The 50828-nt window shown below is 45.0% G+C and carries 42 protein-coding genes and 1 pseudogene; 14 read left to right on the forward strand and 29 right to left on the reverse strand.

Annotation, left to right across the window (positions count from 1 at the left end; all coding sequences use genetic code 11):
• The 9 genes and pseudogenes from BLS03_RS25725 to BLS03_RS21870 form a co-directional block, all read right to left on the reverse strand.
• On the reverse strand, window positions 1-329 hold a 329-nt coding region (locus BLS03_RS25725), incomplete at its 3' end, for a hypothetical protein (RefSeq protein WP_176765666.1).
• 14 nt (window positions 330-343) lie between these two features.
• Entirely contained in the window at window positions 344-2536 is a 2193-nt protein-coding gene (locus tag BLS03_RS26085; protein ID WP_342720711.1) for an HET-C-related protein, read from the reverse strand.
• A gap of 576 nt (window positions 2537-3112) precedes the next feature.
• A pseudogene (tssI, locus tag BLS03_RS26090) lies at window positions 3113-5185 on the reverse strand (type VI secretion system tip protein TssI/VgrG); the annotation flags it as partial.
• Between the two features lie 276 nt (window positions 5186-5461).
• Entirely contained in the window at window positions 5462-7468 is a 2007-nt protein-coding gene (locus tag BLS03_RS21845; protein WP_425445126.1) for a peptidase U32 family protein, read from the reverse strand.
• 221 nt (window positions 7469-7689) lie between these two features.
• Window positions 7690-10380 (reverse strand): beta-glucosidase, encoded by a 2691-nt coding sequence (locus BLS03_RS21850; protein ID WP_093278942.1) that lies wholly within the window; start codon window positions 10378-10380, stop codon window positions 7690-7692.
• Window positions 10380-10667 carry a hypothetical protein gene (locus tag BLS03_RS21855; RefSeq protein ID WP_093278944.1) on the reverse strand — a complete coding sequence of 96 codons (288 nt, stop codon included), beginning with the start codon at window positions 10665-10667 and terminating at the stop codon, window positions 10380-10382. Before BLS03_RS21855 ends, BLS03_RS21850 begins: the two co-directional genes overlap by 1 nt.
• A 361-nt stretch (window positions 10668-11028) precedes the next feature.
• Window positions 11029-13698 carry a beta-glucosidase gene (locus BLS03_RS21860; RefSeq protein ID WP_218122033.1) on the reverse strand — a complete coding sequence of 890 codons (2670 nt, stop codon included), beginning with the start codon at window positions 13696-13698 and terminating at the stop codon, window positions 11029-11031.
• Window positions 13682-13978, reverse strand: a complete 297-nt coding sequence (locus BLS03_RS21865) for a hypothetical protein (protein ID WP_093278946.1) — start codon at window positions 13976-13978, stop codon at window positions 13682-13684. Before BLS03_RS21865 ends, BLS03_RS21860 begins: the two co-directional genes overlap by 17 nt.
• Window positions 13979-14278: 300 nt before the next feature.
• Window positions 14279-15208 (reverse strand): DMT family transporter, encoded by a 930-nt coding sequence (locus tag BLS03_RS21870; protein WP_093278948.1) that lies wholly within the window; start codon window positions 15206-15208, stop codon window positions 14279-14281.
• Window positions 15209-15292: 84 nt separating this feature from the next.
• On the opposite strand from BLS03_RS21870, the gene BLS03_RS21875 reads away from it, so the two are divergent.
• Both BLS03_RS21875 and BLS03_RS25730 read left to right on the forward strand, forming a co-directional pair.
• Complete coding sequence (locus BLS03_RS21875; protein ID WP_245696769.1) at window positions 15293-16195, forward strand: LysR family transcriptional regulator; 903 nt, start codon at window positions 15293-15295, stop codon at window positions 16193-16195.
• A gap of 8 nt (window positions 16196-16203) precedes the next feature.
• On the forward strand, window positions 16204-16371 hold the full coding sequence (locus tag BLS03_RS25730; RefSeq protein ID WP_176765667.1) for a hypothetical protein: 168 nt from the start codon (window positions 16204-16206) through the stop codon (window positions 16369-16371).
• Between the two features lie 213 nt (window positions 16372-16584).
• On the opposite strand, the gene BLS03_RS21880 is transcribed toward BLS03_RS25730, so the two are convergent.
• Window positions 16585-17073, reverse strand: coding sequence for a DUF4865 family protein (locus tag BLS03_RS21880; protein ID WP_093278950.1), 489 nt, complete (start codon window positions 17071-17073; stop codon window positions 16585-16587).
• 108 nt (window positions 17074-17181) lie between these two features.
• On the opposite strand from BLS03_RS21880, the gene BLS03_RS21885 reads away from it, so the two are divergent.
• Window positions 17182-18051 carry a LysR substrate-binding domain-containing protein gene (locus tag BLS03_RS21885; protein WP_093278952.1) on the forward strand — a complete coding sequence of 290 codons (870 nt, stop codon included), beginning with the start codon at window positions 17182-17184 and terminating at the stop codon, window positions 18049-18051.
• Window positions 18052-18303: 252 nt separating this feature from the next.
• Entirely contained in the window at window positions 18304-19893 is a 1590-nt protein-coding gene (locus BLS03_RS21890; protein WP_093278954.1) for a methyl-accepting chemotaxis protein, read from the forward strand.
• Window positions 19894-20128: 235 nt separating this feature from the next.
• On the opposite strand, the gene BLS03_RS21895 is transcribed toward BLS03_RS21890, so the two are convergent.
• The 3 genes from BLS03_RS21895 to BLS03_RS21905 all read right to left on the reverse strand — a co-directional run bounded on the left by BLS03_RS21895 (window position 20129) and on the right by BLS03_RS21905 (window position 24452).
• Window positions 20129-21433, reverse strand: coding sequence for a carbohydrate porin (locus BLS03_RS21895; RefSeq protein ID WP_093278956.1), 1305 nt, complete (start codon window positions 21431-21433; stop codon window positions 20129-20131).
• Between the two features lie 203 nt (window positions 21434-21636).
• On the reverse strand, window positions 21637-23052 hold the full coding sequence (locus BLS03_RS21900) for a 6-phospho-beta-glucosidase (RefSeq protein ID WP_093278958.1): 1416 nt from the start codon (window positions 23050-23052) through the stop codon (window positions 21637-21639).
• A gap of 14 nt (window positions 23053-23066) precedes the next feature.
• Window positions 23067-24452, reverse strand: a complete 1386-nt coding sequence (locus BLS03_RS21905) for a PTS transporter subunit EIIC (protein ID WP_093278960.1) — start codon at window positions 24450-24452, stop codon at window positions 23067-23069.
• A 742-nt stretch (window positions 24453-25194) separates the two neighbouring features.
• On the opposite strand from BLS03_RS21905, the gene BLS03_RS21910 reads away from it, so the two are divergent.
• Window positions 25195-26229: a LacI family DNA-binding transcriptional regulator gene (locus BLS03_RS21910; RefSeq protein WP_093278961.1), complete on the forward strand. Its 1035-nt coding sequence runs from the start codon at window positions 25195-25197 to the stop codon at window positions 26227-26229.
• 190 nt (window positions 26230-26419) lie between these two features.
• Window positions 26420-27376, forward strand: a complete 957-nt coding sequence (locus tag BLS03_RS21915) for an AraC family transcriptional regulator (protein ID WP_093278963.1) — start codon at window positions 26420-26422, stop codon at window positions 27374-27376.
• 57 nt (window positions 27377-27433) lie between these two features.
• Here BLS03_RS21915 and BLS03_RS21920 read toward each other — a convergent pair whose 3' ends face one another.
• The gene (locus BLS03_RS21920) at window positions 27434-27766 is read right to left on the reverse strand and encodes an EthD domain-containing protein (protein ID WP_093278965.1); all 333 of its coding nucleotides are present in this window, start codon (window positions 27764-27766) and stop codon (window positions 27434-27436) included.
• 259 nt (window positions 27767-28025) lie between these two features.
• Here BLS03_RS21920 and BLS03_RS21925 point away from each other — a divergent pair, with 259 nt between their 5' ends.
• The gene (locus BLS03_RS21925) at window positions 28026-29264 is read left to right on the forward strand and encodes an MFS transporter (protein ID WP_093278967.1); all 1239 of its coding nucleotides are present in this window, start codon (window positions 28026-28028) and stop codon (window positions 29262-29264) included.
• A 70-nt stretch (window positions 29265-29334) separates the two neighbouring features.
• A complete protein-coding gene (locus BLS03_RS21930; protein ID WP_093278969.1) occupies window positions 29335-30204 on the forward strand; it encodes an arginase family protein in 870 nt (289 codons plus the stop codon).
• A 173-nt stretch (window positions 30205-30377) separates the two neighbouring features.
• Here the strand turns inward: BLS03_RS21930 and BLS03_RS21935 are convergent, their stop codons facing one another.
• The 3 genes from BLS03_RS21935 to BLS03_RS21945 all read right to left on the reverse strand — a co-directional run bounded on the left by BLS03_RS21935 (window position 30378) and on the right by BLS03_RS21945 (window position 32773).
• Window positions 30378-30977 (reverse strand): NAD(P)H-dependent oxidoreductase, encoded by a 600-nt coding sequence (locus tag BLS03_RS21935; RefSeq protein ID WP_093278971.1) that lies wholly within the window; start codon window positions 30975-30977, stop codon window positions 30378-30380.
• Between the two features lie 78 nt (window positions 30978-31055).
• A complete protein-coding gene (locus BLS03_RS21940) occupies window positions 31056-31859 on the reverse strand; it encodes a helix-turn-helix domain-containing protein (RefSeq protein ID WP_093278973.1) in 804 nt (267 codons plus the stop codon).
• A 44-nt stretch (window positions 31860-31903) separates the two neighbouring features.
• Window positions 31904-32773, reverse strand: a complete 870-nt coding sequence (locus BLS03_RS21945; protein WP_093278975.1) for an AraC family transcriptional regulator — start codon at window positions 32771-32773, stop codon at window positions 31904-31906.
• Window positions 32774-32884: 111 nt separating this feature from the next.
• Here BLS03_RS21945 and BLS03_RS21950 point away from each other — a divergent pair, with 111 nt between their 5' ends.
• Window positions 32885-34045, forward strand: coding sequence for an aminotransferase-like domain-containing protein (locus BLS03_RS21950; protein WP_093278977.1), 1161 nt, complete (start codon window positions 32885-32887; stop codon window positions 34043-34045).
• A gap of 105 nt (window positions 34046-34150) precedes the next feature.
• Here BLS03_RS21950 and BLS03_RS21955 read toward each other — a convergent pair whose 3' ends face one another.
• From BLS03_RS21955 to dcuC, 4 genes are all read right to left on the reverse strand, one after another.
• Window positions 34151-35062, reverse strand: a complete 912-nt coding sequence (locus BLS03_RS21955; protein ID WP_093278980.1) for a DMT family transporter — start codon at window positions 35060-35062, stop codon at window positions 34151-34153.
• A 99-nt stretch (window positions 35063-35161) separates the two neighbouring features.
• Window positions 35162-35395, reverse strand: coding sequence for a hypothetical protein (locus BLS03_RS21960; RefSeq protein ID WP_093278983.1), 234 nt, complete (start codon window positions 35393-35395; stop codon window positions 35162-35164).
• A 38-nt stretch (window positions 35396-35433) separates the two neighbouring features.
• Window positions 35434-36798, reverse strand: coding sequence for a class-II fumarase/aspartase family protein (locus BLS03_RS21965; RefSeq protein WP_093278986.1), 1365 nt, complete (start codon window positions 36796-36798; stop codon window positions 35434-35436).
• Window positions 36799-36807: 9 nt separating this feature from the next.
• On the reverse strand, window positions 36808-38169 hold the full coding sequence (dcuC, locus tag BLS03_RS21970; protein WP_093278988.1) for a C4-dicarboxylate transporter DcuC: 1362 nt from the start codon (window positions 38167-38169) through the stop codon (window positions 36808-36810).
• Between the two features lie 743 nt (window positions 38170-38912).
• On the opposite strand from dcuC, the gene BLS03_RS21975 reads away from it, so the two are divergent.
• Together BLS03_RS21975 and BLS03_RS21980 are read left to right on the forward strand one after the other, a co-directional pair.
• Complete coding sequence (locus BLS03_RS21975) at window positions 38913-39686, forward strand: SGNH/GDSL hydrolase family protein (RefSeq protein ID WP_093278991.1); 774 nt, start codon at window positions 38913-38915, stop codon at window positions 39684-39686.
• Window positions 39687-39855: 169 nt separating this feature from the next.
• Window positions 39856-40740 (forward strand): MurR/RpiR family transcriptional regulator, encoded by an 885-nt coding sequence (locus BLS03_RS21980; RefSeq protein ID WP_093278993.1) that lies wholly within the window; start codon window positions 39856-39858, stop codon window positions 40738-40740.
• A 107-nt stretch (window positions 40741-40847) separates the two neighbouring features.
• Here the strand turns inward: BLS03_RS21980 and BLS03_RS21985 are convergent, their stop codons facing one another.
• The 6 genes from BLS03_RS21985 to BLS03_RS22010 form a co-directional block, all read right to left on the reverse strand.
• The gene (locus BLS03_RS21985; RefSeq protein ID WP_093278995.1) at window positions 40848-41540 is read right to left on the reverse strand and encodes a hypothetical protein; all 693 of its coding nucleotides are present in this window, start codon (window positions 41538-41540) and stop codon (window positions 40848-40850) included.
• Window positions 41541-41740: 200 nt separating this feature from the next.
• The gene (locus BLS03_RS21990; protein ID WP_245696771.1) at window positions 41741-42346 is read right to left on the reverse strand and encodes a hypothetical protein; all 606 of its coding nucleotides are present in this window, start codon (window positions 42344-42346) and stop codon (window positions 41741-41743) included.
• A gap of 154 nt (window positions 42347-42500) precedes the next feature.
• A complete protein-coding gene (locus tag BLS03_RS21995) occupies window positions 42501-43313 on the reverse strand; it encodes a MipA/OmpV family protein (protein WP_176765668.1) in 813 nt (270 codons plus the stop codon).
• A 185-nt stretch (window positions 43314-43498) separates the two neighbouring features.
• The gene (locus BLS03_RS22000) at window positions 43499-44233 is read right to left on the reverse strand and encodes a LytR/AlgR family response regulator transcription factor (protein ID WP_093278999.1); all 735 of its coding nucleotides are present in this window, start codon (window positions 44231-44233) and stop codon (window positions 43499-43501) included.
• Entirely contained in the window at window positions 44223-45284 is a 1062-nt protein-coding gene (locus BLS03_RS22005) for a sensor histidine kinase (RefSeq protein WP_093279002.1), read from the reverse strand. The genes BLS03_RS22000 and BLS03_RS22005 overlap by 11 nt, the downstream gene beginning before the upstream one ends.
• A 234-nt stretch (window positions 45285-45518) precedes the next feature.
• Complete coding sequence (locus BLS03_RS22010; protein ID WP_093279004.1) at window positions 45519-46352, reverse strand: oxidoreductase; 834 nt, start codon at window positions 46350-46352, stop codon at window positions 45519-45521.
• Window positions 46353-46476: 124 nt separating this feature from the next.
• Between BLS03_RS22010 and BLS03_RS22015 the strand changes: the two genes are divergently transcribed.
• The 3 genes from BLS03_RS22015 (at window position 46477) to BLS03_RS22025 (ending at window position 49722) form a co-directional block, all read left to right on the forward strand.
• Window positions 46477-47424, forward strand: a complete 948-nt coding sequence (locus tag BLS03_RS22015) for an AraC family transcriptional regulator (protein WP_093279007.1) — start codon at window positions 46477-46479, stop codon at window positions 47422-47424.
• Between the two features lie 195 nt (window positions 47425-47619).
• Window positions 47620-48558, forward strand: coding sequence for a homocysteine S-methyltransferase (mmuM, locus tag BLS03_RS22020; RefSeq protein ID WP_093279009.1), 939 nt, complete (start codon window positions 47620-47622; stop codon window positions 48556-48558).
• A 342-nt stretch (window positions 48559-48900) separates the two neighbouring features.
• Window positions 48901-49722 (forward strand): transporter substrate-binding domain-containing protein, encoded by an 822-nt coding sequence (locus tag BLS03_RS22025; protein WP_093279011.1) that lies wholly within the window; start codon window positions 48901-48903, stop codon window positions 49720-49722.
• 112 nt (window positions 49723-49834) lie between these two features.
• Here the strand turns inward: BLS03_RS22025 and BLS03_RS22030 are convergent, their stop codons facing one another.
• Entirely contained in the window at window positions 49835-50578 is a 744-nt protein-coding gene (locus BLS03_RS22030; protein ID WP_093279014.1) for an SDR family NAD(P)-dependent oxidoreductase, read from the reverse strand.
• Window positions 50579-50599: 21 nt separating this feature from the next.
• Window positions 50600-50828, reverse strand: a 229-nt coding sequence (locus BLS03_RS25840; protein ID WP_218122034.1) for a hypothetical protein, incomplete at its 5' end; no start/stop codon positions are given.

Here is a 50828-nt window from a genome sequence, read left to right on the forward strand (position 1 = left end):
ATAAAACGCTGAGCTGAAAATGCATCTAAAGAGTTTAATTCTCCCTGCATATAATCGTCACCAAGCACTGCGACCCAATCTTTAAATGGCTTATCAAAACTTAGCGTTTTACCATCAAAGGTAATGTTATCTTTGGTCACCACTAAACGTACAGGAAGAGAGCTAGTATTCGCCTTATTATCCAGATCAAATGTATCGCTTACCAGCTGTGAAACATCGGCACTTTTGATTTTCTCGACTACATTTGACGATTTTGATGCAAAGTCATCGGCATCAGAAAAGCAGCCCGATAAAAAAACAACCAAAATAAAGACTGAAATTAGTTTCAATATCCTACGTATATTCATTTAGTTTCTAATACCTCGAGTTCTTTAAAAAATTGCATAATTGTAGGATTATTCTCCGCCATTATTTTTAACTTAGCGAGCTCATGTTCTAGGTGCCCTTCGTAATGTAGCGCCATATTTAATTTAGTGAAATTGTGCATATCTTTCACCCATTTCTCAATACGCTGATAAATAACCAGCACATGAGGTGGACTTTGCTCGCTAATCAAATCTGGATGGACGAAAAAGTCATCTACCAAAGCTATTAGTGTCGAAGATGCCTGTTTGCCTGCCCAAATATCAGCAATAGTTTGCCCAAATACAGCAACCATATCCGAAGCGCACAATGCAGCAAGTTCATGCAGAGGATGATCATCTGGGTCTTTTGCTATCTGAGAATGAGTCGGATCGGTCGGCGAAGTATCATCCTGACTGTAAGTGATCGCTTCCATTAACTGACGAGCAAGCAAAGCTTTTAATTGATGCACAAAAAAGAAGACCGTATTAGAGATACTATTTACTGTCAGGCGTAACCACCAACTAGCTTGATCGATCCGTTTCGCCGCGTTCATGGCTTGAGTAGCCGAAATACGATCATCTTCTGTCGAGTAGTCTAATCCGAGCTGATCAAATAATTCTTTCACCGCTTGAGGCTGGTAGTCATTAAACAAGACCAAAATAATACTCAAACTGGTTTCAAGGCTTTCTTTTTCCACGCCAGTTGGGTGATCACTATTTTTTTCAATTACAGATAATAAGCTTACTAATGTGTCGACTGCACCAAACAGTCCTGTAACCAAAGGAAGGACTGCTTGAGTTTGGCCGGGAATTTGTACCGGATCTACCCAATCTTCTATAGGCCTTGGTAAAATGGACTTACCTTCACGACTTAAGCGATTAATGCAAAGCTCAACAAAGTTTGAGTGCGAATAAATATCCTCCATAACATGGAGGGCTTGACCAAAGTGAATAAACCCTTGGGGAGTTCTACCATTATCTGCAGCCAACTGAAATTGCGTTTTGGCATACGCAATAGATTGATCAAAGTAATTCTTATACCATTTTTGAGGATCTATTTCGCCCTCTTGCGCCTCAAAGTCAGCGCGGAATACTTTGGCAAGTTCTGGATTAACAGGCGCGGTAATACCTCGAGGATTATCTAAATGCTCTTCAGGGCGATAAACACCGAGCTTTTCCGGAGTGAGTCGATAAGGTGAATTATCTTGCTCGGCAAACAGTTGAGGAAATTCCTTTCGAGCTAAGATTTCAACAACTTGTGTTAATGCTTCGCGAGAGATAGCTTGACTGCCAATTCGATTGCCGCCACTAATCAAGCCACTCGTCTTCGCTGCTGGCTTATCAGCAAACTCTTTCGCTTTGGTGACTAATGTGTCCACCTCGGTTTGTAACTTAGATAAGTTTTCTTTTGCTGCGGGGAGGTATTGTTCTTGCTGAGTAAAAAATTCGTCCAAGTCCGCTTGTGTGACTATGTCCTCGGTCGTTTCAAGCTTAGCTTGACTCCACGCTCCGCCTTTTTGCTGAGCTTGTTTAAAGCCGTTAAGGTACCCCAGCATTTTTTCGATAGCGCTTTGATATTGAATGTTACTACGTAAGCTTGATTCTATATCACTCAGGCTATCGTTAAGGCTTTGCTTGTCACTTTTAGAAATGGCTTTAGTATGTAATTGCAGCTCTAAGGTGCTTTTTTGCGCTGCTAACTGCTGTTGCTGCTGCTTTAAATCCTCTAGGTAATCAGAAAGGCGCATTGCCGCAACGTCGCTTTCACCATCTAAACCGCGACTAAGCTGGACACTAAACGCCTGAGCGTGCTTGAGCCCGATTACTGTATTGTTTTGAAGCTCTTTGGTTTGAGACGCTAGTTGGTTGAGATACTCAGGTAAATCATCCTTTAACTCGGTCACTTGTTTACTCGCGTCATCAGCTTTATCGAGCAATAAATCGAGATTAAATTCCAGAATTTTAGGGTCAACTACCTGAGAGTAATCGCGAAGCCAGTTTCCATAGTAAATATGGTCTAATGCATTCTTATCAAAGTATTCCTGCAAAGCAAATTCAATCGACCTGTGGCCATATTTTCCTAACTTAACACTGTCAAGGTCCCCACCTGCTGAAAAGTACTCTCGATCACCATTATGACTCTTTTCGTCATTGTCGATATAATTACGCTGTTTTTGCAATTCAGCATGCATCTCTGGGTACTCAAGGCAGATCACTTGAGAACCTAGGTCACCACTGTAAGTAGCAACTTCTGTAGTCGCAGAATTTCGGATATCTAAATTACCCAAAATCACCGCAAATGCAGCGCCTTCGTCTAACTCGGCATCACCTCCGACTTGGCTATAAACATTACGCAATAAGTTATCAATATGATGACCAAATTCATGCACTATGATTGCCAGCAATTCAGCCTTTTTACGGTTACCTTTGGCCTCAAGTGCAGACTTAATCAGTTTCACTCCAATAAAAATGGTTTGCTGCTTATTATCGTAATAAGCCACATTCCCCGCAATAACTTCAATTAGAGGATTGGTGACCGTTTGTTTTTCGAGACCATCATATAGATCAACATAGGCTTTAGGTGGAATGCCGTAGCCAAAAACGCTCGCCAGCCATATACAGAAACGATGCTTTGAGAAGACGTTAGTCAAACCTTGTAAATGTTCTAAGGCATAACTGGAACTCAACTTATGGGTTTGCTGAGCAAACTCGGCTAATTCCACTTGAGTCACTGGTTTTTCAGCCTCTCTAGACGATGCGGCGCCCGGATTCAGTTTGACATTACCGCCTTTCGCTTTAGTGCTGTCGACACCTTCAATAGTAATATCAGCTCCATACAACAATATATTTCCATCTTGTTGTAAAATAATACCTGCCTTACCGACTTGAGCCGAAATTTGTTCTGCGCTAATGATCGTTGTTGAACCATCTGATTTAACTGAAGCGTTTTTGCTAACCTGAACCAACAGATTTTGTCCCACTTGCATCACATCATCAGCACCGATATCAACACTTCTCGAGCGATTGACATGAGTATTTTGCGCTTCACCAATGATCAATTCTTCATCTTTACCAATCAGTGTTTTTTGATGATTAAATACCGAACGGCTTTGTTGAAGTGCGATTTTTTTCGACCAATTTTCGTTATACGTTACTTCGACATCTCTAGCGACATCTTCACTGAACGTTTGGCGGGTGACTGACGTTTTATGTCCATCAATCTGTTCTTTACGATCACCCTGAATGTCGTTTTCTTGATTACCCGCTACTTTCGAAAACTCATCATTACCAATATCTCGATAGCGATTGTTTACAACTTCAGTTCGCATATCTTTTTGAGATCGAAGCGCGAACATCTCTTGATCCGCCTCATCTTCGAAATACAATTCATGATAACCGTCAGCTTTGTGACTCTGGGTGCGAAATACAGTACGCGTTTTATGTTCGGGTAACGCATACGGCGGATAATTTAAACCGTTATATACCGCACCAGTGATCAAGGGCTTATCTGGGTCTCCTTTCAAAAACGTCACAATCACTTCATGACCAATACGTGGAAGATAAACCGCACCCCACGTCGCTGCTGCCATCGATTGACTTACGCGAACCCAACAGCTGGTATGTTCATCACATTTCCCGTATCGATCCCAGTGAAATTGGACCTTCACGCGCCCCAGTGCGTCAGTAAAAATCTCCTCTCCCGCAGGACCGACTACAAACGCCGTTTGCGGACCATCCACCATAGGCGCTGGTAATTTGGGCGCTTGATACTCAATATCGCGAGCAATACACACAAACTGGTTATGATAGGTAGTAGGATGACCGGAAGATTCCTCAGCCAAAACCTGAGGATTTTGCCCAACGTGCGTTACACTCAACAAGGTATAATCGCCATTGATGGCAAGACGAGGATGTCCGCTAATTTCAAAGCTATGGCCTGGAATCAGGCGCATTACATCACTGCTAGCTTCTATCTGTTGATTTTCGACAAGGAAACTGGCGAGGGACTGATTCACTTTCACCTGGGAAAGATTACCAGCGAATCTTCCAGGGTAATCATAACGCTGCAGATCGCTGTGCCTATCACTACTCGTAAAGGATTTTTGCGGTGTTTTAGGCGCGAGATAATCATAATCATCCACAACTACTGCACCGCTGTTCACTCTGTTAATCAGCTCTAAATTGGAAATATGCTCAAATTGCACCGCTGCGCTATTATCTGCATCAAAAGGGATTGGGCCGAGTTGAGTTGCATTATTCAGTGACGAAACCAGTTCAGGAATAGCATCATTATTATCCACCACCACCAAGATGTGTTGGTCGGCAGAGTGTTCAAAGTAATACCACATACCATGCTCTGCCATTAGGCGTTGAACAAAATGGCTGTCGGTTTCTCGATATTGTAGGCAGTACTCTAAGTTTGCGTATTCGCCAGATAGATCAAATCGATAATTAATGATCTGTGCATCATCAAATACGGCTTTAATAATATCTGGAGCATTGGTTGCCTGAAAAATTCGACTATCTTGGCGCTGAGTTAAAAACCAAATGGAAGGCACTAATGTCAATTGATAACGCGTGTAGGTTCGTCCTTGCCCAAGATATCGGCATTGGTTAACGACGCCATGGAAATTGCGTGACGCATCCATTCCCTGTCCGTAGATACTTAGCAAACCTTCCTGTCGGCTTAAGTCATTAAAAGCGATATCACCCTTTTCACATAATAACGTTATTGATACTTGAAACGGAAATGACACCGACTCTGTAACTTGAAAGCTTTCAACTTTAAATTGATATGAACTTTGCGCCAACTCGAACGTGAACTCGATATTTTTTGCCATACTGACCAACTCACCATGAATTAAATAAACTAGCGATTCAGTTATGCAACTTAATCCCCGTTGTTTAGTGTTAACGACGAGTTTAGCGAGCTATTAAACCGGGCTCACCTTGCATTTAGAAAGCGAAAATATCGAAAAATTTGGTCGATTTATCTCAACCACTAGTCAAATGCGCTCATTAATCGAAAATTCGATTAATGAGTCCATGTTGTATGCAATGCGATTAGCGAAACTTTTTTCACATCTTGAGTTGTAGGTCACAGCAAAACAACAAATCTAGACGCCTTTACGATATTGGTTGTGAGTTGTTGCTTTGATAGCCGATTCGATTGACTCAAATCCGCTTTGGTCACGAGTTTGAATCGCTGCATAAAAATGGCGAATTAACATACTCTTATCAACATTGACTTGGGTTTGGGTTGCTATATTACGCATGTCCACCATCACGTCGGTAAACAGGTTAGGAAGGTCGTTAAGGACTTGTACATTAAGGTAGTTAACGTCGCTATACAGGCGATTGTAACTGCCTTTTTGTTTGTCGATAACATAGGCTCTGCCACTTAAATTGATGATTGATGCCGATTTTTCGCAGCGCTTAAGGCAGCCTTTGTTCATCGCCTGTTTTTTACAGCCGACACTTTGCATTAGCAAGCACTGGCGACTGGTCATCAAAGTAATCGGATGATAAATGCTGTAGAACAAGCGAAAATTTTGCGGCTTGACGATGCGTTTGAGCTGTTCACGGCTGAGCTCGTTCGACACAAATGCACCCGCGCCACTTAGCTCCTGGTCAATACAGGTTAACGCCAGTGAATTGGTTATATTTAACTGCGGCCCTGCCACCCAATTCAGCTTCAAGCTTTGGGCAAGATGTGCCACTCCTAAGTTATCGGTAACCACCAGTTTAGGGCGCACTTGAGCTAGTAATTGCTCTGCCCCGCGATAATTTTCACCTATCAATACCCCGGGGAAATATGCGCCCAAATTTGGATAATGCTCGAACATTGCCACTAAGCCGCTTAATTCACCGTTTAAGCCATCGGGCAGATGATAAATAAACTGCACATCAGGATGCTGGTTGAGTAAATCAAGATCTCGCGGTGAGTCGATAAGCACCGACAATTTAGGCGCAGGCAAAGCCGCTTCGCTTAGCTGAGATTTCGGCAATTCAATATCAATATGCAGATCTTTGCCCTTTAAACTGCGCTGACTGCGAGAGGTAATTTGCATAGCCTCAGTTACCGCTTCGACGCGCTGCATAATGGTGGTGGTTTTATCAAACAGCTCGCGCTTCACCGCCTGCAGTTGTTGCTCAGTCTGACACTCTTCTAGACGTGAAAAGTGCGTGGCTGCATGATTGCGCGGGTTATCAATGTACATCGCGCTGTGAATATTGCCGAGCAGATAACCATTGGAAAAATCGCGATTAAACACAGTGTAAAGTTCGCTCATGTCATCGAGCAACGTATTACTAGCGCAGAAATGATCGATTTGTTTGCGCCAATTTTCTACGGCGGTAAACACGTAATGAGGCTTTTTAATTCGTCCTTCGATTTTCAGTGAATAAACACCCGATTCCGCCAACTTAGCGAGATCGCCAAACGCGCTGTTGTCTTTTAAATTAAGCGGGAAATTCTTTCCTGCCGCCGTGGTTTGATATTGGTCGCGACACGGCTGGCTGCAACGCCCGCGGTTACCAGAGGCGCCGTTGCGCTCAGAACTGAAATAGCACAGCCCAGAAAAACCAATGCAATAAGAGCCGTGAACAAACACTTCCATCAACACATTATGCTGACGTCCCACTTGCGCAAGGTGGGTGATTTCATCGAGATTCAGCTCACGGGAGAGATTGACTCGGCTTGCGCCAAGTTGACTAAGTAGCGCAATTTGCCCTTCATTATGGGTATTCATCTGAGTGGAGGCATGCATATCTAAGCTAGGGAAATAGCGCTTAATGATATAAGCCAAGCCCAAATCTTGAACAATCACACCATCAATATTCGAGCCACTAAGTTCGGTAAGCAGACGAATCATTGAGCGAAGCTCGCTTTCCAGCAGTACGATATTGAGCGTCAAAAAGATTTTGCAGTCGTGCTGATGAGCGAGTTCCACCACACTATCTAGCACATCGAGAGTGATATTAGCCGCGCGATTACGCGCGTTAAAGCGGTCCAAACCGCAATAAATCGCATCGGCACCGGCCGCAATTGCGGCTTTGATCGACTCTAAATCACCACCAGGGGCAAGGAGCTCAAACTGCTGTTTCTGATACACCAAACTTATCAACTCTGTCTGCTTTAATTAGGCAGCAAATTATAACGACCTAGATCACAAGACTTTTGATATGGCGCAGGTGAAGGGGAATTTAACAGAGGATTGTTATTTTAGTTTAAGCGTGTAACCGCTTTGCTGGGGACATGACTCTGGGACAGAAAAAATGCCGGCTTAATGGCCGGCATTTCGTTAATTGCACAACTAAAATACTGCGCAGTGATAGTCCAAAATTAGTACGCTAGATCTTCAGACACTTGAACCGCGTTTTGTACTGGTTTTGGTAGAGGGTTCGACGTATCAGTACCAACAGAAATTTCTTGCGGTGCAGATACTGTCGCGCTTACTGGCAAGTCTTCAGAGTCGCCACCAACTAGGATGTTGAACGAAGCGTTTTGAGGCACATACCAAGTTTTGGTGGTTTCGTTGTAGTAAGAGAACGAACGAGCATTTAGAGGAATCGTCACTTTTTTGCTCTCACCCGCTTCTAGATACACTTTAGCGAAACCTTTTAGCTCGTGGTCTGGACGTTCCACATCACTATTAAGCGGCTGTACGTACAACTGAGCAACTTGATAACCCGCTTGGCTACCTGTGTTGGTTACCGTCACCGTCGCTTTGATAACATCATCACGAAGGACTTTCGTTGAAGACAATTTCAGGTCACTAAAGCTGTATTCGGTGTAGCTTAGGCCGTAACCAAATGGGTAAAGTGGTTTTTTGGCACTGGTTTGGTAACCACGATAGCCCATGTTCAAGCCTTCACCGTATACCATGGTCGTTTTCGCATCGTCGCCCAAATACTCTTCAGGATCTGAGTAGTACTCGTAACTTGGGTTGTAAGAAACCCATTGGTCAATCGACATTGGCAGGCGAGCGGATGGGTTAACATCGCCGTAAAGGATTTCAGCCAGCGCTTGACCGCCAAATTGACCGCTGTAGAACGCATGAAGCGCTGCGCCAGCATAATCAATCCAAGGCTTCATTAGCATTGCGCTGCCACCATGCATCACAACAACCGTATTAGGGTTAGCTTGAGTCACCGCTTCTAGCATGTAACCTTGGTGATCAGGAAGTGTGTAATCATGGTCAACGGTTTCGCCTTCTGTCGCCGCGCTATGACCAACGAATGCAACGACTGCGTCGTATTCACTCAGATCTGCAGGCACTTCTAGTGACGCCCAACTCATTTGGAGACCACGAATACCACCGTGGTAAGGCGTAAACTTACGCTCACGGCTGTATTCAAGTTTGACTTTGTACAACTTGCCTGCTTCTAGCATTTTAGTTTTTGCCGATTTAGGAATCGCATCAACAAGGTCGGTTGCGAGTGGCACGCCGTCACTCTTCATGATCAAATCGCCATCTAGCCACAGCTTGAACGGGCCATCTGCACGTACTTTAATCACTTGACGACCATCAATGGTTGGCTTGATCTTAGTCGTAAAGCGCGCACTAAATGCGCCCACTTCTGGATTGAAGTCAGTGATCTCACGAGTTTCATCAGCCGTTTCGTTGGTCATTGCTTCCCAATCGAAGTTTACGCCAGATTCAACACGAGTCAGCACAGGTTCGCCAGAAAGCTCCAAGTTTGAGTAGTACTCAGCTTCAACACCGGTGTCGCAGCTGTCATCTTGGTTAGTACAAGTGGTTTGATTCCAAACGGCGGTTTTTGGTGTCAAAGACATCGCTTCGATGAAATCGACATTGCTCGAACTATTGGCAAGCTCGCGCAGACCACTTAGTTCGGTTACGTAACCAGATTGCGGCACAGTAGAACAAGTACCAAATGGTGATGCCGGCGCGTTTTGCGCCATATCGCCGATAACCGCAATTTTGGCATCTTTAGATAACGGTAATAAACCGCCAGCGCCTTGGCTTGCACCTTTGTTTTTCAGTAGCACAATACCTTCACGAGCGACATCAATAGACGCTTGTTCTCCGTGGTCACGGTTATCTAACTCTTGAGCATCGTAAACGGTTTCGTTAAAGCCATTTTTAAATAGCGCACGCATGTTACGACGAACTTTGTTGTCGATAACACTTTGGCTGATTGAGCCATCTTCCAAATATGGCATGAGTTTTTTCTCTGTGAAGTAGTTGCCTGATGGTTGGTCCATATCGGTACCACCTACAGCCGCTTCATAAGTATTGGTGATCGAGTCAAAATCGGAACTCACGTAACCGGGATAGCCCCACTCACCTTTTAAGACATCGTTGATCAGATAGTCACTTGAACATGCATGATCGCCATTAATGTAGTTAAAACCACACATGAAAGATGCAGGATCTGAGTTTTTCACCAAAGATTCAAACGCTGGCATATAGATTTCACGCATGGTGCGCTCATCAATAACAGCATTAACTTTCTTACGGTTAACATCTTGCTCGTTACCTAACCAGTGCTTCACTGTTGCAGCAACGCCTTGAACTTGCACTGCATTGGTCATCGCAGGGGCTAACACAGAACACAAGAATGGGTCTTCACCACATAGAGTTTCTGCGTTACGGCCACCTAAAGGTGTGCGATACATGTTGACGACTGGAGACAGAAAATGCTCCGCACCTGACATGCGAGTTTCATAACCTAAAGCCAAACCAAGCTCTTTCGCTAACTCAACGTTCCAAGTAGAAGCCAGCGACAATTGTGATGGGAAACTTGTGCCATAAAGGAGTTTTGTCGCTTTAACTTTTACGCCCATTGCCGAGTCAACTGAGTTGGTACCTGGCAAATTAAAGCGGTCTACCGGCGGTAGGAGGTGGCCATCACTAACATGGATGTAATCGATTTTTTCAGATTGGGTCATCTCATTAATGATGTTAGTTACTTGAGATTCCACTTTCTGATCTTTTTCTTCTGCGTGTGCGACAGATGAGGTTGCGACCAACAGGACGCCAACCAAAGTTTTATTTAGCGTTGTCATTATTTGTTTGATCCTGATTGCTGGCTTTTTGATGGTTTGTAAGTCACCGCATCGTCGGTTTTGATCGGTGCATCCAGCAGTGAATCGCGTTCGCCGCGCTCATCAGAAACGAAGTCCAAGGTGTGAGTAAGCTCTTGCTGCTTTTTTTCCATCTCTAAACGTGCTTCGATCGCTGCATTAATATCTTCAAGAGATGAAGACGACGAGTCTTCACAAGACGCTTGCAGTGAATAGCCAGAGAGGATCATCGCGGCGCAGGTAAGCGCCAACTTTGATTTCGGCATCATTTATTATTTCCAATATTTTATTAATAGCTTTAATCAAGTAATCAAAGCCATGACGTTGAATAAGGCCGCGCAGTATAAATAAAATAATGAAAGGTAAAACACTTTATAAATTGCCTTTACAATTGTTTATTATGAATAAGAACAAAATAAAACTTATTAATGTGACATTTAATAATAAATATTATATCTAATCCCAGAGCATAGATTAAATATATATAAATGAAATATTAATCAATCAAAGGGTAAGAAATAACTCACTTAGCATTTAAATAATAATCAATCGTTATTCTTTATATTTCCAACCACAGAAATAAAAAATGCCAGCTCAAAAGCTGGCATTTTTATTGTGTGTCAAGCGTCATTAATAAGCGTGTTGCTCGGAAACCTGAACCGCATTTTGCACCGCTTGAGGCAATGGGTTAGAGCCACTTGTTGTCAGCAAAATTTCCTCACTCGCCGAGACATTCTTGCTTAGCGGTAGATGCACTGAATCTCCCCCGACAAGAATATTAAATGCCCCTCCTTGAGGTACTCGCCAACTGTTACTGCTCTCTTGATAATAAGCGAAAGAACGCGCGTGAAGAGGAATGGTCACTTGCTTGCTCTCACCCGCTTCGAGATACACTTTTGCAAAACCTTTCAGTTCGTGATCTGGACGCGAAACATCACTGTTGAGTGGCTGAACATACAACTGGGCAACTTCATAACCGGCTTCTCCGCCCGTATTCGTCACAGTAAAGGTGGCTTTAATCACGTCATCCTTAGCCACTTGCTGCGATGAAAGCTTCAAGTTACTGAAACTAAAATCGGTATAGCTCAAACCATAGCCAAATGGGAACAGCGGTGCGTTGTCACTGGCTTGATAGCCACGATAACCCATGTTGATCCCTTCGCTGTATTCCATCATGGTACTGGAGCCAATATCCGGCTGAGGATAACTGTCGTAACTTGGGTTGTAAGACAGCCACTGGTCGATGGTGACAGGTAATCGCGCTGATGGATTGACATCCCCGTATATGATTTCCGCCAGTGCTTGACCGCCCAATTGCCCACTAAACCACGCATGTAGCGCAGCCCCCGCATCATCAATCCAAGGTTGCATCAACATCGCGCTACCACCATGCATCACGACGATAGTATTAGGGTTTGCTTGGGTGACTTGTTCGAGCATATAGCCTTGCTGATCAGGTAAAGTGTAATCATGGTCAAGGGTTTCACCTTCGGTTTCATAATCACGCCCCACGAGTGCAATCACTGCGTCGTAATCACTAAGATCGCTAGGTGGCTCAAGTGAGGCCCAGCTTATTTGCAAGCCGCGCATTCCACCATAATAGGAAGTAAACAAACGTAGGCGGCTGTACTCAACTTTGACGGTATAGAGTTTTCCTGCTTCAAGTTTCTTGGTCTTAACCGATTTCGGAATCGCGTTCATCAAGTCGGTCGCAACAGGCTCGCCATCACTGTATAAAATCAATTCACCATCAAGCCACACTTTAACCGGGCCATCGGCACGCACTTTTAGCACTTGACGACCAGAAATTGTCGGTTTGATTTTGCCGGTAAAGCGCGCCGAAAATTCGCCGTAGTTTGGTGAAATATCATCAATATCGCGCGGTTCTGTCGCGGTGTCATTAATCATTTCAACCCAATCGAAATTGATACCGGCTTCGGTGCGACTTAAAAACGGCTCACCAGACAAATTGGTATTAGAATAATACTCAGCAGCCAATCCGGTATCGCACTCATCGCTACTATTGGTACAACTATTTTGATACCACTGCGCTGTTTTTGGTGTTAATGCCATACTATCAATAAAATCTACGTTAGCATCACTGTTAGATAACTGACGTAACCCCGTGAGCTCTGTGACATAGCCAGCCTGAGGAACCGAGTAGGCCGTGCCAAATGGTGAGCTCGGCGCGTTTTGTGCCATATCACCGATAACGGCAATTTTGGCATCTTTGCTTAAAGGCAACAAACCGCCTGCGCCATTAGTCGCGCCATTATTTTTGAGCAGAACGATGCTCTCACGTGCCACATCAATCGAGGCCTCTTCGCCCTTATCTTGATTTAAACTTTGCGCGTCATAAACCGTTTGATTGAAGCCGTTTTTAAACAGCGCTCGTAAGTTACGACGCACCTTGTTATCAATCACACTTTGCGACAGAGAACCATCTTCCAGATACGGAGTCAGCTTTTCCTCAGTAAAATAGTAACCTGAAGGTTGATCCAGATCGGTACCACCAATCGCCGCTTTATAGGTGCTGTTAATAGAGTTGTAATCCGAGCTCACAAATCCGTGGAACCCCCACTCCCCCTTGAGAATGTCGTTGGTAAGGTAAGTACTTGCACAAGAGTGATTACTGTTGATGGTGTTAAAGCCGCACATGATAGAAGCAACGTCTGCATTTTTTACCAAAGACTCAAACGGCAGCATATAGATTTCATGTTCAGTTCGATGGTCAATTTTGACGTTGAGCTTTTTACGTTTCACTTCTTGTTCATTACCCAACCAGTGTTTGGCGGTCGATGTTACACCTTGAACTTGAACCGCGTTGGTAAACGCAGGCGCTAATACTGAACATAAAAATGGGTCTTCACCGCAAAGGCTTTCCGCGTTACGTCCGCCCATGGGCGTGCGCACCATATTCACGCCCGGTGATAAAAAGTGTTCAGCGCCAGACATTCGAGTTTCAAATCCAAGCGCGAGACCAAGCTGTTTTGCGCGCTCAATATTCCAAGTCGCTGCAAGGGCAATCTGAGCCGGAAAACTGGTGCCATACATCAGCCTAGTGGCTTTAACTTTAATGCCCATTGCCGAATCAACGGAGTTGGTACCAGGTAAGTTAAAACGCTCTACAGGCGGGAGAAGGTGACCATCGCTGACGTGGATATAATCAATCTTTTCGCTCTGGGTCATATTGTCCAAAACTTTGGAGACTTGATCTTCAACACTTTGATCCGCATTCGCAGCCATCGATGCGCCGAGCAAAAGGCCAATGCTTAGCCAACGTCTACTGAGTTCCATCATGACTCGACTCCGACGGTTGGTTTTGCGCAGGTTGATACGTTACCGCATCATCGGTTTTCAATTCAGCATCGAGCAGAGAGTCTCGCTCACCACGCTCATCCGACACGAAGTCAGCGGTATGTGTCAGTGCTTGCTGCTTTTTTTCCATTTCCATGCGCGCTTCGACCAGCGCGTTAATATCTTCTATAGATGAAATCGAACTCTCTTCACAATAAGCTTGTAACGAGTAGCCAGATAAAACCATCGCAGCGCTGATAAGCGCCAGCTTTGATATTGGCATATGTAGGTATTCCTATGACATGATTTTTAAATAGCTGGTTATCATTACACATCGCTTAGTTTTATAAATTTAATTTAGACAAGGTTATTAGATTTAAGACGAATTATTATATCGACGGTTAATACTGAAAATTAAACCCATAAATAAATCCAATCAGAAAACACAGTATTAATCATTATCAAAAATCGACTTAAAATAATTTTAATTGAGGGAATTCACTCTAAATAATATATTCGATCAAACCGCCAGCAAGGATTGATCGAATATTAAGCATGTCGGTGAGCAGAAAAATAAAGATAACTACAGCTCTTTACAAACTTGAGGAGCGCGTTTAGGCAGTTTAATGTGAGGCATCAGCATTCCGGCGATCACCACAGCCATACCAACGAATTGTAGCTGTGTGACCGATTGACCAAGCACGTACGACGTCAGCACCGAGAAAATCGGCACAAAATTAAAAAACAGCACCGCCGTTGCCGATCCCAAGCGTTTCACCCCGTTGAGCCATAATAAATACCCAGCCACAGTACCAAACACACCGATATAGATGATATCTACTATCCCTAACATGCTACTGTTGATTAGCTCTTGCCAAGGCTTAACTTGCGGCGAAGCCAAACACATCAAACCGATCACAGCAGCGCCACTTAACATACCAATAAAGGTGTAAGGAATTACCGCCATCCAACGACTGATGCCTTGGCTAAAGAAGGTATAAAAACTCCAAGCCAGCATACCAAAAAAGATCAGTTTATCGCCGTGATTGATTTGCATCGTCAATAGGCTTTGTAAATGACCGTTAGTGATCACGAGTAGCACACCCGCTAAACTCGCTAACAAACTAAAACATTGCCCAGCAGTCGGCAGTTTGCGCGCAGCCACACAAGCAATCAATGACGTCATTAGCGGACTAAGCGCCATAATCAGCGAACCATTGGTCGCGCTGGTATCTTCAAGCCCGGTAAATAGCCCTAAGTTAAGCCCGCCAACGCCGACCACGCTCACTACAACAATCCACAGCCACTGGCGTGTGTTAAGCTGCGGTTTTGGCGTTCTCATCAATTTGAGATACACCGCCAGACAAACGGCGGCGAGCACAAACCGCCACAGCACCAAAGTTAATGCATGCACTTCATTTAGCGCATGTTTACCCACTGGGAAGCTACTGCCCCAGCAAAAGGTACACAGGATAATCAGTATCACTGCTTTTAGCATTGAATCAGACTTCATCGTCACTCCGAATTACTTGTCAAACCACAAGCTCTAGTGTATTGATTTCACTTATTGGATAAACAAGCAAAATTAAGACGGTAAATGCCAAAAATGAAACCTAGCTATTCATTGGATGATCTGCGTTGTTTTTGCGCCGTTGCGCGCCATGGCAGTTTTAAACTCGCTGCCCAAGCGCTTTCGATGCCACTGTCGACCTTAAGCCGTCGTATTCGCCAACTGGAAAATGACTTGCAGCTACGCTTGCTAAATCGCGATGCCCACCGAGTGCTGTTGACCCACACTGGTGAACAATATTATCAACGCAGCGCCGCGCTGTTTGATGAGCTTGGCCATATCGATGAAGACTTACACCACGATAAACATCAGCCGCAAGGCAAAATTCGAATCTCGGCGCCGATCAACTCAGGCACTCAGTTTTTACGCAGTGTGTTTTACGATTTTCTGCGCCGTTACCCTGATATTCAACTCGACTTAAACTTCTCTAACTCGCTGATTGATATCGAAGCACAAGGCATGGACGTGGTGTTTCGAGTCGGCAGCCCCGTGGTCGAGAACTGGATAGCCCGGCCACTGACCAACATTCACTTTGTATTATGCGCGCACCCCAATATGGATATATCTGAGATTGATACACCACAGCAACTCCGTGGGTATGCCACGATACTGTGCCGTCCTATGGTGCCGTGGCAGTTGATCAATACCCAAAACGGTGACGAATTTGACTACCATCCTCAGCAAGGTGTGCGCCTTGAAGTTGATGAAATTCAGATGCTGGTTCATGGCATTAAGGCTGAGCTGGGCATTGGCTATGTCCCCGATTATGTCGCGTTGCCAATGATTGAACGTGGTGAAATGATCCACGTGCTCCCTGACTGGCGCAGTAAATCGCGCACCATGTTTATGCTTTACCGCGATAGAGATAATTTGCCGCTGCGAGTACGGCTGTTTATTGAATTTGTTTTGGAACATTTTGCCAACCAATAGCAGACATCTTGGTCATCAATCAGCACCAACTGGTCAATGCACTCGGAAAACGAGAACAAATCCTACTGTCCTATGACGACTTAGGAGTTAAAATCGACACCAATCTAGAGCAGGGTATTTTTCCATCCACCTTGCGCAGTTCGGTGAACCAAGCGTTTAAAGCAAACACATTATAAATCGAGTTTCAATTTATAATTAATCAGTTTAAATAAGGGGTTATGAGCCTAGTTGATAGCTGGTATTTGCCAAAATCTAAGTAGATTTGAGCCTCATGATGAGGGATGAAACGAAGCGCCATACACAGAGTTTATCACTCGTCTGCATTGGCGCATGTGTTATTGAAGCATACAATTGCTAATTGAGCTTATACGGGAATATTTAGTTTGCCCTTATAAAGCCACTTTTCCTTTCGCAATATAACCAATGCGGTAGAGCGCCGAATTGACGCTAGGCTTGGCCTCGCGAAGCCATTCCACATTCAGTGGTTGCCAGTTGGTCACCTCAACACCTCGCACATCGCTGTTGTCGCCGACCTGATGACTCACACTGGCAAGCGTATCTTCAACGCTAGGCATTCGCACCTCCCCTTCGACAAACCAAGTATTCACTTGCGGCCGACCAAACTGCTCGCACAATCCTTTAAAGCCGTCACTGGCGAGAAACGCCATCATTGAACGATGGTCTTGCCAAACGTAAAACGGCGCATAACTGTTGACCGGATTGCGATAGTGCTCAGCATCTTTACGCGAATACAAATAAGCCTTGAATACTAATCCGGGGTAGTCGTCCAACAAATGACCTTTGGTTTCGATTCGATTCTCAATACTCACCATTGGATAATCCGCTGGCAGCACGATTTTGTATTGCATTGCGATCATAATTTTCCCTTCGATGACTTAACTGTGGAAACCATGGTAAGTTGATTTTTTCATATAAAAAATCAAAACTATCTGAAGTAATAATTTTGATTTTCGGGACAATTAACAATGCGAACTTTGGATCTCGATGCCCTACGCTGCTTTGTACTGGGAATTGAACTAGGCAGTTTTGCGCTGGCTGCTGAACGGCTAAATCGCTCTCCTTCTGCGGCAAGCGCCCAGTTGAAAAAGCTTGAGCAGCAGTGCGATACATCATTGGTGCTCAAAAAAGGCCGTCACCTCGAACCCACCGAGGCAGGAGAAATGGTATTAGCCTATGCGCGGCGAATGCTGGAACTTAACGACGAAGCGATGCATCGCTTGATGGGCACTCAGCTTGAAGGCCGAGTGGTTTTTGGCTTACAGGAAGATTTCAGCGATATTCTGCTACCGCAAGTATTAGGGACATTTTCACGCACTCATCCCCAGCTGCAACTGCAATCTGTGGTCGGTCGCCACCAAGAACTGGTTGATGGCATTCAATCCGGCGCGGTAGATTTTTCGCTTGGCTGGCAAGGAGAACAAGCGCTGCCTTATAGCGAGTTGCTAACCGAACTGCCTTTGCATTGGTACGGTCCCGCCAATGAGCAGTTAAAGCCAATGCTAGAATCGTCGCAACCACTTCCGCTGGTTATGCTAGATGGCTCGTGTGTCATCCGCCAACAAGCCACTCAAGCACTCGATCATCATGGCATCGCTTGGAAAATCAACTTCGTCGGTCGCAGCTTAAGTAACCTATGGCGCGCGGTAGAGGCAGGTTTGGGCATCACGGTTCGCTCCTCATTCGGCCATCCACAAACGATTCGTAAAATAGACAGCTTGCCTGAGCTTGGAAGCTTAAAACTGTGCCTTGATCGCAAACAACATCGCTTAGAAGCGGTACAGCAACAGCTCTACGATCAGCTCAAAGGCGAACTACTGCGATATTTGGACAGGTAGTTATAGCGCAGTTGGTTAAGTCGATGACGCGCGAGCTTGTATGATGCGCCGCACTTATTTCGCTGTCTTGTCTTTGCTATCTATGCTCACGTTGCTTTACGTACACGTTGAAAACCCACCTTACTTAGAGTCCATTCTGCAACCGCTCGAACGCTCACCATTTCTTCATACAATAAACTTAGAAAACCACTGAAACTCATCTAAAGTTTTATAAGTACAAAATAGCGAAGCGTTTTCGCAGAGAGATGAATTATGAAAATCAGTGCCAAGCTCTATCTATGTATTGCCATTCTTGCCTCACTTATTGCGATTAATGCCTGGTTTAGCTATCTGAGCTCATCGAAATTAATCGGTGCCATCGAATATATCACTGGCCCAGCATGGTCCACAGCCGATGGCGCGATGGAAGGTACAATAGGCATTCAAAGTCAGGTAATTACCCTGCAGCGCTACGCGTCTAGCAGTCTAACGAAACAACAAGCTCAAACGGAACTGGCTGAATCAAGCGACTTGGTTAATGAATCCTTCTCGCGCCTTAAGGAAGCAGGGCTGATTGAAAGCAGTCAAACTCAAGAACTCGACCAACAATTGGCGCAATTTAACCAATATAAGAACGCGTTACTAAGCGCTACCGATGCGGAAAAAGAGAAAAACTTAGCGCGGCTAATGGCCCATTTAGACAGTATGAACAACTTTATTGGCGCTCTCGAAGAGCAAGGCGATCAAAAAGTTGAGCTAACTGCCCAAAATTTAGAGCAGACCATATCCAACATTAAACTCTCTGAACGTATCGTGCTCGCGATTGCAGCTCTTATCGCTTTGTTTGTGGTGATGTTCATCAAATCTAGTGTGCTCAACCCAATCCAAACCATTATTAGCAAAGTCGCAGATTTATCGAATGGTTCAGGCAACCTCAATTCTCGAATTGAGGTGAAAACGAGCGATGAGATGGGACAGCTCGCCAGTAACATCAATAATTTTATTGATGTTGTGTTCAACGTCGTTTCGCAGGTTACCAACACCATTCAGAATACGACCAATCTAGCCAATACTATTGGCGCTAATCTACAAGATATCGATGACACGGCGCGACAACAAAGCCATGAGACGGAACAAGTCTCCACCGCGATTAACCAGATGTCCTCGTCTTTGACCGAAGTGGCGTCTTCGTCTACCCAAACTCAATCTCGTGCCCAGCAAGTTCAAGAGAAATCACTGACCGGGCAACAGACATTAAATAGCACAATGACCTCTTTAGATAATGTCGTGACGGCAATGACCCAAGCTTCTGACGTTATCAGCACTCTTGAGCAAGATGGGCAAAATATCGGAACCGTACTTGAGGTGATTCGAAGCATTGCCGAACAAACCAATTTGCTGGCACTCAATGCCGCCATTGAAGCCGCTCGCGCCGGCGAATCAGGCCGCGGGTTTGCCGTCGTTGCCGATGAAGTACGTAACCTCGCAAACCGAACGCATCAATCAACGATTGAAATTCAAACGGTGGTCGAGCGAATTCAAAACGGTTCTGCGAATGCCGCGAAAGTTATGCGCGAATCACAAGACCTCACGCATAATGTGTCCGACCAAGCGCAAAGTGCCATCGTTATATTTGATGAAATAATCGCAGCGATTGAAGACTTCATAAGCCAAAATCAACAAATAACCGTCAATACCAATGAACAAAGCTCGGTTGCGGATCTGCTTCAACAACGTATTTCGACCGTATCGGACAACGCCCGCACTAATGCTGAGTTGACGGAGTCCAGTGTCAATGTCAAAGACGAGTTGCTGTCACAACTCTCTGCATTGAAAGAACAAATTAAACGCTTTGGGGTTTAGGCGCCATAAGACCCACAAGGGCATTTTCAGCTAGGCAACATTTATGACGAGAGAGGCCATTTCAGGAGCGATTTAGCCTCTCTAGACAAGTTTCTGTTCTTAGACGCGATTCAATAATGACCGGATAATTGGGGGCATCGCCCGATCAATATCTGCCCTCGCTTACTACGCATTCGTTCTACAGCCAATGACGAGCGAGAGCGGTAGCAGCACCTAAGACTTTGCATTTATGGATTTACCACCAAGCTTCCATCTGGACACCAAAACTCAACTGACTGTCTTTATCGTCAGCAAATGGTGTTTCATCATTCGCTTTTAGATACGTAGAATAGATTCGAATTTCAGGTCTAACAAATTGGCTTTCACCTACAGAAATCACCTGAGCGACGGTGACTTTATAACCAGAGTATTCATCTGTCGTCGAACCCGATGTTTCTTCACGACCAAACCATGAAAGTTCAACAGCAGATTTGCTGTAATGATTCCAAATGTATTCTGGACGAAAAGCAACCGACAACTCTTGAGCCTTTTCGTAACCCAAACCGTCACCTAATTCATCAGCATAAGCATACGCAATTGCGTGGTTGGCAATAATATTGTCTGTTAGGTACTCTTCACCATAGTTAACAATTCGGTAACCCTTGGCATCTGCAAAATCAGAGTTTGCTTGAAGATAATAGCCATGGTTAACCATGTTAGACGCCTGCCCTCCATCTCCATACTGGATAACAGTTTCATTGAATCCTTTATCTAAAGGTACGGTCATAATAAAAGAGCTTTGTAATGAATTTTCTGCCTTATAATTAGTACCGTTGGCCTCATTATATTTTTGAGCTTCCGTGTCGTTGATTAAACTATAGTTAACTAAAACTTCACCTTTCACGTCATTAAATAAAGGTATATCAGCATATCTAAAGTCCAATATATTGTTATTGTTAAGCGTGTTGCTAGCATCTGCGTCAGACACTTTAACATCGGCGGTAGAGTCGTTTCGTATCCAAGCTAAAGAAAGATTACCCGGCCCGACTTTAATATGATCTATACCCGCACCAGGACCAAAAACTCCGATTAATTTGTAGTCAAACATTTGCAGTTCTCGAGATTTGTAACTTCTCTTACCCACCCAAATTGATGCATCAGGTAGTGAAGGGATGTATCCATACCCTTCAACAAAAAACTGTGTGACGGCCAAAGGGTTATTGGTTGAGGATAGAGAATCATCATCAGAGGAAGTATCATCACCGACAGATTCCCAGTTATTGCGTAAATCCATATTCCCTTCAGCATCAACACGAATGTCAAATCGACGTCCAGAATCATCACTAAAAATCTGATCTTGAAATGCCATGTCGTAGTAACCGTCTACTTCATTGCCAAACCGTCCTAAGTTATTTAAACGATAGCTTTTCATTTCACCATTGGTTGAAGTAAATACGCCACCACGAGCGTAGCCATGAAATTCTAAAGCATAGACACTACCTGAACATAAAACTAGAGCTAAAGATATATACTTAAATAACTGCTTTTTCTTTAATAACATTTAATTTCCTTATAATGTTTAGACAATACTAATCCGTACACCAATTTTAAAAATTGGTGATAGTAATGTTAGCGAGGCACTCAATAACAACTTAATTTAAATAAATTAAAACTAAAATCTGGTATAATTTAATTTTCAATATTAACCCATACGCCTATTTTAAACAGGCGCTGGGGGTAATTTATTATATCTTTAATAAAAACTTATTTATAAAGAGACAGACCATTGGTACTAATTAATTCCTTATACCAATAAAAGCTTTTCTTCTTATATCGATTTAACGTACCAACACGTTCATCATTGATATCAACATAAATAAAACCATAACGCTTTTTAAGCTGCCCAGTAGAAGAGCTTACGATGTCAATGGGTCCCCAACTGGTGTAGCCAAGCAGCTCAACACCATCATCAATCGCTTTTTTGCTCTCAATAAGATGATCTTTTAAGTAAGAGATTCGATAGTCATCATGAATCTGATGATTCTCATTGAGCGTATCGATTGCGCCAAGACCGTTCTCTACAATAAATAACGGTTTTTTATATCGGTCATAAAGCATATTCAGCGTATATCTCAGACCTTTTGGATCGAGTTGCCAGCCAAAGTCAGAAGTCTCTAAGTATGGGTTTTTAACACCACCTAGAATGTTACCATCCGTAGTTTCTTTACCTTCAGGGTTGGCACTGTACGCACAGCTCATGTAGTAACTAAAACTCACAAAATCGACCTTGTTATCTTTAAGCGCGGCATCATCTCCTGCCGAGAACTCGATATTGATGCCTTTTTTCGCGAAGTAACTTTGAGCAAAATTAGAATATTCACCGAGTGCTTGAATATCACTAAACAACAATTGCTCTTGTTGCTGCTCATAAGCGGCGAGAACATCATCTGGGTCACAGCTATATGGATAAAACGGAATAAAGGCTAACATACAACCGATTTTGGCATCCGGTATTATTTTATGGCATTCCCCCACCGCCAAAGCACTGGCCACAAATTGATGGTGTGCCGACTGATAAATAATTTGTTCTCGATTTTCATCCGACTCATCTAACAACAAACCACCACCAGTAAATGGGAAGTGAGAGATAATGTTGATTTCATTAAACGTCAACCATAGTTTCACCTGATCTTTATAACGTTCAAACAAAGTTTTTGAATAGCGAACGTAAAGATCAATCAGTTTTCTGTCACGCCAGCCACCATATTTTTTCACCAAAGCTAATGGCATATCGTAGTGACAAATGGTCACCATAGGTTGAATATTGTGCTTAAGCAGTTCGTTAAATACATCTTCATAATGCTTTAATCCAATTTCATTGGCTTGGGTATCATCTCCATTTGGATATATACGAGTCCAAGCGATAGAAAGTCGCAGGCACTTAAAACCCATCTCAGCAAACAGCGCAATATCATCCTTATAACGATGATAGAAATCTATCGCATCATGAAATGGGTAATGACCTTCATCCGAAGACATAATTTTGCCGGTTATACCGTTTGGCAAAACATCGGCGACAGACAGGCCTTTACCATCGATATTATAAGCACCTTCACATTGGTTAGCAGCTAAAGCGCCACCCCATAAGAAGCCCTCTGGAAATGATCGTTCTTTGTTCATATATATCTCGTCTTTTATTTACTTGTTTCTACAACTGAACTTTTTACATCTTCAAAGCCAATGATTCTGGTGAGTACCGCAGCACTAACAAAGGACACCAAACAACCAACAATGAAATAAACAAATTTAGGGCCGAAGAAGAATGCCAGACCGGCCAGTGGCCCAGTACCGATGCCGGTCGCACCGATTTGGAATAAGCCCATCACCGCACCACCCAGAGCACCACCAATACAAGCAGCAATAAGCGGTTTTTTCAGTCTAAGCGTTACACCAAAAATGGCAGGTTCAGTAATACCGATGATCGCGTTGATACCCGCGCCACCTGCGATAGACTTAAATGCTTTATTTTTAGTCATCAAGAAGACCATAAAAGTCGCGCCAGCCTGAGCAGAGTTAGCCGCAACACCAATAGCCATGATGTAGTCAAATCCGGTTTGAGAAATAGACTCAAACATTACCGGCAGGAATCCATAATGCATTCCGGTCACGACGATAGGTGCGTAAAGACCACCCAATATTGCCCCAGCCAATATGCCTGCTATGCCATAGATATGAATAAATGTAGAGGCAACCACGTTACCAATGACAGAACCAACAGGGCCTAATACCGCTAGCATCACCGGAGCGACAATGATCAGGGTGAGTACTGGCTGAAAAACACCTTTTAAAGAACTGGGTATGAATGTTGCCAAAAATTTCTCTACGTATGACATAAACCAAACGGTAAGAATGATCGGTAACACTGAGCTCATATAAAGGGTAGATTTAAGAGGGATACCGAATAAGTACATATAGTCGCCGCTACTTTGCATTAATGCTTGCAGTTGAGGGTGAATAAGTATTCCCCCAAGAGCTGCGCCAATATATGCGTTACATTTAAATTTCAGTGCAGAACTCACACCAAGAATCACCGGCAGAAAATAGAATGCGGCGTCACCAATAACAGTAAGAACTTTTATGGTTTCGCTATCAGAGTGAACTAACCCAGATGAGGTTAGCATGACGATAATGCCTTTTAATAAACCGGCACCGACAATGGCGGGGATAACGGGCGAAAAAATACCAGCAATCGCATCGAGTATTGTCGCAAAGATTCCTTTCTTCTCAGCCTCGACGGGACTTTTTTCGTTTTCGTCACCGATAGATGAACCTGCTCCATACACAAGTGCTTTTAGCTCATCAAATACATCAGAAACTCGATTTCCCAGTATAATTTGCAGCTGACCACTATTCTCATTGATCCCCAGTACACCTGGAATCTCAGAAAGTGATGATTTGTCGATGGACTCTAAAGAGTTCGGTGTGATTCTGAGCCTGGTGATGCAGTGAGTTAAGTGACCGATATTATCGTTCCCCCCAATCAGAGGTAAGATCTCACTGGCAATTTGTTTATTGTCCATATTACTTCCTTTTAATAACTAAACTAAGACCTAAGCAAATTCCTGTTACCCGTAAAATACTCGCAACCAACATTAAAAACTTGACTGAGTAAACCTCATTCCTTGACCCAAAATGACAAATACCCTTTCGAATTTGGTCACAAGAAAACCCAATAAATGATTGATTTTTATTTAAAGTTAGTTTCTACATGTATGTGGAATTTGTTTCTAAATCTTCGAACCGATCAGAATACGGCACGGTGTTAGCACCCATTCCCCGTATATTCCTCTCTATAAATTTGAGTGCCTTTCAGCCTCGATTTGTTACCGCTGTGATGTCAATCGACTAGACCGCATACTAAGCGCAACCGGTTTATCAAAGTAAGGAATTTTTAATAAAAGGAACAATAATTGAGCGATTGGTCACATTTAAACTCAAACAAACAGACCAAAATTCAACCAATCAGAGACATTTTAGTACAAACATTGTACATACACCTTAACTAAATCATTCATCTCTTTGATTTAGCCACTAGGCAACAGATTTCAACTCGTTGTAATCTGTTGTTTTACATAAAAATCAAACAAAATCGAACAACCGGTTTACCATATGCAATATGATGACAAACAGCCGCTAATGTTGCGCTAAAAGCACCTAAGTGGCTAAATTTTATTGGCTATTCGTAAATTTAGATTTTTATCTATTTGGCTTTCGAGGCTTCTTGGTTAAAATCGAGGTAATGGAATTTTTGGAAAGATAAATATGGCAACAATATTGGACGTATCTCGCTTAGCTGGCGTGTCAAAAACGACCGTTTCTCGTGTAATGAACGGCAAAGGGCGCATATCGCAAGCGACAAAGGATGCTGTATTTAGAGCAATAGAAGAGCTAAATTATCGACCAAACGTTCTCGCCCAGTCCCTTTCAAATCAAACAACCAATAGTGTCGGCTTAATCATTCCTTCTGGCTACCACAGTGCTCAGAACGTAATGGAATTAATGGATCTGGCTCATTCGATGGCAAGAGATTCAAATAAATTCTTAATCATCACTCAAACCGATACTAATGACATTGAAAGCGGAATTCGCTCAATAAAGCAGCTCGTCGATCGACGCTGCGATGGTATTTTGTACTATAAAACTTCACATATAGAAGAAAATAGCGGTGAGGAACAACTTTCAAATCTGATTGATGAACTGCCTATTCCACTCGTGGTTATAAACTACAAATTGCCTAAAAAACCAAACAACTATGTTTGGTACGACCAAGTAGAAGCTGAAAGTTTGGCGGTGAATAAACTCCTTGAGCTCGGACATACAGCCATTGCTTATATTTGCGGTCCAATGAACATCAATACCGCTAGGCAACGTTTTGAAGGATACAGGCAGTCTTTAAATAAAAATGGATTAGATGTCGACCCATTTTTGATTGTCGAAGCCCCTTCCTTTTTTGATGGTGGATATACAGCTTGCCAACAATTGCTTCAACGTCAGGTGAAGTTTACCGCAATCGCTTGCCACAGTGATTCTATAGCGATAGGTGCACTCAAGGCATTACAAGAGAAGGGAATTTCTGTTCCAGACGAGATCTCTATATTTGGCTTTGGTAATGATGATATCGCTAACTACACACATCCTTCTATCTCTTCCGTTAAGTTGCCGGTCGACGACATTGTACAACGTGCTTGCGAGATGCTTTTCCTAAAAATGGAGAATGGGGATTCTCAGCTGAAACCTCTTAACGATATATATGGCGAACTGGTAATTCGAGACTCGATAAAAAAGATTAACGATTAAATCCAAGCAGATTTATATCAATCACATTGCATTAGTTAAAATAGATCAAGTTGCACTCATTTAATGCATTTGTGTCAATTTGGTTCATTTTAAAATCTGGCCATTGTCTAGCTAACTGTTTTTCATTATTAAATTCTAGGCGTGATTTTTGCAGCCCCAAATAAGACTTTAACGTAATTCAGGATGCATCATGAATTTGTTACATAACACAGATTTGGTCAGCTCTTCTGAAAGATTTGAGTTTTGGGAAAGCATAATTTCTAACAACTATGTGAAAGTTCATTGCGAATTAGGCCATAGTAACAATAATACCGTCGCGGCTTCTTTATCAGGTCACAGCTTTGGCGGTGTTGTACTAAATGACCACCAAATCAATGTACCAATGAAATACCATCGTTCTGAAAAAGATGTCTATCAAGATCAGAAAGAGGATCTCCAGTTTCTACTCCTACTAAACGGCGTTGGGGAAATTTCGCAGGAAGGTCGTAGAGCAACAATCAGTACTGGCGACATGGTGCTATATGATTCATCAAAGCCGTTTGACTTGGACTATTCTGAAAATCATCGAGCGCTCAATATCAAATTTCCCAAAAATCTCATACGCACAACATTCGACAACGTGAGCCCTTTAATCGCTCGTACTCTTAAGTCTGACAGCACGATGGGTAAATTAACTGCTTCAACAATCAGAGAATACGCTAGTTTACCTAACCTGAGAGATATCTCCTCAGAGTTAACTTTATCTTCAGCTCTTATGGATATTATCGCGACAGCCCTTAGCGTTGAATTTTCTTCCGACAGCCAAACAACGGACATTAAAAAAAAGCACAAACTCAATAAAATTAAACAACATCTTCTCAATGATCTTAGCAATGCAGATCTCAACGCAAGTTCCATTGCAGAAACGCATTATATGACAACTCGAACACTTAACCGCTTGTTCGCAATGGAAGGAACAACTGCAATCAAATGGCTATGGGAGCAAAGGCTTGAACTCGCTTACAAAATGCTAATCGGGAGGAAAGTAAGGCGTGTATCGGATGTTGCCATTCATTGTGGCTTCAATGATTTTTCGCATTTCAGCCGCGCTTTCAAGAAAACCTACGGAATAACTCCAAAAGAACTTTTAGCCGGCAAAATAAAATAGCGAAAAAGAGAAAAGAGACAGGAAGATTCATGCTGAGACAAATCTTCCTTTTTTCATCTATTTCACTTCAATTTTATTGAGAGGAAGTGAAATAATACTTTCAAAATCGATAAATCTTTCACTATCATTCGAAATAGCAGTCAAAAGATTACTAAACTCTGAATCCTCCGCAGATTCATACGTATAGATAGATAGTGCATCATATTCTTCATATTCATCGGTTGTGTAAGTATCGCCCGTTTGTTGTGGTTCCCTGATGGGGTGTTGGGTATAACTGACCAAGCCTCTTGCATTGCTAACCATCACTTCTCGATGCTCTTCATACAATTTTAAAAACTCTGCTTTTGTCATCCCGGGTTTTCTCTTCATTAGATAAGCAACAGTATGCATTATTACTCCTTAATTTCTGACATATTTTGCTGTGCCATTAACCATTTGGTTAACGACCCCTCGTCAAATTAGCACCCCAAAACAAGAATAAATTGACTCAAACTACCATCTAAATTGACTTGTTTGGACAAACCCACACCCCGTTCTAATTTGTCATTTTGAGCAAACTTTCCTGTCTGACTGAGTCAAGTATCTTTCCTTCCCAGTGAGTTTAATAACCGTTGGTAATGGATCATTTATTAACTTACATGGATGTAATATGAAAAAAATGCCCACTGAGTGGAAGCTTGTTCTTCTGCTCGCCATATTGTTTGGCATCATTGGCTTGGATCGATTTGCTGTTGTATATCTTTTCCCTGTCATCGTGCCTGAATTAAAAATTAACAATACTCAGGCTGGAGCCATCGCCTCAATATTAGCCTTTACCTACGCCATCTCTACTTGGTTACTTGGCAGTTATTCTGATCGCCATGGTCGTAAAGGCGTCTTAATTTTTTCTACCGTTTTCTTTTCTGTGATGACATGGCTCACTGGTATCGCAAAATCATTTACTGCAATGCTAGCTATTCGTGGCCTCTTGGGAATTGGTGAAGGTGGCGTATTCAGTACCAGTGTTGCGGCTATTTCTGAAAATGTAAAACCAGAGAAAAAAGGGCTGATGATGGGTGTACACCAAGCATTCTTCCCGTTGTTAGGCATTGGTCTAGGTCCGATCATTGCGACTCAGCTTAACGAAGTTATGCCTTGGGAAGCGGTATTTTTCGTGGTGGGTATTCCGGGAATCCTGCTTGCTTATGGCTTACATAAGGTCATGAAAAATAAACCCATAGCTCAACCATCTGGTAATGAACACCCGTCTAAAACTGAAAAAAGCAGCACGTTATCCGTGCTTAAAGTTCGCAATGTTTGGGTCGCGACGCTAATGAGCTGCTGTTTCCAAAGTGGGCTTTACGTTTTTTCAACCTTTGTTGCCTTGTACCTAACTCAGGTCGTTCACTTAGAGCTTTCTGACGTCGGCTTTATTATTTCAGGCTGGGGGTTTGGGGGCGCAATCGGCATGATCATTATGCCCTCACTTTCTGATCGCTTAGGAAGAAAGCCGGTCGTATTTGTGTGTTCTGCCATCTACGGTGCACTCATGTACTTATTCGCATTTAGTACTGGTCTGAGTCAAATTCAAATGTTCTTACTTCTTGGCTTTGCTGGCATCTTTGGCTTTGGTCTTGCCCCTATCTACTTAGCCATTATTCCGGCAGAAAGTGTTCCGGCCCAACAAGCAGGCAGCGCAGTCGGTATTCCAACGGGTGTCGGAGAAATGGCCGGAGGCGTGATCATGCCAATCGTTGCCGGCGGCTTAGCGGACCTGTTCGGTTTACACATCACCATGGAAATTGTCGGTGCGGCATTTACGTTGATCGCCATTCTATCTGTGCTGTTCATTGAAACCGCTCCGGTCAAAACTCGACGCCGTCAGGTCTCTCTGACAGCCAACTCATAACAACGATTAAAATCTATTTTCAAATGCGATTGAGCCCCCAGATTTTGGGGGCTTATATCAAGGAGAATTTATGTCTGACTCAAAAACACTTCGTTTACACTTTCCTCAATGGCAGGGTGGCAACAACGAGGCATATCATTTTGGTTCACAAATGCTGGCATTTTTGGCGCCCGACCCACAAGGTCCGGTTGCAGAAGTCCCTGTAAGCCGTCCAACTGGAGTTGAGTTAACAGAAGAGCAAGGGCTAAAAGGCCGCTCACAATTACTCGACCAGTTACACAGCGCGACAAACATTATCGAACAACACCAACCAGACAGCATTGTTGTGCTAGGTGGTGACTGCCTTGTTGATCTCGCCCCATTCGCCTATCTAAATGAAAAATATCAAGGTGAGCTTGGTATCATTTGGGTTGATGCGCACCCAGATATTATGACTCCAGAGCAATACAATCATGCGCATGCTATGGTTCTCGGCAATTTAATGGGCATCGGCGATGAAGAATTTAAAGCTGTCGTCAAGACTCCGGTCAAACCTGAAAATGTCTTATTTGCGGGGTTGGGTGCGACCCTGCCTTACGAAACTGATTTTATTCAGAATAATAGTATGGCTTTTGTTGGCCCTGAAGAATTGGCGCAAACCAGTACTCCTGTTACCGATTGGATAAAAGCGAAAGGCATTACTAAAGTCGCCATTCATCTGGATTTAGATGTGATGTCGATTGCCGACTTCGGCTCGCTGTATTTTGCAGAACGCGATGTCCCTGCCGATAAGTTCGAAGGTTTAACTCAAGGAGCAATGAAACTTTCAGCCGTGCAACGTCTGATTAATGACATTGGCGACACTATCGAAGTGGTTGGTTTAGGGGTTACAGAGCATCTACCGTGGGATGCACTGCGCCTGAAAAACATGCTCGCAAGCTTCCCTTTACTTGGTAAGTAAGCGCGATTTTTCCTCAGTCATAATACCCAACCTACGGGATAAATTATGGGGGCTTAACCTTAAGCCCTCGATCAATTTACCCCAACAGACTTAGGTGTATGAGATAGATAAAACGCTCGCGAGCATAGATGTTGCCAGTCATTGCTCTAACTCGCGCAAGTAAAGCGCTGCAATCATTCTTGCAACGAAAGAAGCAAAACTGACTCTTGATATATATCCTTAATCGCCGATTGTAGAACCTCGATTTGCTCTGCTGTCGCGCGATCTGCACGTTCAAAATTAAGGTGTGCGATTACCTTCATTCCGCAGTATTGAAAGATGCCAAAGTCTGAAGTCAATGCTATCGCTTTATCCATGCCAGACGCCTGATACTCTTGGGCCGATTTACCTTGTGTATTAATCACAACAACCTTCTTATCACTGAGCAAACCCTGTTGTTTTCCCTCGACATAACGATAGGCAAACCCGTAGCTAAACACGCGATCAATATAGCCTTTCATCATTGCAGGCATACCCGCCCACCAGATCGGATAAATAAACGTCAGACAATCAGCCCACTCAATCAACTGCTGCTCAGTTTTAACCTCTTTTGCTACAACGCCGCGTCTCTGATCGGTCAGGTCCTGCGCGGATAAAACCGGATTAAAATTCAACTGATGGAGATCTCTGATTTGAACGTCATGCTCACTCTTCAACATCTCGGTTAAATTATTTTTTATCGTGGCATTCAAACTCTTGTCAGATGGATGTGCGTAAATAATCAAGTGGTTCATGGTGGTGTAACTCCGTTAACGAATAAACGCCACCATGTTATGAGGCTAAATCAAAGTTGAATTGTACGAAAACGAAATTCAAGTTGGCACACCGCATACCTGACACTGAATATCGAGATATTGTGAGGGGCTAAGATGCAAATAATGTTTAAAATCACGAATCAAATGACTTTGATCGTAATACCCACACTCAAAAACAATCTCTGCCCAATTAACCACCAGCGCTCTGTCAACGCATGACTGAATAGATTCTATCGCTTGAATAAAACGTTGGTAACGACTGTACTCTTTTGCACTAAAGCCGAGTTGCTTTTGATACTGCAGCTGAAGCGTACGAATATTTTTGCCATATTTTTCAGCGGTACGTTTAATTTGCGGCTGCTGGCTGCGATTGTGAGCAAAATTTAAATTAACATCAGGGGCATCACGTAAATAAGACTCTCCAACCGAAATAAGGTATTCAGAGCGTGATGTCGCATCAGACAATTGATCTAGCTCTTTCCTCATTCCCATAAAGCAATCTTCATCAAGAGAAGACTCAAATTGCGGGTCAACGCGGCCACAGCCAAACAAACGGTAAAAGCCATCCCCTAAAAAGTGAATAACGATGATCTCGGATTTCGGCGGCAGTTGATATTCAATAGCCTGTTTTACCGGACCTAGCATAAGGTATCGATCAACAATCAGAGTTTTTTGGTTTTGCAATTGAATTGAAATAGGTGCACCCAAGCTAAAAATCAGCATCACTTGAAACGATGGCAATAAGGTCTGTTTCATCGTTTGTTTCGAACGATTCTCGGCAAAATAGAAATGGGAGTATATAGCCTGAAGATGTTCAGGAACTGTGAGTCGTTGACCCAAGTATTCAGGGTTACTTTCCATGACTATTTTCTCCACCACGCGGTAAATCGATGAGTTAATCTAACTTAAAAGAAGCCAATTGGCAGATAAAAATCCAGTTCAAACTGTTCATTTTGATCAATAAAGTGATTCTTTAAATATTGAACATAAGCCGGTGTGGCACGCAATTTAAAGCCCGATTCAGGTAACCAATGTTCTAATATCAAACTCAATTTTGGCAACAGTTCTCCATAAACACCACTCAATGGGAATACGGCATGAAGCCCTCCCGGAATAACAAATTGATTAACCACTCCGCGCACCGTAAGCGGTTTTTCTATCTCGATGCATGCCACGTAACGACATTTATCGAGCGCCACCCAAGCAGGGTTGGAATGATGTAACCCATATTGAATGGAAAAATCTCGATTTTCAGCTTTCGCCCACGCTTGTAATAATAACCAAGCATTTGAAATAGAACGATTATATCCAGTGTGACGAACATAGGCTGCCATACGACTAGGAACGTCAAGGATTTTGGGCGTGGGTAAGCTCTGAGTGGTTGCGTGCTGATAACCCAGCGCTATGTCTTTATCTTCTAAATAAGGTTTATCTGAAACCTGCAAATCGTGTTGGCGCCATTGCTTTGGCGACATATGAAAGACACTTTTGAACGCCCGATTGAATGAAGAGGCAGAACTAAAGCCACTCTTATTCACGATATCGATAACCCTCGCCTGCGGGTCAAACATCAACTGATTGGCGGCGTATTCCATGCGAATACGGCGAATATACTGATTAACCGATTCGCCAACAACACGCTGAAACGTGCGATGAAAATGCTGCTCCGAATAGGATGCAACTTTGGCAAGTTCACCCGCCGTTAAGTCACGGCTGATATCTTGATGGATATAAAACAGCACATCGTTGATTCTCGATTGTTGAAGTTTATTCATAGCGAAAGCCAAATAGCATAAATGGACATGTTAGTGAGCATATATGGACCGACTTATCTTGCCAAGAGTGATTACTATTGCCACACCAACCACGATAATGTCGAGTCTCATATGGAAATTGCCCACTCAGTTCAGCAAATAAAACCCTCCTATATCCGTGAAATCCTTGCAGCGGCCAGTGATGAAAATGTCATTTCGCTCGCCGGAGGATTACCCGATGAACAGACCTTCCCTATCCACCTGATGAAACCGGCGATCGAATCGCTGCCTACGATGAGAGACGTTTTTCAATACGGTCCTACACCTGGATACGAGCCATTAATTGCTCACCTGACTCAATCGTATCAGCTGCCGGAAACCCATCGAGTTATAACCTGTACAGGATCTCAACAAGGCTTAGATTTAATTGCTCGCGCCTATGTTAACCCCAAGGATACTATCGCAATGGAAGCGCCTTGTTATCTTGGTGCAATGCAGGTGTTTGGTTTAGCACAGGCAAATTTAGTGACTATCTCGCAAGACGAATTCGGCCCTAATATCAGTGAATTAGAACAATGCTTCAAAACCGAATCACCCAAGATGTTCTATGCTGTGCCAGATTTCCATAATCCAACTGGCGTATGCTGGTCGCTTGAGAAACGTCACCAAGTGGCGGCGCTATGCATGAAGTACAATGTGGTATTCATTGAAGATGCGCCGTATCGAGAATTACGCTTTTCTGGTGACGCCCTTGCGCTGGTATCCGATTTTTGCCCAGACCACTCAATTGTGCTGCGTTCCCTATCGAAAGTCGCCTCCCCTGGGCTTAGATTTGGTACGGTAAGTGGAAAGCAGAGTTACTTAGAACCTTTGGTCAAAGTAAAACAAGGAGCTGACTTACACTCGAGTACTCCGGTACAAGCGATCATCTTAGGTTTACTGCAACACCCCGAATTTCCCAGCCACCTCAAAGCAATACGAGCTGTTTATCAAGCTCGTCATGCGACGCTCGTGCAAGCGCTGCAAACCTATCTGCCTGATGGATGCACAATCATTCCAACCGAGGGAGGCATGTTTGTCTGGGTGACCCTTCCAACGTGCGACACCTATCAATTAGCACACGAATTATTGGCAAATAAGGTTGCTGTCGTCCCAAGCCCAGTATTTTATCCCGCATCAAGTCAAGCCACGTCGGCAATACGTCTTAACTTTACCAACGCCGCCCCAGAGGATTTGATCACCGCCGTTCAGCGTATTGCTCGAGTTCTAAAATCTAATCTAACTAAAATTTAGCAATGTATATGAGGTTATCGGCGCTGAATGCGCCCATAACCTGGCTGGATAAAGCACAAACGCACTGTCGAAAATCCCCCACGATCATCATATACAACACTATGGCTACGATTGTAGGGCTTTTACTTCTTCGGCTTGTTTTGCGGGGCGGACAATCAGCCACACTGCAACGGCGACAATCAGTGAGCCGAAAATAAACCCTTGGCTGATTGCTTCATCAAGTACGACGTATCCCCATAAAATGGCGAACGGTGGAATTAAAAACGTCACCGTCATCGAGCGCAGCGGCCCGATATCACTGATTAAGCGGAAAAAGACAATATAGGCGCACGCGGTACAAATTACGCCAAGCGCAATGATACTCGCCCACACTTCGCCTTGCGCCCAATGAATCGAGGTATCTGTTGTACTGGTAAAAATAAACAGCGGCAGCAACAAAGTGGTTGCGCCAATTTGGCTACCAAACGCCACGATTTTAGGATCTAAACCGCCTTGATTGTTGATCCATTGACGAGTGAGGAACCCCGACACCGCATAACAGCTGGTTGCAACCAAGCAAGCCAGGCCGCCAAACACAAGCTCCTGCATCGAATGCGCTTCACCAAAGGTGGTAATAATCGCAATGCCTACCGCACCAAGGATCACCGCCGCCCACTTACTTAAGGTGAGTTTTTCCGCAAAAAAGGTAAAGCCAATCAGCGCGCCCATTAGCGGCGTGGTGGCATTAAGCACCGCGGAATAGCCAGCAGGTAACCACTGGGCAGCGATACAATACATGACAAATGGCACGCCAGAATTAATCATGCCGAGGGTAAAGCAGGCGCGAAACTTTCCGTTAAACCGAATCGGGCAGCGAAGTGCCAACAGGATTACCGCCAAACCGACAAAGCCAAAAAACACTCGCAAAAATGCACTATTAATCGCGCCAAACTCCGGCACCGTAATCCTCATAAATAGGAAGCTCGCTCCCCAAATCGCCGCGAGAGCCAATAATCGAGTGTAATCAGATAAACGCATCTTCTGTCCTATCAAATGCCAAATATTGAGCGCCAAACAACTTTGCGCCCGCCATTTGAATGATGAAACTGGCGCGCGAAAAATTCAGCGCGGTAAATCTTAAAGCAGGAGTTTAAAGTAGGATGAATAATTAGACGAACAGATATTTAGATTACAATGCCGTATTTCGAATCTATCACGCTTTAAAATGATACCGCCGAGCACTTTGCATTCATCTTGGTATTCACGAATAGGCATTTTCGGCGGCGCAATATCAGCAGCAAAGTCAACACGTTCAGCGCGGCGCCAACACAGCGCGATAAGCTCCATCGGCTTAGTTGGCTTGTTGCCCAAAGCGTCAACTCCGCGCTGTGTTTGTCACCACGGCGAGCCTAAACTTTGCCTGCCACCTCACGATATTGCTGCAGGGTTTCGTCGATCAAAGCTTGATTACAACCTAGATAATGTTTGGGGTCGCACGCCGCATCAATATCTTCATCTGACAGTATCGCCAGCACCTGAGCATTTTGTTTGAGGATGGTGGCTAAATCTCCTTGCTCTGGTGCATTGGCTATCGCGGCTTGGACCGCATGATAGCCCTCAGAGCGGCCAACCTTTTGCGCCGCTTTCATCATCACCGCTTCGGACATAATAAAGTGGCGCGACGCTGCAAAATTGGCGCGCATCTGGTGTTCATTGACCACTAAATTAGCCACTAAGCCGTGAGCACGTTCAAGCGCAGTCGATACTGCCAGCGCCGATTCTGGCACCAAACTCCAGTTCAACACCCGCATCGAGGCTGAGCGCACATCACTTTGATCGAGCATATTTGGCGCGCCACTGGCGTACATCCAACCCATGCGCGACAGAGTTTGAATCATATTCGCGGCGCGCGGATTCGCCTTATGCGGCATGGTACTGGAACCGCCACCCTGTTCGCCTTCACGCAGCTCGCCAATTGATGCGCGGCCCATGGTTTCAGTGTCATTGGCAATGCGGCACAAGGTGCCATGAATGAGTGCAAAAAACTGCACTAACTCGGCGATATGATCCAAACTCGCGTTGCCAAGCCCTTTGGGCTCAGTGAGCGCTAACGCGGCAAATAGCCTTTTACGCACTTCAAGGCCATGCTCGCCAATTGACGACAAGTTGCCCACCGCGCCGCCGTACATGCCAGTAATCGCGCGCGGATAAAGTTGCTCAAGACGCAGCAAATGCCGCGTCACTTCTTGCAGATAACCGCACACATGCAGCCCCCAAGTGGTTGGCAGCGCATCCATCGCATTCGTGCGCGCCACCATCACCGTCGCTTGATGCCGCGTCGCCATCGCTTGCAGTTCGTCGCCCAGCAAAAGCAATTGTGAGCGCACCACATCGAGAGTTTGTTTAATGCGCATCGCCAAACTGGTATCGAGCAGATCTTGAGTGGTGCAGCCCCAATGGAGATACTTTTTGACTTGCTCGTCACCCAGCTCAGCGAGCTGTTCAACCAAAGGTTTGATCGCCATACCAACGCTGCGCGTGTCATTGGCAAGCCGAGGCCAATCGATATTGTCCAACTGGCAAACTTGCGCAATGGAACCTGGCGCAGATGCGGGAATCAAGCCCAGTTCGGCCTGCACTTTAGCGATCGTCACCTCAAAGGTCAGCCAAGTACTAATCAAGTTCTCATCGGACCAAATCTGCTTCATCTTGGCTTGAGTAAACAGCGGCGAATAGAGTATCGAGTCAAAAACCGATGCGTTTGAACCTTGCATGATGCCCTCCTATGCGCCAATAAATGTGATAGCTAGAACCGTCACTAAGCCGCCAATCATCGGAATTGCGGTGCGCTTGACCAGTTCAGTGGGCGGAATGCCTGCCACACCCGCGCAAGCAATCACCACGCCAGCGACCGGCGAAAACGAGCGGAAAATACCGGCAGAAAGCTGCATCGGCAGTGCCAACGCGGCGGTAGAAACTCCAACATGCGCGGCGACATCAGGCGCTAGGTTTGAAAAGCTAAAGAACGCCGCATTGCCCGAACCCGACATCAAGGCGGTAACGCCGATGATCGCCACCAGCATGATCACCATTAAGGTATACCCAAAGCCTAAATGGGTTGCTGCGCCAAGCATCGCAGAAATAAATCCAATCGCGGTTAAGCCAACCACAAAGGTTTGCGCGGCAATGATCAAAGACACCACGCCCGCAAACACCTCGCCCATCCCCTGCAGGTAAACTTTCAACGACGCCGCGACCGCCTTACCGTTGCGCGAATAGAGATAATCACTGAGCATCGCCACCGCTAAACTGATAAACATCGCGGTTACCACATCAATTTTGACCGACGTCACCGCAAATTTACTGAAGGTAAGTAGCAGCACCAAAGGTAGAACCGGTAGCACGGCAAACCACAGCGGCGCTTGGCGTGAGGTATCTTCTTTGGCTTGCAACTCATACTCAACGCCTTTGGCTTGATCGCGTTTATCAAACCATTTTTGACTAACGAAATGCAGCGCGGCGATAACCAGCGCCGTACATACGCCAACAAACAATTGATGCTCAACAAAATAAGACGCCGCATCGATGCCAATCACTTCCGCCGCTTTATTAGATGCGCCCGATGCGGGGCCGAGATCCAAACACGCGGTGGTAGCAAGTACAGCCGCAACCGAGGCGGGCGTACAACCAATGCCGACCAATACAGGATAAAGCGCAACCAACAGCAGCATCGCAAGGCCAACGGCGCTAGGAATAAACACGTTTAAAAATTGCCCCAAAAGGTAGGCAAGCGCCAAAATAATATACGGGTTGTTGATCGCCGCTAGCGGCTTTGTGGTCACTTTAACTAGCGCGTTGGCCGCACCGATGTGTCCCATGTATTTGGAAAAGCCGCCCACCGCCATAATGATCAAACCAAGCTTGGCGAGCGTCGAAGATGCGATCGATTTGATCACCAAAAAGAAATCAACCAACGTCGACCCTGAAGAAGTGACGCCTTTGGGCAGAAATTCAGGACCACCAGCGACTACGCCAACCAGCATCATCAAAAGACCAGTACCAAACAGTACCGCTTGGGTGTTGTACTTTTTGACGATGAGAAATCCCGCGCCAAAAACAATCGGCAGAGCAAGTAGAGCGACCATGTGTTTCACCTTTTTATTTTATTGTGTCACCGCTATCTTGTTGGGGATTGCGATTTGGCTGTATGGGAAGCACCGATTCTCTAAAAAAACTGTGAAGCAATTAAAAATCTGCCAACGATTTCATCAATAGCCACGCTCAAAAACGCCGGCGATTGCATTGAATTCCTGCATTCGGTGAACGCCTTAGCCACTGCACTCGCAAAATTGAGACTCTGGATCACACTTTGCCGCTCGCGCGGTTAACGCCAACGCTCAAAGACGGTTGCAAGCCTCATTGACTGCGCCTCAAACCAAGTGAAAAAGTCGCGCTTAACTTCAAAAATAACTAATTGATTTAAAATAGATTAATTAAATTTCAGTGCTATTTTAATTGAATGGGAAATCCAATTTCTCAGCCCTAAATCGCCTCACTTATAAATGTGATTCAGCGCATTTATTTCAGTCACGCAATTTATTAGCTGATGTGTTATATCGCAAAAAACTGTGCCCTCGGGTACAAATTTCGAGTAATTTTTGCCTCTTTTGAGCGCCATTCGAGCGAAGTAAACGGCGAAATCAGAGCTTAATCAAGCTTTACTCAGGGAAGCTCAAATTCCCCTATTGGCTTGTTTCTATCCAGCGATAAGATGGCTTACCGCTTGCCAATATGCTGTCGCAAGCCATAAAAATCATCACCACGAGACCGAGCCATACTCGGCACAATGTTATTGACGACTGAATTTAATGACTGCTAAGGAATCACTATGACACGTTTCGTTCGCTCAGCCGCAGCGCTACTCCTGACGTTGAGCTACAGCAGCGCCTTTGCTGATACGCTAAATGCTCCAGCTTTTAACGCCAAAATGGATGGCGATAATAAAGTCGTGGCGCTGTATGGCAACTCCTACACCCATTACAACAATAACCTCAACACCCGGTTACGCGATTTAACCCGCTCGCTGCTGCCCAATCAAGCCGATGGCTATAGCTTCCGCGGCATCACCATCTCAAGTGGTCGCCTTGGCTGGCATAAAGCCAACTTAGAGTTTCAAAACAGCTTAAAACATTGGGATGTGGTAGTTTTTCAAGGCAACTCGATGGAACCGATCAGCGCAAAAGCCGAGTCGCGCCAGTACTTCGAACAGTCGGCGCAGCAGATGGCGAAAATCGCCCACGATGCCGGTTCAAAAGTGCTGTACTTTATGACTTGGGCGCAAAAAGCCAAACCACAGCAAACACAAGAACTCGCCAGCGCATATCAAAACATTGCTGAAAAAACCGCAGGTTACGTAGCGCCGGTTGGCCTTGCATTCGCACAAAGCCTCAAACAATACCCTGAGATCAATTTGTATCACAGCGATGGTAAACACCCGTCATTGGCAGGCACTTACCTAGCTGCGGCGGTGTTTTTCGCCACTTTATACAATCAATCTCCTGTCGGCGGTGCACTGCCCGTTGATAGTGATATGACACCAGAAACCGCGCACAAACTACAAACGGTTGCTTGGCAAACCGTGCAGGACTTTCAAAATCAATAGTCGTCGCCACACTATCGTTAGGCTTTCCGTATTGGAAAGCCTGACATTTTAACGCGATCACTTTTCAGTCACTGCGCTCTTAAGCCGAGTCGCGACTGTGTTACTCTTTTGACTAGTTTTTTACGTGATTAAGGTCTGTTGACCTCGCATGTTCCAGCCTCGAGCCGTTATGAAAGATCATCTTGATTTAACCACTTATCGACACCTCGCCGAGCAACTCAAGCCGTTTACTGAATCGGAAGCGGCTCTTAATGCCTTTATCATCAACCACTTTGGTGAGCTCTCCTACTACGGCATCATCGATTTGGCGCAAAAGGCGCAGGTCAGCAAAGCCACCATTGGCCGTTATCTAAATAAGCTTGGCTACACCGGATTTACGGCGTTTAAGAGCGCGTTAAAAAACGAGCTGAGTAACCACAATATGGTGGCGCCGATTGAAGCCAGTAGAGCCAAAACCACGTTGGCAGACAGCGATACACCCACTGAAGCGCTGCGCTACATTGGCAAGGTGAAGCAGCTCATTGAGCAGTTTGCTTGTGAGCTGAATATTGAAGAGTTAGATAAGCTGGCACAGCTGATGGCCGATAAAAAGCGCACCGTCTATGTGGTAGGCCCGGCATCTTCGCGCGCGCTGGCACTGCATTTCTCAACCCTGCTCAAATACAGCCGCTCCAAAGTCGTGCTGCTGCCGCTGGATAAAGGCGAGCTACCAAAAAGCTTGCTCGGCGTCGATGCGCAAGATGTACTGATCGCCTTTTCCTATTACCGCTTTAATCCGCTCGTGCTCGATATCACTAAGTTCTTTAACAGTAAACAAGCCCACGTAACAGTCGTCACCAACACACATTCCAACCCCTATAGCGTGTACAGCGATGTGCAATATGTGTTGCCAAGCGATGTCGACTCGATATTTCACAGTCGCACCATCGGCTTTTTATTCGTAGAACTGCTGCTGTTTCTGGTGCAAAGAGCGTCAGGAAATGACGATAATTTTGAAGAACTTGAACAGCTGTTCAAATTCTTTGGTACCTTTTCGTCGCTCGAATTTAAATAACAATGCGACTTTTATGCTGGAATTTGGCGTTCTATTTTAGGCAAATTTTAAGCGGCGCAGGATGCGCCGCTCTGCCTTTTCATCCATGCTTTCGCGTCTGATATGGCTTAAGAAAACTCCGCCACGACTAGGACTTTTTTCAGTTCGGGCTGGTAGAACACGATGCATTCACCACCACCGTCTAGGTAAGTGTCATAACTAAACTGGCCGAGGTATACATACTCTTGATCGGTGTCTTCATCGAGATAGACGATTTCGCGAGTGCTCATGGTTTCGAACTCCTCGCCCTCTTCTTCATCCATAACATCGAAATAGTGGTCTAGCTCTTCATTTTCAGCCATTTCATCGTATAAATTGGCATCCCAATTACAGCCCAACGGCGGTTGCCCACCTAATTCAAACAGCGCTTGCTTGCTCCCCTCCGCTTCCAGCGAGTAAGTCAGCATTTCATGGTGACCAAAGAAGTCCTGTGCTTGTTTGAAATAATCGTGATAACAGGAGAACTCTTGACCGAAAAACTCGACACTGGTGTCATCCATTTGCCAACCATCTGCGGTTAACGAGTAACTAAGATATGGGTAATCACCGTCAAACGTGCCTTGCACCGCAGGGACAGCAATGAGAATTTGCTGCTGAGATGTGGCATCAAACGCTTGATAAGACAAAAGTCCTATCGGCAAAAGTTGCTGATCATTGAACGCAACTTGCTCTGTGCTTGGAAAGGCAGTAAAGCCCACTTCGTTATGATAGATATTACGCTGCGCTTGCTTAAGCGCAGTCGGTTTAATTAAAAAAGCCATAATTACCCTATTACGTTAGCCACTGAAACGTTGAATGTGTGGATTGGTTGCCAATCCATGCCAATGATTCATTTTAAGGGCGGCGTAAAGCTTGTTGAGACTAAATAATGCGTGGCTTAAACGGATGATAATTCAGCGAATAACGTTTGAGCGAACAGGGACATCAGCCCCTGATTTGCGAACCAAGGATACTAATCTGATTAGTCGCGATCCCAAGGGTAGACTTGTTCCTTACTGTGCTTTTGGAAAAAGCGATAGTTGTGCTGCATATAGTCATCTTTTCTCAGCGCTTTGACATTCCATTGTTCGGCATCGAAGTTGAAACTGAAGTCCTGATTGTTCAACTCAAGCTGATGAAAAGTCGGCTTGGCAATACGATAGATAGCGCTAGTGGGAGTTTTACACTCAAAAGTGACCGCTTCACTCGGCGTATCATTGACACTGAGCTCGGCCTGATAAGGCGTGTTTGAATCACACGGCGTGTCTTTGACAAAGGTAAACAGCAAGTAGCCGTTATTGGTGGTATTGAGGAAAATCGCCAGCCGATGCTCAACATCGACTTGGCGAAAAATCAGTTGTTTAGAATGATACTCACGCGCGCTTTGCAGCGCCATGTTATCTAGGCTAATCAGCTGGCTATCAACCCAAAACCACTGCAAACCGTGGTCCATAAAGGTTAGCGCGCGATAGGAGCGAAACGTCAAATAACCGAACACGACAACAAAGCTCGCAACCAGCACCAGCAACCATTTAAACAACTTAGACATAGGGTAAATCTCAGACCACGAGTTTGCGTTTGCCAACATGGGCATCTCTTTCGTCAAACATAACCCAGAATGATGAAAGCAGGCACATCCATCTGTCAAGCAATGAAAAAACCGTATCCTGAGCTATAAAATGCGGCTACCGCGCGAGCAAAAACCACCATGCATCAATGCTTAAAAGCAAGCCTCTCAGTCACTAAAAACGATAAGCTACACCGACATAACCCGAGGTCATAACAGTGCGGCGCAGCATCGGACTTTGCTCAAGATCGTGGTCTAAATTACTGTAGCGAACACTAGCCATAATCAGCAAATTCGGCTGCAGCGAATAGGTCCCTGACACTCCGATAAAGTACTGCCCATCCCAATCAGCATCAAAGGCTTTAAGGCCTGAACGCGCGGCCTCTGCTTTGGATACCCCATAGTAGTAATTGTTGATTCTATCGCTGTTGTAGGTGTAGCCGATCTGCGGTGATACTCGCCACCGCTGCCACCCTAGAGGCACGAGCAATGTCGCTTCAGCATAAAGGCCATTATGATGGTCACCTATATCCGTCCCGCCGCCAATATCAAACAGACCAAACGGTAAACGCAGTTGATAACTGGCGCCAGCCAAAACCGTCTCTTTGCGCTCATCCAACAAACGCATTCGAGCATCATCCGAATCTTGCGGCTTGAATGTACGATTATCGTAACGGACGCGGAAAATAATATTCTGCGCCGATGCCAGCGGCCTTAATCTAACACCAGCGCTAAGCCCACGAACAAAAACGTATTTACTTTCATAGCCGATCATCAAAAATGGATTCACTTCGCGGTCGCTGCCGTGATATACATCAGGCGAATAACTGGCAATCGGTCCAAGTGTGATTTGTGGCAAGTCAATCGCGAGCGCGGGCCGCACGCTGATGTAAAGTAGTAGCAGGCACATACCCAACATCAACTGGCGGCAGCCTGCCGATAACCATCGATACCCAGTTCCAAGCGCTGAAATTTGCTTATTCAACATTCGCTTCATTCCTTTCTAGTCACAGCCATCGCGCGCCAAGGCGCGATGTCATTATTGAAAACAACTTCAGCGTATGGGATTGAAAAATATCGTCTATTGAGTAGGACACCAGAGGGACAAAACTCGTATCAGTGGTACGCCAACCGTGCAGGCTGGCAAGCAGATCACAGAGGAAAAGTTGATGACTAGGAGAGCGCTTGCTTGAGCGCCGCGACGCGATTTCGGGCGATCGGCAGCTCGACTTCTATACCGCGCAGCACCGCCACCCAATTACGCTGCTTGCGCCGCAAAATGCGAATACTGGCTAAATTCACCAAATAGCTACGATGAATGCGCATAAAATTCGCCGTTTCTAGTTGAGTGCAAAATGCTTCCATGGTGCGCTCAGTCACCAGAGTTTGCCGCGCTATCGACGACGATGAAGACGATGCCATGCACACGCGCTGATAGCGGCCAATGCTTTCCACATAATCAATCTCTGCCAGTTCAATGACATGATGTTGCTGACCATCATCAATTAAAATCGTCGGCTGAATTTGCGCCGCATGGTTAAGTAGAGATTGGCGTGCCGCGCTAATTTTATCCACGCATTGGCGTAGCCGCTCCGGGCGCACGGGCTTGAGCAGATAATCGATCGCTTGAGTGGTAAATGCATCTATCGCGTGCTGATGGTAAGCGGTCACAAACACCAGATGATAAGGCAGATGCGCGGTTGCCTGCGCCACACGAAAACCGTCGCACTCCGGCATTTCAATATCCATAAACACGATATCCGGACGATAACGCTCAATCTCAACGATGGCTTGGTGCCCATCGTCAACACACGCTACCAGAGTTAAGCTTTCAAGCGCTTCAACTTGACGCGCCAAGGCGGCAATGCCAGCCGCTTCATCATCAATAATCATCACCTTAAATGTCATCAGAGACGACCTCGCTCTCTAGAGCAATACGAATATCCGCCGTCATAGAGCCTCCTTGTTGATTAAGGGCGAACTGATAGCGCTCGGGATAATAAAACGCTAACGTCTGACGCAGAATCGTCAGCCCCTGACCATCAGGGTTTTTAGGCGCCAATGGCGTCTCACCACTGTTAATCACTTGGATCGCCAAAGTGCATTTTTGTACTTCTACCCTAATGCTTAAGCGCACCGGGCGACTCGACTGACTGACACCATGTTTGATGGCATTTTCCACCAGCGGCAGCACCAACATTGGAGGAATTCGTAACCCTTCACTGTCCGGGCTGATTGCCAAGTCCAGCACTAAGCGCTCGCCAAATCGATTACTTTGAATATTGAGGTAGTGACGGATCAACTCGATTTCATCGCGCAGCGCAATATCTTGTTGGGCCGACAACTTCATACTCAAACGCAATAAATCGCTTAAGTCGTAAATCAGTTCTTCGGCAAGTTCCGGGCGAGTGCGAATATCGCTGACAATAAGGTTGAGCGTATTGAAGATAAAATGCGGATCGTTTTGCAGCCGTAGCATCTGCACTTCTTTTTGTTGTAAGTGCATTTGCAGCGCAAAATTATGCTGTTTGAGCTGCCATAAATGTTCCATGGCAATCAACATCAACGCCTGAAAAGCAATGTTGACCACCGCCATAACATTGCCGCGCAAATCAGGGATATCAAGATAGCGACTGCTCAGCATACGCTCCAATATGCCCGCGCATATGACTAGCGCCACGATACACAACGATTTAAACACCACGCTGTTTTTACGAGCCAATAAGTCCCCAGCGACAAGTTTAAAGCCTTGCATTAACAGCCACAGCAGAGAAAAAATGGTCCAAATTCGCACGATGACATGCGTAAGACCCGGCGCGCCTATGTCCTTAGCCACAGTGGTAAACGAACTCACCAGACTGACGCCAAGCATATACAGGCTGATGTTTACCAGCGGCCAAAACAGCAGCAACCACAAATGTGGGCGCAAACGTTCAAAGGACAAAACACTCGAGTTCACAAACGGTTACCGCCTTTAGTTGTTTATTTCGCTCTATTTAGCCGCGCACCAAAACGCGTTTTACATTCCGCCATTGTAACCAAATTTGTCTCACTTCTGTGAAATCAGTGCGCCGTTGGTAACCGATATTACCCCGTTGATACTTTGTTAGCGTGTTTTGATCCGCAGAGTAATTTGAGCGCTAAGCCAAAGGGCGCCGTTTCAATTGCGCCCTTTGAAATCGAGGTTTAAATCTTAACCATCTGTAGAGCAGGTCAAAGCTTGCCAAGTGTCGATGGATTGATTCATTTCAGCCAGTTGGGTTCGAACCAATGACAAAGCATCACTCCCTAAGAGTAAGTGGCTAGGTGGATGCGCGCTGTCGATGACTTCTAGCATCGCTTGTGCCGCTTTAATCGGGTCTCCGAGCTGCTTGCCATTTTTATCTTCGCGCGCTTTTCTGATTGGATCGAAGCTTTGATCATAATCGCTGATCGTTCTTGGTGTTCGAACCATGGAACGCCCCGCCCAATCCGTGCGAAACGAACCGGGAGCCACCGAGATAACCGAGATATCAAATGGCTTGAGCTCTTTTGCCAGCGCGTCAGAAATACCAACTAACGCGAATTTACTCCCACAATAATCGGATATCCCCGGCATGGTGATATAGCCTCCCATCGACGTAATATTTAATATTTTTCCCGCACGTCGTTGACGCATATACGGCACGACCGATTTCATCAACGCAATCGCGCCAAAGACATTGACCTCAAATTGGCTTCTTATTTCCTCCATCGACGACTCTTCCAGCAAGCCCTCATGACCATAACCGGCGTTATTTACCAGCACATCAATTGGGGCGATGTTGGTTTCTATGTCCGTAATCACTTTATTCACATCTTGGTGGTTGGTGACATCCAAAATGCGCCCGATGGCATGATGGCTATTGAGTTGCTCAAACGCTACTTTGTCAGCTTGACTGCGAACGGTACCAATGACGCGATGACCCGCTTGTAAGGCCTGCTCGGCAAGCGCTCGGCCAAAACCGCTGCTTACGCCAGTAATAACAATAGTGTGTTTCGTTAACATATGATTTCCTCTCTTGTATCGAGAAATGCATATTATTATTTAACGATGTGCTCTATTAGCTCTATATATGTTAAATTATTGCCTATTATTATGAGGAAACTTACTTTTCATTTAGCAAACACATATGAACTCACCACTGTACATCTCTGATCAGCAACGCATCATCGAGCAATTGTGCCTACTCGCACCAAACGAAGGTTACAATCTCACGCCAATCAAAAATGTGCGTCTGCTGCGCTCGAACCGCAAATTAACCAGAACACCAGTGTTATACGAACCGGGGATTGTGATTGTCTGCCAAGGCAGAAAGCAGGGGTATTTTGGCGATAAGTGTTACGTCTATGACCAGAGCCAATATCTGGCAGTGTCGGTACCTGTGCCTTTTTCTATGGAGACCCAAGCAAGCATTGACCAACCACTGCTAGCCATTTATATCACGCTCGATTTTAAACTGGCGGCAGAACTGATCTTGCTGATCGAACAACAAAAGACCTCTTCTGCCGCGACAGTCGCTCCGGAGAGTATGGTCGCCAGCCCAGTGACGGATGAACTGCAAAGGTGCGTAACGCGTTTTTTGCACATTTTGGACAAACCACTTGAGGTGGCGGTGCTGGGCCAGTCGTTACTACGTGAATTGTATTTTCATTTTCTAACCGGGCCACAAGGCGACGTGATACGCAGCGCAGTCAGTTCTCGAGGACAATTTGGCAAGATCAGCCAAGTCTTGAAATACATTCACTCTGAGTATCCAAATTCACTTACTTTGCCTAACCTTGCCGCCATGGCGCAAATGAGCGTGCCGACGTTTAGCACTCATTTTAAGGCGATCACGCATCTTGCACCGATGCAATACGTAAAATCGGTGCGGCTGCATCAAGCTCGAATGTTGATGCTGCGCCAATCCATCCCTGCAAGCAGCGTCTGTCACGAGGTTGGATATGAAAGCCCCTCCCAGTTCAATCGTGAATTTAAACGGCTGTTCGGTCTGCCTCCTGCCCAAGAGATAAAAAGGTTAAAAGCGCACTTTTCCTATCCTGCAGCGTCTGGTGAAGATTACGTATCCTCACATTAAAAAGGTCAATGTGCTCCACGCTCGACATGGTGAGAAAACCACTAAGCTGGTGCCTAACGCTTTACTAATGCGTCAATTTATGAATAACTCCGGTTATTAAAATTTCACTGCGCCGACGTCGAGCTTCGCTGGTGCAGGTCACAAGTAAAAACAATAATTACAATATTCTGTGAGTCACTCACATAAGGAAATTTCATGAGACAAAATCTCACTGACATTCTCACAACATCCCCGCTACTGATAACAGATGGCGCTGCCGGTACGCACCTTGAATCTATGGGTTGTGATCTTAACGACGAACTTTGGACCGCCAAGGTTCTCAAAGACAGCCCAGAGCTCATCAAACAATTGCACCGTGATTATTTTCAAGCAGGCGCCGATTTTGGCGTGACAGTCAGTTACCAAGCGACGATTGAAGGTTACGTCAATAAAGGCTTAAGCGCGGCTGAAGCCGAAGACCTGATTAAAGCATCCGCAACACTGCTGCTCGAAGCAAGAGACGAATGGTGGCAGGAGCAAGGCAAAGCCGAGCAGCGCCGCTACCCAATAGCTGCGGCATCAATTGGTCCATACGGCGCGTTTCTCGCCGACGGCTCTGAGTACCGCGGCGATTATCAGCTTTCAACACAACAGCTGCGCCAATTTCATCAGCAACGTATCGAGCTTTTATGGCATCAAGGCGTGGACCTTATCGCGGCGGAAACCATTCCTCGCTTAGATGAAGCTTTGGTTATCGCTGAGATTGTTCAAGAGCTCGGCGCCAAATGCTGGATAACCTTCAGTGCGAAAAACGCTTCACAGATCTCTAATGGCCAAGAGATTGCCGAGTGCATTCGCGCCCTTGAAGCATTTGATGGTGTCGTTGCGGTCGGCGTTAACTGCACCCCACCCCAGTTCATTGGCGGGCTAATTGAACAAATCAAAGCGCAAACCGCTAAGCCAATTGTGGTGTATGGCAACCTAGGAAACAGCTACGATCCCGACACTAAAACTTGGTGCGAGCATGATAGCCACGGCGCAACTCATTATCTCGATTACGCCAAGCAATGGCATGCGCTGGGCGCGAAAATCATCGGCGGATGCTGCGGCACCACGCCAACCGAAATCAAGCAAATATTCTCAACTATTGAGTAATCGATTCGCATAGCCCTACTTCGCTCCTGAGACAATTTAAGCCTAATTCACTCGGCAAAAACCGAGTTAGCGACTTGAATCCATCACCTCAGGAGCGAGGTCATACCTACCATTCATCACACCCGATTTCCCGCTGATGGCATCCATTTTTTAAGCGCCATTTTTAAACCGACAAGATAAACCAACAAGATAAAACGCCAGATTGGCTACAAAAAACAGCATATCTTATAAAAAATAAAAGATTGATTATTCCACCAAAAACTTCATCATTCACAGGCCGTAACGTCTGAACATTCAGGCTCGAGACAACAACACAACAATAAAAATACGTGGATGTATAAAATGAAGTTAAAGCCTTTCACACAACATATTCGAGGTGTATTCGCCTCTTCAATCGCGATCTTGTCACTCTTTTCATCCGTCAATGCCAACGCGGCTGAATCAGCCTTGGATGGCATATTACGTTCTGGGGAGCTCAAATTCTGCTTTGAGTCAGGCTATCTGCCCTTTGAGATGACCGATAAAAGCGGCCGTTATATCGGCTTTGATATTGACCTTGCCAAACAAATGGCTCGCTCAATCGATGTGAAATTCGTACCTGTAAATACCGCCTGGGACGGCATTATTCCTGCGCTAAAAACCGGAAAATGCGATTTTATTGGCGGCATGACCATTACGCCTAAGCGCAATCTAAGCGTCAATTTTGCCGACCCTTATATCGAAGTGGGTCAAACCCTGCTGATCTCGCCAAAGCTTGCTGACAAAATTCATTCATACCGCGACCTCAACAATGCGCAGTACACCATAGCAACCCAAATGGGCACGACTGGCGCTGAAGCGGCGAACAAATATCTATCCAAAGCCAAAATCGATCTTTACGACACCTCCGCCGATGCCGCGCTGCAAATCGCCAATGGTCAAGCAGATGCGTTTGTTTACGACCTGCCCTATAACGCCATGTATGAAGCGCGCCATGAGGGTAAAGTCATCCACCTCGACCAAAGCTTTACCTTTGAACCGCTGGGCTGGGCCGTACGCCGCGGCGATGCCGATTTCCTCAACTTCTTAAACAATTTCCTGCGCCAAGTAAAAGGCGATGGCACCTATCAGCGCATTTATGACAAATGGTTTAAGTCGGACAAATGGGTCGATAGCGTCCAGTAAGCGAAAGCAGCCTAAGCCTCAGTAATCTAAGGTTTAGGGCAAAATTTAAGGTGATAGGCACATTAGGTGTCTATCACCTTTTTTACACATCGGTTATGAAAAACTGCAGAGCTTAAGCGCCCGTGAGTGAAATTCCGCCATCAACCACCAGCGTGTGGCCGACGATATAACTGGCTTTATCTGAGAGCAGGAATTCAATCGCATTCGCCACTTCATCGCTGTGGGCAAAGCGTTTGATCGGCACCACATCCGACACTTCTTGGCGAATATTAGGATGGCTGACTTGTCGCTCTTCCCAGCGCGGCGTCCACGTCACACCCGGTGCCACACCATTGATGCGAATTCCCGATGGAATATTTTCTAGCGCCAGTGAGCGAGTTAAACCTTCCATCGCATGCTTGGCCGCGCTATACATAGACGCGCCTGGAGTTGGTCTTAATCCATTGACAGAGCTGACATTAACAATCGCAGCGCCCGGCTTCATCAGTTGAATTTCGTATTTTAAACACAGCGCTTGAGCCCAAAAATCGACATTGAGGGTATCTTTCAACAGTGCACTATCCACTTGATGAAAACGGCCACTAGAAGCGATCTGCGGAGATGCATTATTCACTGCGACATGGAGCTCGCCATAGGTTTCAGTAATGTAGCTAAATAGCTTCTCAAGCTCACTATCAATGGAAATATCAATGATTTGATGATCGACTTCGGCAAGCTCTGGGTGAGCATTAAGTGCCTCACCCCAACTCGCTTTTGAACGCGAGCAAGTCACCACTTTATAGCCTTCAGCCACTAAACGGCGCACAGTTTCAAGCCCAATACCACGCGTTCCACCGGTTACCAATGCGGTTTTCATATTGACAACTTCCCTATTAATTTATCTATCATTCAAACAGTTAAACCTGCTTAAGCCATAAACCAATCTAGCACGTAAAATCGGCAATGACTTTATAAAGTGAAAATTATTTATCGCATGACTGGCGGATATTTTCTTGGTATTGAATGATTTGAGTTGGGTTGCTTGAGTTGAGTGGATTAAGTTGATGAGTTTTGTATGATGCGCTAACACTTCTTCGATTTCTTTGCCATCTGCGATAGCGCACCAG

The organism is Vibrio xiamenensis (assembly GCF_900100015.1).
Lineage (GTDB): Bacteria > Pseudomonadota > Gammaproteobacteria > Enterobacterales > Vibrionaceae > Vibrio > Vibrio xiamenensis.

Bases quoted from the DNA above. Each gene is read 5' to 3' on its own strand.
- BLS03_RS21895 (WP_093278956.1), bottom strand. From the start codon at position 21,433: ATGTTATTAAAGAAAAAGCAGTTATTTAAGTATATATCTTTAGCTCTA.
- BLS03_RS22015 (WP_093279007.1), top strand. From the start codon at position 46,477: ATGAACTCACCACTGTACATCTCTGATCAGCAACGCATCATCGAGCAA.
- BLS03_RS21955 (WP_093278980.1), bottom strand. From the start codon at position 35,062: ATGCGTTTATCTGATTACACTCGATTATTGGCTCTCGCGGCGATTTGG.
- BLS03_RS21870 (WP_093278948.1), bottom strand. From the start codon at position 15,208: ATGAAGTCTGATTCAATGCTAAAAGCAGTGATACTGATTATCCTGTGT.
- BLS03_RS21850 (WP_093278942.1), bottom strand. From the start codon at position 10,380: ATGACAACGCTAAATAAAACTTTGGTTGGCGTCCTGTTGGTCGCAACC.
- BLS03_RS21905 (WP_093278960.1), bottom strand. From the start codon at position 24,452: ATGGACAATAAACAAATTGCCAGTGAGATCTTACCTCTGATTGGGGGG.
- BLS03_RS21975 (WP_093278991.1), top strand. From the start codon at position 38,913: ATGACACGTTTCGTTCGCTCAGCCGCAGCGCTACTCCTGACGTTGAGC.
- BLS03_RS21865 (WP_093278946.1), bottom strand. From the start codon at position 13,978: ATGCCAATATCAAAGCTGGCGCTTATCAGCGCTGCGATGGTTTTATCT.
- BLS03_RS26085 (WP_342720711.1), bottom strand. From the start codon at position 2,536: ATGCATGCTGAATTGCAAAAACAGCGTAATTATATCGACAATGACGAA.
- BLS03_RS21880 (WP_093278950.1), bottom strand. From the start codon at position 17,073: ATGATCGCAATGCAATACAAAATCGTGCTGCCAGCGGATTATCCAATG.
- BLS03_RS21985 (WP_093278995.1), bottom strand. From the start codon at position 41,540: ATGGCTTTTTTAATTAAACCGACTGCGCTTAAGCAAGCGCAGCGTAAT.
- BLS03_RS22010 (WP_093279004.1), bottom strand. From the start codon at position 46,352: ATGTTAACGAAACACACTATTGTTATTACTGGCGTAAGCAGCGGTTTT.
- BLS03_RS22025 (WP_093279011.1), top strand. From the start codon at position 48,901: ATGAAGTTAAAGCCTTTCACACAACATATTCGAGGTGTATTCGCCTCT.
- BLS03_RS21980 (WP_093278993.1), top strand. From the start codon at position 39,856: ATGAAAGATCATCTTGATTTAACCACTTATCGACACCTCGCCGAGCAA.
- BLS03_RS21875 (WP_245696769.1), top strand. From the start codon at position 15,293: ATGCCAAAAATGAAACCTAGCTATTCATTGGATGATCTGCGTTGTTTT.
- BLS03_RS21855 (WP_093278944.1), bottom strand. From the start codon at position 10,667: ATGATGCCGAAATCAAAGTTGGCGCTTACCTGCGCCGCGATGATCCTC.
- BLS03_RS21935 (WP_093278971.1), bottom strand. From the start codon at position 30,977: ATGAACCACTTGATTATTTACGCACATCCATCTGACAAGAGTTTGAAT.
- BLS03_RS21940 (WP_093278973.1), bottom strand. From the start codon at position 31,859: ATGGAAAGTAACCCTGAATACTTGGGTCAACGACTCACAGTTCCTGAA.
- BLS03_RS21920 (WP_093278965.1), bottom strand. From the start codon at position 27,766: ATGCATACTGTTGCTTATCTAATGAAGAGAAAACCCGGGATGACAAAA.
- BLS03_RS21915 (WP_093278963.1), top strand. From the start codon at position 26,420: ATGAATTTGTTACATAACACAGATTTGGTCAGCTCTTCTGAAAGATTT.
- mmuM (WP_093279009.1), top strand. From the start codon at position 47,620: ATGAGACAAAATCTCACTGACATTCTCACAACATCCCCGCTACTGATA.
- BLS03_RS21860 (WP_218122033.1), bottom strand. From the start codon at position 13,698: ATGATGGAACTCAGTAGACGTTGGCTAAGCATTGGCCTTTTGCTCGGC.
- BLS03_RS21900 (WP_093278958.1), bottom strand. From the start codon at position 23,052: ATGAACAAAGAACGATCATTTCCAGAGGGCTTCTTATGGGGTGGCGCT.
- BLS03_RS21925 (WP_093278967.1), top strand. From the start codon at position 28,026: ATGAAAAAAATGCCCACTGAGTGGAAGCTTGTTCTTCTGCTCGCCATA.
- BLS03_RS21885 (WP_093278952.1), top strand. From the start codon at position 17,182: ATGCGAACTTTGGATCTCGATGCCCTACGCTGCTTTGTACTGGGAATT.
- BLS03_RS21945 (WP_093278975.1), bottom strand. From the start codon at position 32,773: ATGAATAAACTTCAACAATCGAGAATCAACGATGTGCTGTTTTATATC.
- BLS03_RS21950 (WP_093278977.1), top strand. From the start codon at position 32,885: ATGGAAATTGCCCACTCAGTTCAGCAAATAAAACCCTCCTATATCCGT.
- BLS03_RS21910 (WP_093278961.1), top strand. From the start codon at position 25,195: ATGGCAACAATATTGGACGTATCTCGCTTAGCTGGCGTGTCAAAAACG.
- BLS03_RS22030 (WP_093279014.1), bottom strand. From the start codon at position 50,578: ATGAAAACCGCATTGGTAACCGGTGGAACGCGTGGTATTGGGCTTGAA.
- BLS03_RS21965 (WP_093278986.1), bottom strand. From the start codon at position 36,798: ATGCAAGGTTCAAACGCATCGGTTTTTGACTCGATACTCTATTCGCCG.
- BLS03_RS22000 (WP_093278999.1), bottom strand. From the start codon at position 44,233: ATGACATTTAAGGTGATGATTATTGATGATGAAGCGGCTGGCATTGCC.
- BLS03_RS21990 (WP_245696771.1), bottom strand. From the start codon at position 42,346: ATGTTGGCAAACGCAAACTCGTGGTCTGAGATTTACCCTATGTCTAAG.
- BLS03_RS21890 (WP_093278954.1), top strand. From the start codon at position 18,304: ATGAAAATCAGTGCCAAGCTCTATCTATGTATTGCCATTCTTGCCTCA.
- BLS03_RS21995 (WP_176765668.1), bottom strand. From the start codon at position 43,313: ATGTTGAATAAGCAAATTTCAGCGCTTGGAACTGGGTATCGATGGTTA.
- dcuC (WP_093278988.1), bottom strand. From the start codon at position 38,169: ATGGTCGCTCTACTTGCTCTGCCGATTGTTTTTGGCGCGGGATTTCTC.
- BLS03_RS21930 (WP_093278969.1), top strand. From the start codon at position 29,335: ATGTCTGACTCAAAAACACTTCGTTTACACTTTCCTCAATGGCAGGGT.